This window comes from Micromonospora sp. NPDC005710, assembly GCF_040630995.1.
In the GTDB taxonomy this organism is placed as follows: Bacteria; Actinomycetota; Actinomycetes; order Mycobacteriales; family Micromonosporaceae; genus Micromonospora.
Genome location: NZ_JBEXYP010000035.1, coordinates 1 through 46138, shown reverse-complemented (window position 1 = coordinate 46138; position 46138 = coordinate 1). Strand labels below are relative to the sequence as shown.

The 46138-nt window shown below is 71.1% G+C and carries 45 protein-coding genes; 30 read left to right on the top strand and 15 right to left on the bottom strand.

Annotated elements, in window-relative coordinates; translation table 11 throughout:
* Positions 1-413: 413 nt before the first annotated feature.
* Entirely contained in the window at positions 414-2255 is a 1842-nt protein-coding gene (gene recQ / locus ABZ406_RS29635) for a DNA helicase RecQ (protein ID WP_357768628.1), read from the bottom strand.
* Positions 2256-2740: 485 nt separating this feature from the next.
* On the opposite strand from recQ, the gene rapZ reads away from it, so the two are divergent.
* From rapZ to ABZ406_RS29595, 8 genes are all read left to right on the top strand, one after another.
* A complete protein-coding gene (rapZ, locus tag ABZ406_RS29630) occupies positions 2741-3619 on the top strand; it encodes an RNase adapter RapZ (RefSeq protein WP_357768634.1) in 879 nt (292 codons plus the stop codon).
* Positions 3616-4695, top strand: coding sequence for a 2-phospho-L-lactate transferase CofD family protein (locus ABZ406_RS29625; RefSeq protein WP_357768626.1), 1080 nt, complete (start codon positions 3616-3618; stop codon positions 4693-4695). Before rapZ ends, ABZ406_RS29625 begins: the two co-directional genes overlap by 4 nt.
* A 54-nt stretch (positions 4696-4749) precedes the next feature.
* Positions 4750-5730: a DNA-binding protein WhiA gene (gene whiA, locus ABZ406_RS29620; RefSeq protein WP_074312802.1), complete on the top strand. Its 981-nt coding sequence runs from the start codon at positions 4750-4752 to the stop codon at positions 5728-5730.
* 265 nt (positions 5731-5995) lie between these two features.
* Positions 5996-7000: a type I glyceraldehyde-3-phosphate dehydrogenase gene (gap, locus tag ABZ406_RS29615; protein ID WP_357768623.1), complete on the top strand. Its 1005-nt coding sequence runs from the start codon at positions 5996-5998 to the stop codon at positions 6998-7000.
* The gene (locus ABZ406_RS29610) at positions 6997-8196 is read left to right on the top strand and encodes a phosphoglycerate kinase (protein ID WP_357768621.1); all 1200 of its coding nucleotides are present in this window, start codon (positions 6997-6999) and stop codon (positions 8194-8196) included. The genes gap and ABZ406_RS29610 overlap by 4 nt, the downstream gene beginning before the upstream one ends.
* Positions 8197-8988: a triose-phosphate isomerase gene (gene tpiA / locus ABZ406_RS29605; protein WP_357768618.1), complete on the top strand. Its 792-nt coding sequence runs from the start codon at positions 8197-8199 to the stop codon at positions 8986-8988.
* Positions 8989-9084: 96 nt separating this feature from the next.
* Entirely contained in the window at positions 9085-9345 is a 261-nt protein-coding gene (gene secG, locus ABZ406_RS29600) for a preprotein translocase subunit SecG (protein WP_357768616.1), read from the top strand.
* Between the two features lie 140 nt (positions 9346-9485).
* A complete protein-coding gene (locus ABZ406_RS29595; protein WP_357768614.1) occupies positions 9486-9827 on the top strand; it encodes an RNA polymerase-binding protein RbpA in 342 nt (113 codons plus the stop codon).
* A 17-nt stretch (positions 9828-9844) separates the two neighbouring features.
* Here the strand turns inward: ABZ406_RS29595 and pgl are convergent, their stop codons facing one another.
* The 6 genes from pgl to tkt form a co-directional block, all read right to left on the bottom strand.
* Positions 9845-10615 carry a 6-phosphogluconolactonase gene (pgl, locus tag ABZ406_RS29590; RefSeq protein ID WP_357768612.1) on the bottom strand — a complete coding sequence of 257 codons (771 nt, stop codon included), beginning with the start codon at positions 10613-10615 and terminating at the stop codon, positions 9845-9847.
* Between the two features lie 157 nt (positions 10616-10772).
* Positions 10773-11789 (bottom strand): glucose-6-phosphate dehydrogenase assembly protein OpcA, encoded by a 1017-nt coding sequence (locus ABZ406_RS29585; protein ID WP_357768610.1) that lies wholly within the window; start codon positions 11787-11789, stop codon positions 10773-10775.
* Complete coding sequence (gene zwf / locus ABZ406_RS29580) at positions 11786-13300, bottom strand: glucose-6-phosphate dehydrogenase (RefSeq protein ID WP_357768608.1); 1515 nt, start codon at positions 13298-13300, stop codon at positions 11786-11788. The genes ABZ406_RS29585 and zwf overlap by 4 nt, the downstream gene beginning before the upstream one ends.
* A 99-nt stretch (positions 13301-13399) precedes the next feature.
* Positions 13400-15049, bottom strand: a complete 1650-nt coding sequence (locus ABZ406_RS29575; protein ID WP_357768606.1) for a glucose-6-phosphate isomerase — start codon at positions 15047-15049, stop codon at positions 13400-13402.
* A complete protein-coding gene (tal, locus tag ABZ406_RS29570) occupies positions 15046-16248 on the bottom strand; it encodes a transaldolase (RefSeq protein WP_357768604.1) in 1203 nt (400 codons plus the stop codon). Before tal ends, ABZ406_RS29575 begins: the two co-directional genes overlap by 4 nt.
* A 15-nt stretch (positions 16249-16263) precedes the next feature.
* Positions 16264-18489, bottom strand: a complete 2226-nt coding sequence (gene tkt, locus ABZ406_RS29565) for a transketolase (RefSeq protein ID WP_357768602.1) — start codon at positions 18487-18489, stop codon at positions 16264-16266.
* A 179-nt stretch (positions 18490-18668) separates the two neighbouring features.
* Between tkt and ABZ406_RS29560 the strand changes: the two genes are divergently transcribed.
* The 3 genes from ABZ406_RS29560 (at position 18669) to ABZ406_RS29550 (ending at position 21227) form a co-directional block, all read left to right on the top strand.
* Entirely contained in the window at positions 18669-19622 is a 954-nt protein-coding gene (locus tag ABZ406_RS29560; RefSeq protein WP_357768600.1) for a heme o synthase, read from the top strand.
* Between the two features lie 334 nt (positions 19623-19956).
* Positions 19957-20292, top strand: coding sequence for a hypothetical protein (locus ABZ406_RS29555; protein WP_091403682.1), 336 nt, complete (start codon positions 19957-19959; stop codon positions 20290-20292).
* Between the two features lie 14 nt (positions 20293-20306).
* The gene (locus ABZ406_RS29550) at positions 20307-21227 is read left to right on the top strand and encodes a hypothetical protein (protein ID WP_357768597.1); all 921 of its coding nucleotides are present in this window, start codon (positions 20307-20309) and stop codon (positions 21225-21227) included.
* 227 nt (positions 21228-21454) lie between these two features.
* Here ABZ406_RS29550 and ABZ406_RS29545 read toward each other — a convergent pair whose 3' ends face one another.
* A complete protein-coding gene (locus ABZ406_RS29545) occupies positions 21455-22420 on the bottom strand; it encodes a COX15/CtaA family protein (RefSeq protein WP_357768595.1) in 966 nt (321 codons plus the stop codon).
* A gap of 176 nt (positions 22421-22596) precedes the next feature.
* On the opposite strand from ABZ406_RS29545, the gene ABZ406_RS29540 reads away from it, so the two are divergent.
* The 12 genes from ABZ406_RS29540 to ABZ406_RS29485 all read left to right on the top strand — a co-directional run bounded on the left by ABZ406_RS29540 (position 22597) and on the right by ABZ406_RS29485 (position 32596).
* Entirely contained in the window at positions 22597-23319 is a 723-nt protein-coding gene (locus tag ABZ406_RS29540) for an ArsR family transcriptional regulator (RefSeq protein WP_357768632.1), read from the top strand.
* Positions 23316-24746 carry a Fe-S cluster assembly protein SufB gene (gene sufB / locus ABZ406_RS29535; protein WP_357768593.1) on the top strand — a complete coding sequence of 477 codons (1431 nt, stop codon included), beginning with the start codon at positions 23316-23318 and terminating at the stop codon, positions 24744-24746. Before ABZ406_RS29540 ends, sufB begins: the two co-directional genes overlap by 4 nt.
* A 97-nt stretch (positions 24747-24843) precedes the next feature.
* Positions 24844-26043 (top strand): Fe-S cluster assembly protein SufD, encoded by a 1200-nt coding sequence (sufD, locus tag ABZ406_RS29530; protein WP_357768591.1) that lies wholly within the window; start codon positions 24844-24846, stop codon positions 26041-26043.
* The gene (locus ABZ406_RS29525; protein WP_091403693.1) at positions 26043-26369 is read left to right on the top strand and encodes a non-heme iron oxygenase ferredoxin subunit; all 327 of its coding nucleotides are present in this window, start codon (positions 26043-26045) and stop codon (positions 26367-26369) included. Before sufD ends, ABZ406_RS29525 begins: the two co-directional genes overlap by 1 nt.
* Complete coding sequence (gene sufC, locus ABZ406_RS29520; RefSeq protein ID WP_357768589.1) at positions 26369-27142, top strand: Fe-S cluster assembly ATPase SufC; 774 nt, start codon at positions 26369-26371, stop codon at positions 27140-27142. Before ABZ406_RS29525 ends, sufC begins: the two co-directional genes overlap by 1 nt.
* Positions 27143-27162: 20 nt before the next feature.
* Positions 27163-28467: a cysteine desulfurase gene (locus ABZ406_RS29515; protein ID WP_357768586.1), complete on the top strand. Its 1305-nt coding sequence runs from the start codon at positions 27163-27165 to the stop codon at positions 28465-28467.
* A gap of 45 nt (positions 28468-28512) precedes the next feature.
* Positions 28513-28986 (top strand): Fe-S cluster assembly sulfur transfer protein SufU, encoded by a 474-nt coding sequence (sufU, locus tag ABZ406_RS29510; protein WP_357768585.1) that lies wholly within the window; start codon positions 28513-28515, stop codon positions 28984-28986.
* A gap of 67 nt (positions 28987-29053) precedes the next feature.
* Entirely contained in the window at positions 29054-29500 is a 447-nt protein-coding gene (locus ABZ406_RS29505) for a metal-sulfur cluster assembly factor (RefSeq protein ID WP_357768583.1), read from the top strand.
* Between the two features lie 179 nt (positions 29501-29679).
* Positions 29680-30270: a TIGR03086 family metal-binding protein gene (locus tag ABZ406_RS29500; protein ID WP_357768581.1), complete on the top strand. Its 591-nt coding sequence runs from the start codon at positions 29680-29682 to the stop codon at positions 30268-30270.
* A 418-nt stretch (positions 30271-30688) separates the two neighbouring features.
* Entirely contained in the window at positions 30689-31321 is a 633-nt protein-coding gene (locus tag ABZ406_RS29495) for a LysE family transporter (RefSeq protein WP_357768578.1), read from the top strand.
* A 114-nt stretch (positions 31322-31435) separates the two neighbouring features.
* Positions 31436-32083, top strand: a complete 648-nt coding sequence (locus ABZ406_RS29490) for an acVLRF1 family peptidyl-tRNA hydrolase (RefSeq protein WP_357768576.1) — start codon at positions 31436-31438, stop codon at positions 32081-32083.
* Between the two features lie 153 nt (positions 32084-32236).
* Positions 32237-32596 carry an SgcJ/EcaC family oxidoreductase gene (locus tag ABZ406_RS29485; RefSeq protein WP_357768574.1) on the top strand — a complete coding sequence of 120 codons (360 nt, stop codon included), beginning with the start codon at positions 32237-32239 and terminating at the stop codon, positions 32594-32596.
* Between the two features lie 69 nt (positions 32597-32665).
* Here the strand turns inward: ABZ406_RS29485 and ABZ406_RS29480 are convergent, their stop codons facing one another.
* Positions 32666-33592: a neutral zinc metallopeptidase gene (locus tag ABZ406_RS29480; protein ID WP_357768572.1), complete on the bottom strand. Its 927-nt coding sequence runs from the start codon at positions 33590-33592 to the stop codon at positions 32666-32668.
* A 261-nt stretch (positions 33593-33853) separates the two neighbouring features.
* On the opposite strand from ABZ406_RS29480, the gene ABZ406_RS29475 reads away from it, so the two are divergent.
* The gene (locus ABZ406_RS29475) at positions 33854-35458 is read left to right on the top strand and encodes an ABC-F family ATP-binding cassette domain-containing protein (protein ID WP_357768570.1); all 1605 of its coding nucleotides are present in this window, start codon (positions 33854-33856) and stop codon (positions 35456-35458) included.
* A gap of 21 nt (positions 35459-35479) precedes the next feature.
* Here ABZ406_RS29475 and ABZ406_RS29470 read toward each other — a convergent pair whose 3' ends face one another.
* On the bottom strand, positions 35480-36079 hold the full coding sequence (locus ABZ406_RS29470; RefSeq protein WP_357768568.1) for a cadmium resistance transporter: 600 nt from the start codon (positions 36077-36079) through the stop codon (positions 35480-35482).
* Between the two features lie 216 nt (positions 36080-36295).
* Here ABZ406_RS29470 and ABZ406_RS29465 point away from each other — a divergent pair, with 216 nt between their 5' ends.
* The 3 genes from ABZ406_RS29465 (at position 36296) to ABZ406_RS29455 (ending at position 39429) form a co-directional block, all read left to right on the top strand.
* On the top strand, positions 36296-36523 hold the full coding sequence (locus tag ABZ406_RS29465) for a helix-turn-helix domain-containing protein (protein ID WP_007462679.1): 228 nt from the start codon (positions 36296-36298) through the stop codon (positions 36521-36523).
* Positions 36524-36569: 46 nt separating this feature from the next.
* Positions 36570-37337 (top strand): enoyl-CoA hydratase/isomerase family protein, encoded by a 768-nt coding sequence (locus tag ABZ406_RS29460; RefSeq protein WP_357768566.1) that lies wholly within the window; start codon positions 36570-36572, stop codon positions 37335-37337.
* Between the two features lie 115 nt (positions 37338-37452).
* Positions 37453-39429 (top strand): ABC transporter ATP-binding protein, encoded by a 1977-nt coding sequence (locus ABZ406_RS29455; protein ID WP_357768630.1) that lies wholly within the window; start codon positions 37453-37455, stop codon positions 39427-39429.
* A 141-nt stretch (positions 39430-39570) separates the two neighbouring features.
* On the opposite strand, the gene ABZ406_RS29450 is transcribed toward ABZ406_RS29455, so the two are convergent.
* The 5 genes from ABZ406_RS29450 to ABZ406_RS29430 form a co-directional block, all read right to left on the bottom strand.
* The gene (locus ABZ406_RS29450; protein ID WP_357768564.1) at positions 39571-40332 is read right to left on the bottom strand and encodes an SDR family oxidoreductase; all 762 of its coding nucleotides are present in this window, start codon (positions 40330-40332) and stop codon (positions 39571-39573) included.
* A complete protein-coding gene (locus tag ABZ406_RS29445) occupies positions 40317-40862 on the bottom strand; it encodes a hypothetical protein (RefSeq protein ID WP_357768562.1) in 546 nt (181 codons plus the stop codon). The genes ABZ406_RS29450 and ABZ406_RS29445 overlap by 16 nt, the downstream gene beginning before the upstream one ends.
* On the bottom strand, positions 40859-41677 hold the full coding sequence (locus tag ABZ406_RS29440) for a DUF692 domain-containing protein (RefSeq protein WP_357768560.1): 819 nt from the start codon (positions 41675-41677) through the stop codon (positions 40859-40861). Before ABZ406_RS29440 ends, ABZ406_RS29445 begins: the two co-directional genes overlap by 4 nt.
* Complete coding sequence (locus ABZ406_RS29435) at positions 41674-42606, bottom strand: TIGR04222 domain-containing membrane protein (protein WP_357768558.1); 933 nt, start codon at positions 42604-42606, stop codon at positions 41674-41676. The genes ABZ406_RS29440 and ABZ406_RS29435 overlap by 4 nt, the downstream gene beginning before the upstream one ends.
* 83 nt (positions 42607-42689) lie before the next feature.
* Positions 42690-43262: a TetR/AcrR family transcriptional regulator gene (locus ABZ406_RS29430; protein ID WP_030337284.1), complete on the bottom strand. Its 573-nt coding sequence runs from the start codon at positions 43260-43262 to the stop codon at positions 42690-42692.
* Positions 43263-43339: 77 nt separating this feature from the next.
* Here ABZ406_RS29430 and ABZ406_RS29425 point away from each other — a divergent pair, with 77 nt between their 5' ends.
* From ABZ406_RS29425 to ABZ406_RS29415, 3 genes are all read left to right on the top strand, one after another.
* Entirely contained in the window at positions 43340-44200 is an 861-nt protein-coding gene (locus tag ABZ406_RS29425) for a carbon-nitrogen hydrolase family protein (RefSeq protein WP_357768556.1), read from the top strand.
* 65 nt (positions 44201-44265) lie between these two features.
* Positions 44266-44910 (top strand): HAD family hydrolase, encoded by a 645-nt coding sequence (locus tag ABZ406_RS29420; RefSeq protein ID WP_357768554.1) that lies wholly within the window; start codon positions 44266-44268, stop codon positions 44908-44910.
* A gap of 213 nt (positions 44911-45123) precedes the next feature.
* Positions 45124-46056, top strand: a complete 933-nt coding sequence (locus tag ABZ406_RS29415; protein ID WP_357768552.1) for an RIO1 family regulatory kinase/ATPase — start codon at positions 45124-45126, stop codon at positions 46054-46056.
* Positions 46057-46138: the final 82 nt, after the last annotated feature.

The window sequence follows — 46138 nt, the reverse complement described above, 5'->3', positions numbered from 1 at the left end:
AGCGTCGAACACCTCGCCGACTGGATCGCCACCCGCGGCTACACCACCAACTGACACCACCGCACCAACACGCACGAAGCGAAGGGCCGGACCCCACCACGGGGCCCGGCCCTTCGGTGTGCCCACGCCCGAGATCCGAGCAACATCCCGGATATTGCTGCCTCCCAGTCACGGGAGACAGCAACAACCCCGTTATTGCGCAGACCTTGGCCACGGCAGCGGGGCGCCACGGCCATCAGCGCCACAGCCGTCTGTCACCACGGCAGCCGGGCGCCGCAGCCATCAGCGCCGCAGCCATCAGCGCCGCAGCCATCAGCGTCACGGTCGTCTGGCGTCACGGTCGTCTGGCGCCACAGCCATCCAGCGCCATATCTGGCGCGGTGGCCATCCCGACGCGGCGGGCCTTGCGGACGTCAGTCGGTGGCGAGGACGCCCAGGATCTGTTCGCCGTACTTGGCGAGTTTGTTCTCGCCGACCCCGCTGATCCGGGACAGGTCGGCAAGCGTGCCGGGCGCGTCGCTGGCGATCTGTCGCAGGGTGGCGTCGTGGAAGATGACGTACGCCGGGACGCCCTGTTCCTTGGCGGTGGTCGCCCGCCAGGCGCGCAGCCGCTCGAACAGTGACGTGGCGGCCGGGGTCAGCTCGGCCACGACAGTGGACGCGCCGCGCGGCTTCGACGAACGGCTCGACGGTGGTTTTTCCGGCTCGCGGCGCATGGTGACGGTGCGGCGGCGACCGAGGACGTCGGCGCTCGCCTCGGTCAGTGCCAACGTGCCGTAGTCGCCCTCCACCGCGAGCAGCCCTTCGGCGAGCAGTTGCCGGACCACGCCGCGCCACTCGGCCTCGCTGAGCTCGGAGCCGATGCCGAAGACGGTGAGCGAGTCGTGACCGTACTGGCTGATCTTGTCGGTCTTCTTGCCGAGCAGGATGTCGATGCACTGCCCGGCGCCGAAGCGTTGGTTGCGTTCCCGGTCGAGCCGGAAGACGGCGGAGAGCAGCTTCTGGGCGGCGACGGTGCCGTCCCAGGTTTCCGGCGGGGTGAGGCAGGTGTCGCAGTTGCCGCAGGCGGCGGTCGACGTCTCGCCGAAGTATTCCAGCAGTTGGACCCGCCGGCAGCGGACGGTCTCGCAGAGGGCGAGCATCGCGTCCAGGTGGGCGGCCAGGTTGCGGCGGTGGGCGAGGTCGCCGTCGGACGTCTCGATCATCTTGCGTTGCTGGACGACGTCCTGCAGCCCGTACGCCAGCCAAGCGGTGGACGGCAGGCCGTCGCGACCGGCGCGGCCGGTTTCCTGGTAGTAGCCCTCGACGGACTTCGGTAGGTCGAGGTGGGCGACGAATCGGACGTCGGGCTTGTCGATGCCCATGCCGAAGGCGATGGTGGCGACCATGACGAGGCCGTCTTCGCGCAGGAAGCGCTGCTGGTTGCGGGCGCGGGTGCCCGCGTCCAGCCCGGCGTGGTACGGCAGGGCGGCGATCCCGTTGGCGGTGAGGAACTCCGCTGTCTTGTCGACCGACGCCCGGGACAGGCAGTAGATGATGCCGGCGTCGCCGGGGTGCTCGTCGCGCAGCAGGGTCAGCAGTTGCTTGCGGGGCTCCCGCTTGGGCACGATCCGGTACTGGATGTTGGGCCGGTCGAAGCTGGCCACGAAGTGCCGGGCGTCGTCGAGTTTGAGGCGGCTCGCGATCTCGGTGCGGGTGGCGCTCGTCGCGGTGGCGGTCAGGGCGATGCGGGGCACCTGCGGCCAGCGTTCGTGCAGCATCGACAGCGCGAGGTAGTCGGGGCGGAAGTCGTGCCCCCACTGGGACACGCAGTGTGCCTCGTCGATCGCGAACAGGGAGATGCGGCCCCGGTCGAGGAGGCCGAGGGTGGATCGGGTGCCGAGCGCCTCCGGGGCCAGGTAGAGCAGGTCCAGTTCGCCGGCGACGAAGGCGGCCTCGACCCGCCGCCGGGCGTCCAGGGTCTGGGTCGAGTTGAGGAACCCGGCGCGTACGCCGACCGCGGTGAGGGCGTCGACCTGGTCCTGCATGAGAGCGATCAGCGGGGACACGACGACGGCGACCCCGTCGCGGACCAGGGCCGGGATCTGGTAGCACAGGGACTTGCCCCCGCCGGTGGGCATCAACACCAGCGCGTCGCCGCCGGCGACCACATGGTCGATCACGTCCTGCTGGAAGCCGCGGAAGGCGTCGTAGCCGAACACCCGGCGCAGCACCGGCAGCGCGTCCTCGGCCCGCAGGTCGGTGGGGGAAGCCATCCGGGGATTCTACGAGCCCATCCCGACAGCCCCCGCCCGGCGCACCCGGGCCGGTGCGCCGGACGGGCGACCGGGTCAGCCGGGCTGGCTGGACCGGTTGGCCAGGCCGCGTGGCGGGGCTTTCAACCCGACCACGAGTCGACGATCTCGATGTGGCGGGCCTTGTTGCCCATGTGGAAGGCGGTGGCCGCCGCGTTGATTTCGTCGAAGGGTGTCGGTTCAGGCCATTCTGACCTGCGACGATCACGTCGAGCGTATTCACAGCCACTGATCGTCATCAAGGGTGCCGGGTGTCGGGAGGGCGACCGTCGGACCGGTCCGTGGGCGCGGCCCGGCCACGGGTGCCGGGGCGCGACCAGGTGGCGGGATAGAGTCGCTGATTGACCAATCGCGGCCGATGGCGGCCGCGGCGCCACGGCTTGGGGGTACGGGTGAGCGAGGCGCGCACAACAGGTGACCGGATCGACGGCCCGGCTGCCGATGACGTGCAGGTGGCGGCCGAGTCGGAGACCACCCTCGTGGTGGTCACCGGTGTGTCCGGGGGTGGCCGCAGCACCGTCGCCCGGGCGCTGGAGAACGTCGGCTACTACGTCGTGGACAACCTGCCGCAGGCTCTGATGCTGGACATGGCCGAGTTGGCGTTCAAGGCGGGCGGCGCGGCCCGCCGTACCGCGATGGTGCTCGACGTACGGTCGCGGGCCTTCTCCACCGACCTGGCCGGGGCGATCCGCGAGCTGAAGGAACGTGGGTTCTCACCGCGGGTGGTCTTCGTCGACGCCGACGCCGAGGTGCTGATCCGGCGGTTCGAGAGCGTTCGGCGTTCGCACCCGTTGCAGGGTGACGGGCGGCTGGCCGACGGGATCGCCGTGGAGCGCGGTCTGCTGGAGGAGGCCCGCGACCAGGCCGACGTGATCATCGACACCAGCCATTTGAACGTCAACCAGCTCCGGCGGCGCATCGAGGAACTGTTCGGCGGCGAGGACGCCCGCCGGCTGCGGGTGACGGTGCTGTCGTTCGGCTTCAAGTACGGCCTGCCGCCGGATGCCGATTTCGTGCTGGACGCACGCTTTCTGCCCAATCCGTACTGGGTGCCGGAGCTGCGCGAGCACACCGGGCGGGAGGAGGCGGTGAGCGCGTACGTGCTGGGTCAGGAGGGCGCTGACGCCTTCGTGGCCTCGTACGCCGACCTGGTCAACGCCACCACGTCGGGTTTCGAGCGGGAGGGCAAGCGGTACCTGACTGTCGCGGTGGGCTGCACCGGCGGCAAGCACCGCAGCGTGGCCATCGCCGAGGAGTTGGCCAGTCGGCTGCGTCATTCCGGGCTGGCGGCGAACGCCCAGCACCGCGACCTGGGGCGGGAATGACGGCCCGGCGGGTGGTGGCGTTCGGTGGCGGGCACGGGCTGTCCGCCTCGTTGCGGGCGCTGCGCCACTGCGCTCCGGAACTCGACCTCGACATCACCGCCGTGGTGACGGTGGGCGACGACGGCGGTTCCAGTGGTCGGCTGCGGGCCGAGCGGGGTGGGCTGCCGCCGGGGGACCTGCGCCAGGCGCTCGTGGCGTTGGCCGGGGACCATCCGGCCACCCGGCGTAGCGCCGGGCTGTTCCAGCACCGCTTCGCCGCCGTGCCGGTGGGCGTACCCGGATCGGGGACGACCGAGGCGGGCCCGGTGGCGGGCGGCGACCCGGCCCGGCGCGGCACCGGCGTCGGCACTGCCCTGCGTGGCACCGACGGGGCCTCCGCCGGCACCGATGGTCTGACCGGGCACGCGGTGGGCAACCTGGTTCTCTGCGGCCTGATGGAACTGCTCGGCGATCCGGTGGCCGCGCTGGAGCACGCCGGCGCGATGCTCGGCGCTGTCGGCCGGGTGCTGCCGATGTCCCGCGAACCGGTGGGCATCGAGGCGCGGGTGCGCGGTGCCGACCCGGCGGCCCCCGACGAGGTGCGCACGGTGAAAGGCCAGCATCAGGTGGCCGTAACCACCGGGCGGGTCGAGTCGTTGCGCCTCACGCCGGATGCCCCGCCGGCCTGCGGCGAGGCCATCGAGGCGATCCGGGCCGCCGACTGGTTGATCTTCGGCCCGGGCAGTTGGTACACCAGCGTGCTTCCGCACCTGCTGGTGCCGCAGTTGGCCGACGCGATCGTGTCCACCTCGGCCCGGCGGCTGGTCACGCTCAACCTCGCCGCGGAGAAGGAGACTCTGGGGCTCTCCGTCGCCGATCACCTCGCGGCGTTGCACTGGTACCTGCCCGAGCTCAAGGTGGATCTTGTGCTTGCCGATGCCAAGGCGGTGGGTGACCCCGAACCGGTCGAACGTGCGGCAGAATCGCTTGGTGCCCGCCTGGTCCTCGCCCCTGTCGCCGTTGTCGACGGGACTCCCCGCCATGATCCGGCTGCCCTGGGCGCCGCGCTGGTGCCTGTCCTGGGTGCCGATCGTTAGACACGTACGTAATCTCCGGCGACACGCCGGAACAGGTCCGTGAGGGGACGCACAATGGCGATGACGGCCGCGGTCAAGGACGAGCTGAGTCGGGTCGACGTGCCCAAGCCCTGCTGCCGGCGGGCGGAGATGGCCGCGCTGCTGCGCTTCGCCGGCGGGCTGCACATCGTCTCCGGCCGCGTGGTGGTGGAGGCTGAACTGGACACCGGGGCGGTGGCCCGGCGGCTGCGGCGGGAGATCGCCGAGGTCTACGGCTACCCCAGCGAGATCCACGTGCTGGCCTCCGGGGGCCTGCGCAAGGGCAGCCACTTCATCGTGCGGGTGGTCAAGGACGGCGAGGCGCTGGCGCGGCAGACCGGTCTGCTCGACGTGCGGGGTCGCCCGGTGCGGGGGCTGCCCCCGCACGTGGTGGCGGCCAACGTCTGCTGCGCGGTCTCCGCGTGGCGGGGCGCGTTCATGGCGCACGGCTCGCTCACCGAGCCGGGCCGCTCCAGCGCGTTGGAGATCACCTGCCCGGGGCCGGAGTCGGCGTTGGCGCTCGTCGGCGCGGCCCGCCGCATCGGCATCACCGCGAAGAACCGTGAGGTACGCGGGGTGGACCGGGTGGTCGTCAAGGACGGCGACGCGATCGCCGCGCTGCTCACCCGCATCGGCGCGCACTCGAGCGTGCTGGCGTGGGAGGAGCGCCGGGTCCGCCGCGAGGTGCGGGCCACCGCCAACCGGCTCGCCAACTTCGACGACGCCAACCTGCGCCGGTCGGCGCGGGCGGCGGTCGCCGCCGCCGCCCGGGTCACCCGTGCGTTGGAGATCCTCGCCGACGAGGCACCCAACCACCTGACCGACGCCGGTCGGCTGCGCCTGGAGCACCGGCAGGCGTCGCTGGAGGAGTTGGGGGCGCTGGCCGAGCCTCCGCTGACCAAGGACGCCATAGCGGGGCGGATCCGCCGGCTCCTGGCGCTCGCCGACAAGCGGGCGCGCGATCTTGGCATCCCGGATACGGAAGCTGCCGTCACGCCCGACATGCTCGTGGTCTGATAGGACGGTGGGACCGCACAGCGCGCCGGGAACACGACCCGGCGCAGCGTGGTCTCGCGCGCTCGGATATGGTCGCTGAGTACGGCAAGGGGGCCGACACCGGCACTTCTCGTCGTGCCCACCGCCTCGGGCGGTCAGGTCCTCAGACCGCGCGGCGGGGTGGCCGAGATGAACAGTCGACGGCCGGCTCCAACGGTCGGCGCACACCATTCCCGCCGGCCCGTTGTCTGCAGCCGGCGGACCAGAACGCGAGGAGATGGGACCTGTGACCATCCGGGTTGGCATCAACGGCTTTGGCCGAATCGGCCGTAACTTCTTCCGGGCAGTGCTGGCGTCCGACGCCGACATCGAGGTCGTGGCGGTGAACGACCTGACCGACAACGGCACTCTCGCCCACCTGCTCAAGTACGACAGCATCCTCGGTCGCCTGCCCTACGAGGTGAAGGCCACCGCCGACGAGATCACCGTCGGTGGCAAGACCATCAAGGCGTACGCCGAGAAGGACCCGTCGAAGCTGCCGTGGGGCGAGGTCGGCGCCGACGTCGTCATCGAGTCGACCGGCTTCTTCACCGACGCCACCAAGGCGAAGGCGCACGTCGCCGGCGGGGCCAAGAAGGTCATCATCTCCGCCCCGGCGAAGAACGAGGACGTGACCGTCGTCATGGGTGTCAACCACGACACCTACGACCCGGCGAAGCACACGATCATCTCCAACGCCTCGTGCACCACCAACTGCCTCGCCCCGATGGCGAAGGTCCTGCACGACACGTTCGGCATCCAGCACGGTCTGATGACGACGATCCACGCGTACACCCAGGACCAGAACCTCCAGGACGCGCCGCACTCGGACCTGCGTCGGGCCCGGGCCGCCGCGCTGAACATCGTCCCGACCTCGACCGGCGCCGCGAAGGCGATCGGCCTGGTCCTGCCGGACCTCAAGGGCAAGCTCGACGGGTACGCCCTGCGGGTGCCGATCCCGACCGGCTCGGTCACCGACCTCACCGTCAACGTGGCTCGCGAGACCACCGTGGACGAGGTCAACGCCGCGCTGAAGGCGGCCGCGGACGGCCCGCTCAAGGGCATCCTGGTCTACAACGAGGACCCGATCGTCTCCTCCGACATCGTGACCGACCCGGCGTCGTGCATCTTCGACGCGCCGCTGACCAAGGTCGTCGGCAACCAGGTCAAGGTCGTCGGCTGGTACGACAACGAGTGGGGTTACTCCAACCGGCTGGTCGACCTCGTCAAGCTGGTCGGTTCGTCACTGTGAGCATCCGGACCCTCGACGACCTGCTCGCCGAGGGGGTGTCGGGTCGGCGCGTGCTGGTGCGCGCCGACCTGAACGTCCCGCTCGACAAGCAGACCGGCGCGATCAGCGATGATGGCCGCATCCGCGCGGTGCTGCCGACCCTCGGCGCGCTGGTCGAGGCCGGCGCGAAGGTGGTCGTCTGCTCGCACCTGGGTCGCCCGAAGGGCGCCCCGGACCCGCAGTTCAGCCTGGGCCCGGTCGCCGGGCGGCTCGGCGAGCTGCTCGGGGCTCCGGTGCACATCGCCACCGACACCGTCGGTGAGTCGGCCCGCTCCACCGTCGCGGATCTGGCCGACGGCCAGGTCGCCCTGCTGGAGAACCTGCGGTTCAACGCGGGCGAGACCAGCAAGGACGAGGCCGAGCGGGGCGCTTTCGCCGACCAGCTCGCCGCTTTCGGCGACGCGTACGTGGACGACGCGTTCGGTGCCGTGCACCGTAAGCACGCGAGCGTCTTCGACGTGCCGGCCCGGTTGCCACACGTCGCGGGTCGGCTGGTGCTGCGCGAGGTCGAGGTGCTCTCGAAGCTCACCGCTGACCCTGAGCGCCCGTACGTGGTGGTGCTCGGTGGGTCGAAGGTGTCCGACAAGCTCGCCGTGATCGAGGCGCTGCTGCCCACTGTCGACCGGTTGCTCATCGGTGGCGGAATGTGCTTCACCTTCCTCAAGGCCCAGGGCCTGGAGGTGGGCACGTCGCTGCTGGAGAAGGACATGGTCGAGACCTGCCGCAACCTGCTGGAACGGGCCGACGGCAAGATCCTGCTCCCGGTCGACGTGGTGGTGGCCGACGCGTTCGCGCCGGACGCGGCGCACGACACGGTGCGTGTCGACGGCATCCCGAGCCACCGGCTCGGCCTGGACGTCGGCCCCGAGACGGTGGCCGGCTTCAGCGCCGCACTGTCCCAGGCGAAGACGATCTTCTGGAACGGGCCGATGGGCGTGTTCGAGATGGCTGCCTTCGCGGCCGGCACCCGGGGCATCGCCGAGGCGATCACCAAGGCCGACGCGTTCAGCGTCGTCGGCGGCGGCGACAGCGCGGCGGCCGTCCGGGCGTTGGGGCTGGACGAATCGTCCTTCGGGCACATCTCCACCGGTGGTGGCGCCTCCCTGGAATACCTCGAGGGCAAGACCCTCCCCGGCATCGCGGCCCTGGAGAACTGAATGTCGAGCACCACCCGCCGGCCGTTGATGGCCGGCAACTGGAAGATGAACCTCAACCACCTCGAGGCCAACCTGCTGATGCAGAAGCTGGCGGCGAGCCTCACCGAGAAGCAGCTCACCGCCGTCGAGACGGTCGTGCTGCCGCCCTTCACCGACCTGCGCACCGTGCAGACCGCTGTCGACGGCGACAAACTGCTGATCGGCTACGGCGGGCAGGACCTGTCCCCGCACGCGTCCGGCGCGTACACCGGGGACATTTCCGGGCCGCTGCTGGCGAAGCTCGGCTGCACGTACGTGGTGGTCGGGCACTCTGAGCGGCGGGCCTACCACAACGAGGACGACGCGCTCGTCAACGCCAAGGTCAAGGCGGCGTTGCAGCACGGTCTCACGCCGATCCTCTGCGTGGGGGAGGGGCTGGACATCCGCGAGCAGGGCACCCACGTGGCGCACTGCTCGGACCAGCTCGACGGGGGCCTCGCCGGGCTCACCCCCGAGCAGGTACGGCAGGTCGTGATCGCGTACGAGCCGGTCTGGGCGATCGGCACGGGCAAGACCGCGACGCCGGACGACGCCCAGGAGGTCTGCGGGGCGGTGCGTCAGCGACTGGCGGAACGCTTCGACCAGGAGACCGCCGACCAGGTCAGGGTCCTCTACGGCGGTTCGGTCAAGGCGTCGAACATCGCCTCGATCATGGCCCAACCGGACGTGGACGGGGGCCTGGTGGGGGGCGCCAGCCTCGACGCTGAGGAATTCGCTCAGATCTGCCGGTTCCCGGAGCACCTCGCCCGCTGATCGCTCGGTATCCTGGACACCGCCCGTCCGCCGGTCGGTGCCGCCGTGCCCGATCAGACCGGGCGAGGATCGTTACGAGAGGAACTGACCCCAGCCATGCCGATCTGGTTCGCATACACGTTGATCGTGTTGCTGGTCATCACGAGCATTCTGCTCACCCTGCTGATCCTGCTGCACCGCGGCAAGGGCGGCGGTCTGTCGAGCATGTTCGGCGGTGGCGTCAGCTCCAGCCTCGCCGGCTCCTCGGTAGCGGAGAAGAACCTGGACCGTTACACGGTTCTGGTGAGCGTCGTCTGGTTCGCCGCGATCATCGGGCTCGGCCTGTGGTTGCGCCTCCAGATGAACAGCGCCACCTGAGCAGGCTCGGTAAGTCGTACAATCTGCGCGCGGTTCGTCACTCGACGGGCCGCGCGCAGGCTTTTCTCCGCTGCACCGCGTCGCCCGCCGCTCCACCCCCGAAGACGGCGGGTCCCCTCCGACGACAGGAGCGAGCAGCCGTGCCGAATGGCAACGTTATCCGGGGAGCCCGGGTGGGATCCGCACCGATGCGCCCGGACGAGCGGCACCAACCCGCCCCCCGGCAGGACGTCAGCTACTGGTGCCGGAACGACCACCAGGTCGACATCCGGATCGCCGCGGACGTCGAACCGCCATCCCTGTGGGACTGCCCCCGCTGCGGTCTACCCGCCGGTCGGGACGCCCAGAACCCGCCGGGCCGGGTCCGCGCCGAACCGTACAAGAGCCACCTGGCGTACGTGAAGGAGCGGCGCACCGCCGAGGAGGGGGAGGCCCTGCTCGCCGAGGCGCTCGCCGCCCTACGACGTCGACGCGGCGAGTAGCGGGCCCCTCGTCACGTTCAGCGCAGGCTGCGCAGCCGGGCGGGCACGTCCACCGCCGCAGCCCGGTCCAGCAGCCAGCGGGTGCGGTCCACGCCCCGTACCCCGGCCGCCGGCAACTGCACCGGCCCAGCGCCGGCAAGCGCCATACCGACCGCGCGGGCCTTGTCGGCGCCGGCGGCCACCAGCCAGATCTCCTCTGCGGTGTTGATCGCCGTCAGGGTGAGGGTGGTCCGCGTCGGCGGCGGCTTGGGGCTGCCCCGCACCGCGCTGACCGGTCGGGTCTCGTAGCTGACCGGGTGCTCGGGGAAGACCGAGGCCACGTGGCCGTCCTCGCCGACGCCAAGCATCAGCACGTCGAAGTGCGGCAGGGTGGCGTGCCCGGGTCGGGCGGCGCGGGCCAACTCCTGCGCGTACGCGGCAGCCGCCGCCTCCGGGTCGTTGCCGGCCGGGCCGTCCGAGGCCGGCATCGCGTGCACCCGGGCCGGGTCCAGCGGCACCACGTCCAGCAGGGCCGCCCGGGCCTGCGTCTCGTTGCGGTCCGGATCACCGGCGGGCAGGAACCGTTCGTCGCCCCACCACACGTCGACCCGGGACCAGTCCACCGCGTCGCGGGCCGGCAGCGTCGCCACCGCCCGGTACACGGCCGCGGCGACGCGACCTCCGGTGAGCACCACGGAGGCTTCGCCCCGGTCGGCTTGGGCGTCGAGCAGCTTCACCAGCAACCGGGCCGCCACTGCCTGCGCCAGCAGGTCGGCGTCGGCGTGGACGGCGACACTCGCCTCACTCATGGTTGCGCCTTCGTTTCCCGACCGCGAGACGGTCGCTGTTGTGCCCGGGGCGGTGTGCCCGAGGGGTGGGGCGGAGCTGGTGGGGCGGAGAACCCCGGGAAGTTGCGGGCAGGGCCGGTGCGTACCGGCCCTGCCCGACGTCGTGCCCCGGCTGGGCTCAGCCCTCGCCGCTCGTGCCGAGGTGCGCGGTGACACCGGCCTCGGCGCGCTGCGCGGTGGCCGGATCCTTCCAGACGTGGACCCGCTGCGGGGGGCGCTGATCCAGCCCGCGCAGCCCGACAGTCGCACCCAGCGCCTCCGCGTACACCTGGTCGGCGTCCAGCCGGCGCAGCTCCTCGGCCAGCTCGTCGCCGAGCGGCCGACGGACCAGAGGCAGGGCCCGGTCGTCCTGACCGGTCCGCCGGAACACCGCCATGCTGTCCTCACGGGTCAGCGTCAACTGGTCACCGTTGGCGCAGCTGAGCTGCACCTCCCGCATTCGCGGGAACTCGTCGCTGTCCACCCGGCGTGGGGTGATGCCGAGCCGGCTGGACAGCCAACCCGCCATCAGCGCCGCCGTCGGGTCGGTGGCCGGCGCGACGATCGTCGCCTCGGTGACCTGGGCGCTCGTGGTGTCGAACGCCCCGGCGACGAGGGTGCGCCACGGGGTGATCCGGGTCCACGCCAGGTCGGTGTCGCCCGGGGCGTAGTCCCGGGCCCGCTGCCGCAGCGCCTCCACCGGGTCGGCGGCCTGGGCGGAGTCGGTGATCCTCCGGTCGGCCACCACCCCGAGGAAGTCGGTGGCGATCTCCGCAGGCGGTTCGCCGTGCCACCAGGTGACCACGGGCACGTCCGGAACGAGCAGCGGCATCACCACCGACTCGGCGTGCAGGGACAAGCGGCCGTACATCCGGGTGACCACCGCCTCGCACGGGCCGAGCCGCCCACCGACCACGATCTCCGCGTCCAGTCGGTTGCGGTCCCGCTCGATCTCCGAGCGCACCACCACCACGAGCCGGCATGGGTGCGCGGCGGCGGCGATCGTCGCCGCCGCCTCCGCCTCCCGGACCCGCTTCTCGTCCACGACCACGATGAGGGTGAGCGCCATGCCGCTGGCCACCCCGCCGGCGCTGCGCCGCTCGGCCGCGAGCGCCTTGACCACCTCGTTGCCGGTGGTGTCCCACAGCCCGATCATGCGCGTCTCCAGGCGCGGCCCTCGCGGGCCAGCATCTCGTCGGAGGCCCGGGGGCCCCACTCACCGGCCCGGTACGGCTCCGGGGTGGTGCCCTCCCAGGCGTGCTCCAACGGGTCGATCACCTGCCAGCTCTGCTCGACCTCGGCCGCGTCCGGGAACAGGGTGCGGTCACCGATCAGCACGTCCAGCACCAGCCGCTCGTACGCCTCGGGGCTGGACTCGGTGAACGCCTCGCCGTACTGGAAGTCCATCGCGATGTCGCGGACCTCCATCGTCGTGCCCGGCACCTTCGAGCCGAACTTGAGCACCACACCCTCGTCCGGCTGCACCCTGATGACCAGCTGGTTGTTGCCCAGCGACTCCATGTCGGCGTCGTTGAACGGCAGGTGCGGCGCCTTCTTGAACATGATGGCGACCTCGGTGACCCGCCGGGGCAGCCGCTTGCCGGCCCGGATGTAGAACGGCACCTCCGCCCAGCGGCGGTTCTGGATGCCCAACCGCACCGCCACGTACGTCTCAGTGGTGGAGCCGGCGGGGACGTCCCGCTCGTCGAGGTAACCGACAGCGCGTTCGCCGCCGACCCAGCCGGGCAGGTACTGACCGCGGACGGTGTCCCGGGCCACGTCCCTGGGCAGGGTGATGGCCTTGAGCACCTTCAGCTTCTCGGCCCGGATCTCGTCGGCGTCGAAGCTGGTCGGCTCCTCCATCGCCACCAGGGCGAGGAGTTGCAGCAGGTGGTTCTGCAACACGTCGCGGGCGGTGCCGACGGTGTCGTAGAAGCCGGCCCTGGTGCCGATGCCGACGTCCTCGGCCATGGTGATCTGCACCGAGTCGACGTACTTGGAGTTCCACAGCGGCTCGAACAGGTTGTTGGCGAACCGCAGGGCGAGGATGTTCTGAACCGTCTCCTTGCCCAGGTAGTGGTCGATCCGGAAGACGTCCTGCCGGGTGAACACGTCGTCGACGAGGTCGTTGAGCGCCTTCGCCGAGGGCAGGTCGTTGCCGAACGGCTTCTCCACCACGACCCGGCGCCAACCGCCGGACTTGTCGTTGTCGGCCATCCCGGTGCGGGCCAACTGCTTGAGCACGACGGGGAACGCGGCCGGCGGGATGGAGAAGTAGAACGCCGCGTTGCCGGCGATCCCGTGGGTCTGACGCAGGTCGTCGAGCGTCGAGGCGAGCTGGTCGAACGCGGCGTCGTCGTCGAACGACCCACCGACGAACTTGATGTTGCCGGCCAGCCGTGCCCACACCTCGTCCCGCCACGCGGTACGGGCGTGCTTGCGGGCGGCCTCGCAGGCCAACGTCTCGAAGTCGCCGTCTCCCCAGTCGCGGCGCGCGAAACCGAGCACCACGAAGCCCGGCGGCAGCAGCCCCCGGTTGGCCAGGTCGTAGACCGCGGGGAGCAGCTTCTTGCGGGCCAGGTCACCGGTCACCCCGAAGATCACCAGAGCGCAGGGCTCGGGGATCCGCGGCAACCGGCGGTCCTGCGGGTCGCGCAGCGGGTTCACCGAATCACCTTCGGTTCGCGACTGCGGGGCTCGCAAACCCGGCTCACTCCTCGCGCTCACGGCGCCCCCTCGCTTCCGCTTCAGTCACGTCGTCCATCCTCACGCCCGCAGATCACCTGCCGCGTCCAGCAGTTGGGCGACACCGGCGGCCCGGTCGGTCAGGTGCAACCGCAGCAGCGGCCGCTCCCGACCGGCGAGGGCCTGCCGGTCGCCGGCGGCCTGCGCCGCCTGCAACTCACCGAAGGTGTACGGCTTGCCCGGCACCTCCAGGTCCTCGGCGACCGCGCCGGTCACCTGGAGGTAGCTGCCCACCTGCGGGCCGCCCTTGTGGTACTGGCCGGTGGAGTGCAGGAACCGGGGGCCCCACCCGAAGGTGACCGGCCGCCCGCCCGCCTGGGCCAGCAGGGACCGCAGTTGGGCCGCGTCGGCGTCGGCGAACCGGTCGAGGTACGCCATCACCGCGAGGTAACCGTCGTCGCCGAGCCCGTCGAGCAGCCAGCGCAGCACGCCGGCCAGGTCACCGGGGGTGCCCTGCGGGGCGTACACCTCGATCGCGCCCTCGGTGAACGACGGCGTCTCCGCCGGCAGGCCCGAGGCCAGGATCTTGTTGGTGTTCTCCTTGGACTCGGTGACGTTCGGCTGGTTGAACGGGTCGATGCCGAGCACCACCCCGGCCACCGCCGTGGCGTACTCCCAGGCCAGGAACTGCGCGCCCAACGGGCCGTTGACCGCCACGTCCGGGGCGGCACCGCCGCCCGGCACGTCACCGGGGGCCAGCGCGCCGCCGTAGCTGACGGTCAGCACGTCCGCGCCGGTCGCACCGGGGCTCTGCGGGGACTCCACGACCACCGGCAGGATGCCCACCCCGGCCTTGCCCGTCGACTCGGCGATCAGCTGCTCGGCCCAGTCGCCGAGCCCGTCGATGCCGGTGCCGTCGGAGACCAGGGCGACCTTGTCGCGGGCCAGCGTGGCCGCGGCGCCCAGGGCCGCGCCCAGCGCCAGCGCCGGGTTGTTCTGGTCCGCGCCGAGGGACGTGGCCAGCGCGTCGGCCTGGTCGAGCAGTTCCGCGACCTCGACCCCGGCCAGCGCCGAGGGCACCAGACCGAACGCGGTGAGCGCCGAGTACCGGCCGCCGACGTTCGGGTCGGCGAGCACTGTGAACGCGCCCATCTCGGCAGCGGTCGCCTCCAGCGGCGAACCCGGGTCGGTGACGACGACGAAGTGCCGGCCGGCCTCCGCCTCGGTCATTCCGGCGTCCAGGAACGCCTGCCAGTACGCGCGCCGGTGGCTGTCGGTCTCCACTGTCGACCCGGACTTGCTGGCCACCACCACGACGGTGCGCTCCAACCGGTCACCGAGTGCCGCCCGGACCTGGCCCGGGTCGGTGGTGTCCAGCACCGTCAGCGGCCGACCAAGCGTCCGGGTGATCACCTCCGGCGCGAGCGACGAGCCGCCCATGCCGGCGAGCACCACGTGATCCAGGTCGGCCAACTCGGCGGTCAGCTCGGCCAACTGCATCAGCAGCTCACGGCTGCGCCGGTGGGTGTCCACCCAGCCGAGCCGGACCTTCGCCTCGGCTTCGGCGTCCGGACCCCACAGGCTCGCGTCCTTGCCCGCGAGCTTGCCCGGAACGCCGGCCTTGACGAGCGCGTCCCGGGTCGAGGCCGGCGCGGACTTGTCGACCGCGTCCGCGCCGTACACGGAGAGCCCGGCCGCTGCCTCCACCGGCCCGGCAAGCAGGTCACTCATGCGTCGCCACCCATTTTTTCTGCGGCCTTGGCGTTGCCCTTGGCGGCCTTGTTCGGCGCACCGGTGCCCTTCGCGGCGGCGTCCAGCGACTTGCGCACCCCGTCGAGCAGCTCCTGCCAGCTGACCTCGAACTTCTCGACGCCCTCGCGCTCCAGGGTGGCGATCACGTCGGCCATGTCCACCCCGACCGACTCCAGGTCCGCGAAGACCTTCCGGGCCGCGTCGTAGGCGCCGGTGACGGTGTCACCGCGGGTCTCGCCATGATCGGCGTACGCGTCGACGACCGACTCCGGCATCGTGTTGACGGTGCCGGGGGCGATCAGTTCCTCGACGTAGATGGTGTCCCGGTAGTTCGGGTTCTTCGTCGAGGTGGACGCCCAGAGCGGCCGCTGCGGGTGCGCGCCGGCCTTGGCGAGCGCCTTCCAGCGGTCCGAGGCGAACACCTCGGAGTAACGCTCGTACGCCAGCTGGGCGTTGGCGACGGCGGCGCGCCCCCTGAGTCCCAGCGCGCGCTCTTTGCCCGCGCTGTCGGCGGCCTTGTCGGCCATCCGGTCCAATCGCTTGTCGACCTCGGCGTCCACCCGGGAGACGAAGAACGACGCCACCGAACCGATCTTCGACAGGTCGTGGCCGTTGGCCTTGGCCTGCTCCAAACCGGCGAGGAACGCCTCCATGACCGCCGAGTAGCGGTCCAGACCGAAGATCAGCGTGACGTTGACGCTGATCCCCTCGGCGAGCGTGTCGGTGATCGCCGACAGGCCCTCCTCGGTGGCCGGGATCTTGATGTAGAGGTTGGGCCGGTCGACAAGCCACCACAGCGCCTTGGCCTCGGCGACCGTCTTGTCCGCGTCGTGCGCGCTGCGCGGGTCCACCTCGATCGAGACCCGGCCGTCCACGCCGTCGCTGCCGTCGTACGACGGGCGCATCACGTCGCACGCCCACCGCACGTCGTACGTGGTGAGCATGCGCACCGACTCTTCCACGTCCACGTCACGGATGGCGAGGTCGCGAAGCTGCCAGTTGTACTCGTCGGCGTCGCTGAGCGCCTTGGCGAAGATCGTCGGGTTGGTGGTGACTCCGGCGACGTGCTTCTCGCGGCGGAGCTGGTCCAACCCGCCGGAGCTCAGACGTACCCGGGAAAGATCGTCGAGCCAGACCGCCACGCCCGCGGCGGTCAGCTCATTCAGCTTGTCGGTCATGCCGTCCACGCTCCCTCAGTTGCCGGTCGTGAAACCGGTGATGTCGCCCACCCGGGCCAGCGAGGCGTGTGCCGCCGCCACGATCCGGTCACCGGTGAACCCGAACTGCTCGAAGAGCACGGTGTACGGGGCGCTCGCGCCGTAGTGCTCGATGCTGACGCTCTCGCCGAGGTCACCGACGATGCCGCGCCAGGACATCGCGATGCCCGCCTCCACGCTCACCCGTGCCTTTACCCCGCGAGGGAGCACCGACTCCCGGTACGCCTCGTCCTGCTCGTAGAACCACTCCTGGCAGGGCATCGAGACCACCCGGGTCGGGGTGCCGTCAGCCTCCAGCCGCTCCCGGGCGATCAGGCAGAGCTGCACCTCGGAACCGGTGCCGACGATGATCACCTGAGGCTTGCCGTTGGACGCCTCGGCCAGCACGTAACCGCCCTTGACCACACCCGCCGCGTCGCCCAGGACACTCCGGTCCAGGGTCGGGAGGGCCTGGCGGCTCAGCGCCATGGCCGTCGGCCGGTCGGTGTGCTCCAGCGCCTGCCGCCACGCCCAGGCCGTCTCGTTGGCGTCCGCCGGACGGACCACGTCCAGACCTGGGATGGCGCGCAGCGCGGTCAGGTGCTCCACCGGCTGGTGGGTCGGCCCGTCCTCGCCGAGGCCGATCGAGTCGTGCGTCCACACGTACGTCACCGGCAGCTTCATCAGCGCGGCAAGCCGCACCGACGGACGCATGTAGTCGCTGAACACCAGGAACGTGCCGCCGTAGGGGCGGGTGCCGCCGTGCAGGGCGATGCCGTTGAGGATCGCGCCCATGGCGTGCTCACGGATGCCGAAGTGCAGCGTGCGGCCGTACTCGTGACCGGGGAAGTCCTTGGTGGCGTGCGCCGCCGGGATGAACGACGGCTCGCCCTTCATCGTGGTGTTGTTGCTCTCGGCCAGGTCGGCCGAGCCGCCCCACAGCTCCGGGAGCACCGGCGCCAGGGCCTCCAGCACCTTGCCGGAGGCGGCCCGGGTGGCGACGCCCTTGGCGTCCGCGGGGAAGACCGGCAACGCGTCGGTCCAGCCGTCGGGGAGTACGCGGCCAGCCATCCGCTCGTAGAGCGCGGTGCGCTTCGGGTTGGCCTTCTTCCACTCGTCGAACGCGGTGGTCCACTCCTGCTCGGCGGCGTCGCCGCGCCCCATCACCGTGCGGGCGTGGCTGAGCACCTCCTCGTCGACCTGGAAGGTCTGCTCCGGGTCGAAGCCGAGGATCTGCTTGGTGGCCTTCACCTCGTCGGCGCCCAGCGCCGAGCCGTGGATCTTGCCGGTGTTCTTCTTGTTGGGCGCGGGCCAGCCGATGATGGTGCGCAGCGCGATGAAGGAGGGGCGACCGGTCTCCGCCCGCGCGGCCAGCAGCGCGCCGTGCAGGGCCTCGGCGTCCTCGTGGTAGTCGCCCTGGTCGGCGTCGCCGGTGCGCCAGTCGACGGTCTGCACGTGCCAGCCGTACGCCTCGTAGCGGGCCGCCACGTCCTCACTCTTGGCGATTCGGGTGTCGTCCTCGATGGAGATCTCGTTGTCGTCGTAGATCACCGTGAGGTTGCCCAGCTGCTGGTGCCCGGCGAGGGCGCTGGCCTCGTGGCTGATGCCCTCCTCGATGTCACCGTCGGAGACGATGCACCAGATGTTGTGGTCGAAGACCGACGCGCCGGGCTCGGCCTCGGGGTCGAACAGACCGCGCTCGCGGCGGGCCGCCATGGCCATGCCCACCGCGTTGCCGAGGCCCTGCCCGAGCGGACCGGTGGTGGTCTCGACGCCCGGCGTGTGCCCGTGCTCGGGGTGCCCAGGCGTCTGCGAGCCCCACTGCCGCAGCGACTTGAGGTCGTCCAGGCTCAGCGGGTAGCCGGAGAGGAACAGCTGGATGTAGAGCGTCAGGCTGGAGTGCCCGGCGGAGAGCACGAACCGGTCGCGGCCGGGCCAGTTCGGGTCGGCCGGGTTGTGCCGCATGACGCGGTTGAAGAGGAGGTACGCCGCGGGCGCGAGGCTCATCGCGGTGCCCGGGTGGCCGTTGCCGGATTTCTCCACGGCGTCCATGGCCAGCACGCGGACGGTATCGACGGCCCGGCGATCGAGGTCGGACCAGTTCAGTGCGGAGTGCGCGGGTCGTTTAACAGCCACGATGGTTGTGCTCCTCGGCAGATGGGCGGAACCCTCACCGATGACCTTATCGAGCGTGCCTAAACGTGCGCCCAGGGATCTGTGCATGGTGTGCGCTACGTGACCATCCGGATGCTCGGTTCAACCCGGTGGTGTGACGGCCCGCACCGTTGTCGGGTCGGCCGGGCAGCCAAAACGACGACGCGTAGTGTGTGGGGCGGTATGCGGACCCGGGTGGTCCCGGCCGATCCGATCTCCCCGTGCCCGATGCCGGAAGGTGGCAATCCGTGAGCATGATCACCGAGCGCCCCGCGAGCAACCCGGCCGGGCAGCACCCGGCGCGGGCGGCCCAGGGCCCGGTGGCCCGGCGCCACGTACGCGCGGTCCTCTCGGCGTACGTGGCGCTCACCAAGCCGCGGATCGTCGAGTTGCTTCTGGTCACCACCGTTCCGGCGATGATGCTCGCCGAGGGCGGGCTGCCGTCGCTCTGGCTGATGGCCATCGTGCTGATCGGCGGTTCGCTCGCCGCCGGCGCGGCCAGTGTCCTCAACTGCTACATCGACCGGGACATCGACCAGTTGATGCGGCGTACCAAGCGTCGGCCGCTGCCGGCGCACACCGTGTCGCCGCGAAGCGCGTTGATCTTCGGTCTGGTGCTGGCGGTGGTGTCGGTCGCCCTGATGGCGGCGTTCACCAACCTGCTGGCCGCCGGGCTGACCCTCGCCGCCATCGCCTACTACGACCTCGTCTACACCCTGTGGCTCAAGCGCTCCACCCCGGCGAACACCTTCTGGGGCGGCGCCTGCGGGGCGGCGCCGGTGCTGATCGGTTGGGCGGCGGTGACCGGCTCACTCGCGCCGGCCGCGTGGGGCCTCTTCGCTGTGGTCTTCTTCTGGCAGATGCCGCACTTCTACCCGCTCGCGATGAAGTACAAGGACGACTACGCCCGGGCCGGCATCCCGATGCTCCCGGTGGTGGCCTCGGTCCGCCGGGTGAACGCCGAGATCCTGATCTTCGCGTGGCTCACCGTGCTCACGTCGCTGGCCGTCTGGCCGCTGGGGCTCAGCGCGATCTACGGGGTGCCGACCCTGGTGGTGGGGGCCATCTTCATCGTGGAGGCGCACCGGCTCTGCCGGCGGGCGACCCGCGGCGAGGCGGTCAAGCCGATGCGGCTGTTCCACTGGTCGACCACGTACCTGACGATCGTCTTCGTGGCCGTCGCGCTCGACGCGCTGATCTGACCCGGTCCGCACGCCGTCACTCCTCGGCTTCGCTGCCTTGTCGGCGTCCGTGCTGCTCGTGGTAATCCTGGGCGACGCCGACGATCTACCGTCTAATCGCGGATGTGGATGAGTTGTCCTGGTTTAACGTCACATCAGAGTAACTTTCGGCATGAGTCGGATCGGCTCAACTTGAGGTCGTTCAGACGTGATTTGCCGACGTGGTTTGAGCGCAAAAGTCCGCATATAAACGGACGGCGAACCTGTGGTAGCCCTTAAACTCGTAGGTAATTGGCATCACAAAAGGTTCATGGTTCTCGCCCCATGGGGTGCAAGTCTGCTTAGGCTTCGCGTCATGGCAGATGGTTCCGATACGACGCTGACGGCCGAGCAGACCGCTGGTGAACAGGCGCCCCAAGGCCTGGTCGCCGGTCTCAAGGCCTTCGCGGCCGGGCACGGCGGCGCGAAGGCGGTCATCGAGTACGTCGGCAAGCGTGGCGCACGGATCGTTCTGGTGGGCTCCGACGGTGAGTGGGGCGACCAGTTCGCCGACGACACCGTCACCGCCCGAGAGGCGTGCGCCAAGGCGGGAGTCACCGTCGAGAACGCCTGGGAGCGTGAACTGATGGACCAGATGCGTCCGAGCAACGACCTGTGGCGGTCGATGGCCCGGCGCACGATGGCCCGCTGAATAGACAGTTGACTTTGACCACCCACCACCAGTCGACCCGGGGGAGACCCCGGGTCGCTCTCGTCACCTGCGCCGACCAGTTCGACCTCGACCCTGACGACCAGCTGGTCCTCGCCCCGCTCGCCACCCGTGGCGTCGCCGTTCAGACAGTCGTCTGGGATGACCCCGACGTCCACTGGTCGTCCTACGACCTGGTCGTGCTCCGTTCACCCTGGGACTATGCGCTGCGCCGCGACGAGTTCGTGTCCTGGGCGGCCACGGTGCCGACGTTGCTCAACCCGGCCGACGTGGTCCGCTGGAACACCGACAAGCGCTACCTCGCCGAGCTGAGCGCAGCCGGCGTCCCCACCGTGCCGACGTCGTGGATCGAGCCGGCGGAGAGCTGGCAACCGCCCACCGACACCGGCGAGTACGTGATCAAGCCCGCGGTCAGCGCCGGCAGTCAGGACACCGGCCGGTACGACCTGGCCGACCCGGAACACCGGCACCTGGCCGCCGCACACGTTCGCCGGCTCTCCGACGCCGGTCGGGTCACGATGGTCCAGCCGTACCTGAGTGCCGTCGACACCGAGGGCGAGACCGCTCTGCTCTTCCTGGCCGGCCCGGACGGGCTCGTGTTCAGCCACGCGATCCGCAAGGGGCCGATGCTGTCCGGGCCCGATCTCGGCTCGGACGGTCTCTACAAGCCCGAAGAGATCACCGCCAGCACCGCCCGCCCCGCACAGTTGGCGGTGGCGGAGCGGACCCTCGCGGCGGTGCCCGGCGGCACCCGACAACTGCTCTACGCCCGGGTCGACCTCATCCCCGGCGCGGACGGCGAGCCGGTGCTGGTCGAGTTGGAGCTGACCGAGCCGTCCCTCTTCATCGGGTACGCGGACGGAGCCCCCGACCGCCTCGCCGACGCGATCGTTACCCACCTGACCCGTACCGCCTGACCTCCCACAAGACCAGGACCACGCAACAACGTCGACGTCAACGCCGTTGCGGCTGGCGCAACGGCGTGTTGACCTCCGCCCCTGCTCGCCGATCTTGCACTTCCTGTCCCGACAAAGCGGGCGTAACACCCATGTCGACGACCGGAACCGCAAGATCGGCGCGATCTTCCCGCTCGACACGGATCTTGGCGCGGGGCGCTGGGATGCACCGGGCATGGCCGGACGGGTCAGGCGGTGGCGGGGACCGCGGCGGCGGCGTCGGCCGGGGCGGCCTGGGGGGTGGGCGCGATCGGGCGGCGTGCCCGGGTGGACCACTGCACCGCCAGGGCGGCGAGCAGCACCAGGCAGGAGCCGAGCATGTGCGCGCCGACCAGGATCGCCGGCAGGTGGGTGAGGTACTGCATGAACCCGATCAGGCCCTGACCCAGCTCCACGGCGACCAGCACGATCGCGGCGCGGGTGGCCCGCTGCGCACCGACGGCGCGGAACGCGAAGACCAGCGCCACCGAGAGCCCGATGAGCAGGAAGACGCCGTCCGCGTGCACCTGCGAGATCGTTTCCGGGTCGAGCCCGTTGCGGGCGGCGCCGTGGTCCCCGGCGTGCGGGCCACTGCCGGTGACCCAGGTGCCGATGACCAGTACGGCCGCTGTGACGCCGGTGGTGACCCGGGCCAGCGCGCGCAGCGGTGCGGGCACCACCGCCTCGGTCGGGCCGTCGGGGTCACCGATGCGTCGCCAGAGGGCGTACGCGGCGGCGATCACCGCCATCGAGGCGAGGAAGTGCAGCCCTACCACCCACGGGTTGAGGTTGGTCAGCACTGTGATGCCACCGAGCACCGCCTGGGCGGGGATGCCCAGGAAGACCGCGACGGCCAGCGCGAGGAGCCCGGGTCGGCGGGGTCGGTGCAGCAACACGGCCAGCACCGTGGCCAGCGCGATGAGACCCACCGCGAAGGTCAGCATCCGGTTGCTGAACTCGATCACCCCGTACAGGCCCATCTCGGGGGTGGTGACGTAGGAATCGTCTGTGCACCGGGGCCAGGTGGGGCAGCCGAGGCCCGAGGCGGTCAACCGGACGGCCCCGCCGGTGACGACGATGCCCACGTTCGCGATGATCGAGGCGAGCGCGAGGCGGCGCAGCAGGTTGCCGGAGACCGGACGGACGATGCGGTTCACGGCGCAAATCCTACGCACCGTAGTGATCGAGGTTCGTCCGACTCCGTCGGGTCGGTGGTTCGGATCACCGGGGCCCGGGTTTGCGACCCTCCGGGTAATTACGTAACGTTGGCGTTGTGAAAAACGCGGCGGCGCTCTCCGGGCACCAACCGACGGCCGATCCGGCCCTCGGTGCGCCTGCCTCCGCGCCTGCCGTGACCACGTCGGCCGGCCTCGCCGGGTCGGCGGCGGCCGAGATCTCCACCCGGGATCGGGTCACCCAGTTGCTGCTGGAGCAGGGCGCCACCACCGCCGCGCAGCTTGGCGCGGCGCTCGGGCTCAGTCCGGCGGCGATCCGCCGGCACCTTGACGCGATGCTTGCGGACGGTGACGTGTACGCCCGCGAGCAGACCGTGCAGGGCAGTCGCGGTCGGGGGCGCCCGGCCAAGGTGTTCGTGCTGACCGAGGCCGCGCGGGTCCGCTGTGGCACACACCACTACGACAACATGGCCACCGCCGCGCTGCGCTGGATCGCCAGCAGCGGCGGCTCGGGTGCGGTGGAGGCGTTCGCCGCCGAGCAGGTGTCCGCTCTCGAAAGCCGTTGTCAGGCGGCCATGGAGGACGCCGGCGACGACCCTCTCGCCCGAGCCGAGGCACTCGCCGCAGCGCTCACCGCCGAGGGTTACGCTGCCAATGCGACCACGATCGCCTCCGGCGGCCAGCTCTGCCAGCACCACTGCCCGGTGGCGCACGTGGCCGCCGAGTTTCCCCAGCTGTGCGAGGCCGAGACCGCTGTCATCTCCCGGCTGGTCGGCACCCACGTGCAGCGTCTGGCCACCATCGCGCACGGCGACGGGGTGTGCACCACGCACATCCCGACTCAGCCGGGCCGCGTTCAATCAGGTAATCCCGTCACCACTGTGAGGACAGATAGATGACCGAGCAGATCGTCCAGCCCCTGACCCAGGAAGAGCAGCTCGCCGCCCTGGGCCGGTACGAGTACGGCTGGTCCGACCCGGACGCCGCCGGGGCGGTCGCCCAGCGCGGCATCAACGAGGCGGTGGTGCGGGACATCTCGGCCAAGAAGAACGAGCCGGCGTGGATGCTCGACCTGCGGCTGAAGGGCCTGCGGCTGTTCGGCCGTAAGCCCATGCCGGCCTGGGGCGCGGACCTCAGCGGGATCGACTTCGACAACATCAAGTACTTCGTGCGGTCCACCGAGAAGCAGGCCACCAGCTGGGAGGACCTGCCCGAGGACATCAAGAACACCTACGACCGGCTGGGCATCCCCGAGGCGGAAAAGCAGCGGCTGGTCGCCGGTGTCGCGGCGCAGTACGAGTCCGAGGTCGTCTACCACAAGATCCGCGAGGACCTTGAGGAGCAGGGCGTCCTCTTCCTGGACACCGACACGGCGCTGCGCGAGCACGAGGACGTCTTCAAGGAGTACTTCGGCACGGTGATCCCGGTCGGCGACAACAAGTTCGCCGCGCTGAACACCTCGGTGTGGTCCGGCGGCTCGTTCATCTACGTGCCGAAGGGCGTGCGCGTGGACATCCCGCTGCAGGCCTACTTCCGGATCAACACGGAGAACATGGGCCAGTTCGAGCGGACGCTGATCATCGTCGACGAGGGCGCGTACGTGCACTACGTCGAGGGCTGCACCGCGCCGATGTACTCCTCCGACTCGCTGCACAGCGCGGTCGTGGAGATCATCGTCAAGAAGAACGCGCGCTGCCGCTACACGACCATCCAGAACTGGTCGAACAACGTCTACAACCTGGTCACCAAGCGCGCCGTCTGCCACGAGGGCGCGACCATGGAGTGGGTCGACGGCAACATCGGCTCCAAGGTGACCATGAAGTACCCGGCGGTCTACATGACCGGCGAGCACGCCAAGGGCGAGGTGCTCTCGGTGGCGATGGCCGGCGAGGGTCAGCACCAGGACGCCGGCGCCAAGATGGTGCACGCCGCGCCGCACACCTCCTCGAACATCATCTCCAAGTCGATCGCCCGTGGCGGCGGCCGCACCTCGTACCGGGGTCTGGTGCAGGTGCTGGAGGGTTCGCACCACAGCCGGAGCACTGTCAAGTGCGACGCGCTGCTCGTCGACACCATCTCCCGCTCGGACACCTACCCGTACGTCGACATCCGTGAGGACGACGTGTCGATGGGGCACGAGGCGACCGTCTCCAAGATCAGCGACGACCAGCTCTTCTACCTGATGAGCCGGGGCCTGAGCGAGGACGAGGCGATGGCCATGATCGTGCGCGGCTTCATCGAGCCGATCGCCAAGGAGCTCCCGATGGAGTACGCCCTGGAGCTCAACCGTCTGATCGAGCTTCAGATGGAGGGCGCGGTCGGCTGACGCCGCCTCCGCCCGGCCACGGCTGGACCCGGACCCGGTACGCCGGAGCCGGTCCAGCCCGCTTCGACCCTCCGATTCATGACAGACCAAGGAAGAAATGACTACCCAGGCTTCCGCGCCGCCACCCAGCACCAAGTCGCAGGCGCTGCGCTCGTACGACGTCGCCGACTTCCCGGCCCTCACCGGCCTGGAGGAGGACTGGCGTTTCACCCCGCTCAAGCGCCTCCGCGGTCTGACCACCGACGTGCCGGCAGCGACCGGCGCGGTCCGACACGAGTACGGTGACCTGCCCGAGGGCGTCGCCATCACCCGGGTCGGCCGGGACGACGAGCGGATCGGCAGTGTGTTGACCCCGGTCGACCGGGTCAGCGCGCTCGCGTTCGGTGCGGCCTCCGATGCCCTGCTGCTGCGGGTGGCCTCCGACGTGGTGCTCGGTGAGTCGGTGCGGTTGCGGGTGGTCGGCGAGGGCATCGAGCAGCCGGCGTTCGGGCACACCTTCGTCGAGGTGGGCCGGTTCGCCGAGGCGACGGTGGTGCTGGAGCACGTCGGGTCGGCCATCCTCGCCGACAATGTCGAGGTCGCCGTGGCGGACGGCGCGAAGCTGACGCTCGTCACGATCGCCGACTGGGCCGACGACGCGGTCCAGGCCCAGCACCTGAAGATCAAGCTGGGTCGGGACGCCAAGGTCATCCACATCCAGGTGTCACTGGGTGGCGACCTGGTCCGCCAGTTCACGAGCGTGGAATACACCGGGCGGGGTGGCGAGGCCGAGCTGTACGGCGTCTACTTCGCCGACTCCGGCCAGCACCTGGAGCACCGGCAGCTGGTCGACCACACCGTCCCGGACTGCCGCAGCTACGTCGGCTACCGGGGCGCCCTCCAGGGCGAGAGCGCGCACACCGTCTGGGTGGGTGACGTGCTCATCCGCGCCGAGGCGACGGGCACCGACACGTACGAGATCAACCGGAACCTGCTGCTCACCGACGGCGCGCGGGCGGACTCCGTACCCAATCTGGAGATCGAGACCGGCGAGATCGCCGGCGCCGGCCACGCCAGCGCGACCGGCCGCTTCGATGACGAGCAGCTGTTCTACCTGATGGCCCGGGGCATCCCGGAGAGTGAGGCCCGCCGGCTGGTGGTCCGTGGCTTCTTCGCCGAGCTGATCAACAAGATCCCGGTGGAGTCGCTGCGGGAGAGCCTCGGCGACGCGATCGAGGCCCGGCTGGCGAGCGGGAGGAGTGAGCTTGCGAGCCCCGCACTCGCGAGCGAGGACCTCACTGCCAAGGCGGGCGCTTGATGATCCGCATCTGCTCCACGGAGGACGTGCCGAAGGGCACCGCGATCAGCGCGGACGTCGACGGCACGCCGATCGCCCTGGTGCACGGCGAGGACGGTGGGTTCTACGCCGCGTACGACGAGTGCTCGCACGCCTCGGTCGCGCTCTCCGAGGGTGAGGTCGACGGCTGCACGCTCGAGTGTTGGCTGCACGGCTCGCGCTTCGACCTGCGCACCGGCGAGCCGACCGGCCTGCCAGCCACCGAACCCGTCCCCGTCTACCCCGTCGAAGTCCGCGACGGCGACATCTACCTCAGCCTGACGCCGAGTAATGGAGTGACCCGATAATGAGCACCCTGGAGATCCGCGACCTGAAGGTGTCGGTCAAGCTGCCCGAGGGTGAGCTCAAGCCGATCCTGGCCGGCGTCGACCTGATCGTGAAGTCGGGCGAAACCCACGCGATCATGGGCCCGAACGGTTCCGGCAAGTCCACCCTGGCGTACTCGATCGCCGGTCACCCCAAGTACGAGATCACCGGCGGCACCGTCACGCTGGACGGCGAGGACGTGCTGGCCATGACTGTCGACGAGCGCGCCCGCGCCGGCCTGTTCCTGGCCATGCAGTACCCGGTCGAGGTCCCCGGCGTCTCGGTGGCGAACTTCCTGCGGACCGCCAAGACCGCCATCGACGGCGAGGCGCCGAAGCTCCGCACCTGGGGTGGCGAGCTGCGCGGCGCGATGGAGCGCCTCCAGATGGACCCGGCGTTCGCCCAGCGCAACGTCAACGAGGGCTTCTCCGGTGGTGAGAAGAAGCGGCACGAGATCGTCCAGCTGGAGCTGCTCAAGCCGAAGATCGCCATCCTCGACGAGACCGACTCCGGTCTCGACGTGGACGCGCTGCGCGTGGTCAGCGAGGGCGTCAACCGGGTCCGCGACAACGGCGACACCGGCGTCCTGCTGATCACCCACTACACGCGGATCCTGCGCTACATCAAGCCGGACTTCGTGCACGTCTTCGTGGCGGGCCGGATCGTCGAGCAGGGCGGCCCGGAGTTGGCCGACAAGCTTGAGGCCGAGGGCTACGAGCGGTACGCCGCCGGGGCCGGCACGGCCAAGGCCTGAGCGGGAAGGGCGCTGCCGAGATGACCAGCATCGCGATACCTTCGGGGATGCCGCAGTACGACGACGTGCCGCGTTTCGACGTGGCCCGGGTGCGCGCCGACTTCCCGATCCTCGGTCGGGACGTCAACGGACATCCGCTGGTCTACCTCGACAGCGCCAACACCTCGCACAAACCGCGCCAGGTGCTCGACGTGCTCGACGAGCACTACGCGCGGCACAACGCCAACGTGTCGCGCTCGGTGCACACCCTGGGCACCGAGGCCACCGAGGCGTACGAGGGGGCGCGGGCGAAGGTCGCCGCGTTCATCAACGCGCCGAGCGTCGACGAGGTGGTGTTCACGAAGAACTCCACCGAGGCGATCAACATCGTGGCGTACGCCTTCTCGAACGCCTCGCTGCGCCCGGACGCCGACCCCCGGTTCCGGCTGGGGCCCGGCGACGAGGTGGTGATCTCCGAGATGGAGCACCACTCGAACATCGTCCCGTGGCAGCTGCTCTGTGAGCGGACGGGTGCGACACTGCGCTGGTTCCCGGTCACCGACCAGGGTCGGCTCGACGAGTCGGGCCTGGAGGATCTGGTCACCGAACGGACGAAGATCGTCTCGCTGGTGCACACGTCGAACATCCTCGGCACGATCAACGCCACGTCCCGGATCACCACGCGGGTCCGCGAGGTGGGTGCACTGTTGCTGCTGGACTGCTCGCAGTCGGTGCCGCACCTGCCCGTCGACGTGGTCGACCTGGACGCCGACTACATCGTCTTCACCGGGCACAAGATGTGCGGTCCGACCGGCATCGGTGTGCTCTGGGGGCGTGGCGAGCTGCTGGCGGCCATGCCGCCGGTCATGGGCGGCGGCTCGATGATCGAGACGGTCACCATGGCCCGGTCGACGTTCGCCGCGCCACCCGCCCGGTTCGAGGCGGGCACTCCGCCGATCGCCGAGGCGGTGGCGCTCGGTGCGGCGGTCGACTACCTGACCGGCATCGGGATGAGGGCCATCCAGTGGCACGAGAAGGAGTTGACGGCGTACGCGCTCGACGCTCTCGGCTCGGTGCCGGACCTTCGGATCTTCGGCCCGACCGTGCCGGTGGGCCGGGGCGGCACCATCTCGTTCGCGCTGGCCGACGTGCACCCGCACGACGTGGGTCAGGTGCTCGACTCGCTCGGCGTGCAGGTGCGGGTGGGCCACCACTGCGCCAAGCCGGTGTGCAGCCGGTTTGGTGTTCCGGCCATGACCCGGGCCTCGTTCTACCTCTACACCACCACCGAGGAGATCGACGCCCTGGTGACTGGCCTGGAGCAGGTTCGGAAGGTGTTCCGATGAGCCGGGCGACGCAGAAGCATGGCGAATCGACGGGAGTTCAGCCTGATGCAACTTGAGTCTCTCTATCAGGAGATCATCCTGGACCACTACAAGCGCCCCCACGGGCGTGGCCTGCGCGACGCCGACGACCCGGGCGACCAGGTCGCGGAGGCGCACCACGTCAACCCCACCTGCGGTGACGAGGTCACCGTCCGGGTGGCCACCGACGGCACGGTCCTGCACGACATCTCGTACGACGGGATGGGCTGCTCGATCAGCCAGGCCTCGGCCAGCGTGTTGCACGAGTTGCTGCGCGGTCGGGGCGCCGGGGAAGCATTCGAGGTGCACGAGGCGTTCGTGGAGTTGATGTCCGGGCGTGGCCAGGTCACGCCGGACGAGGACGTACTCGGTGACGGGGTTGCTTTCGCGGGTGTGGCCCGTTACCCCGCCCGGGTGAAGTGCGCGCTGCTGCCGTGGATGGCGTTCAAGGACGCCGCGGCACGCGCCGGTGTGGGCGTGAGCCCGGAGGTGAAGGCGTGACGGTGCGTCAGCGAGCGAGTGACACCGTGGTGCCTGGTGGCATCACCCAGCGATGCGGAGGGACGGCATGAGCGAGAACATCGCTACCGAGGCGACGCCGGAGGCCGGTGACACCCCGGTGGTGCCGCAGACCGACGTCGCGACGACCGATGGCACCGGTGACGCCGTCGCCCCTGCGGGCGGCGTCAGCAAGGCCATGATCGCCGACATCGAGGAGGCGATGAAGGACGTCGTCGACCCGGAGCTCGGGATCAACGTGGTCGACCTGGGCCTCGTGTACGGCGTCCACGTCGACGACGAGAACGTCGCCACCCTGGACATGACGCTGACCTCGGCGGCCTGCCCGCTGACCGACGTCATCGAGGACCAGACCCGGCAGGCGCTGACCACCGGCCCCGGTGGCGGCCTGGTCAACGACATCCGGATCAACTGGGTGTGGCTCCCGCCGTGGGGCCCGGACAAGATCACTGACGAGGGTCGCGACCAGCTCCGCTCTCTCGGCTTCAACGTCTGACCGATCCACGTCGTCGAGCGCGGTACCCGTCCGGGTGCCGCGCTCGATGCGTTCCCGCTCCGGAAGTAGTGGAACGGATCGTTCCGGTCTGCTAGGCTCAAGGCGTCAAACGGATCGGAATATTCCGCTCTGATTTTGAGTCTCGGAGCGCGCGGAAGACCGGCGGAGAGGGCCTGACGATGAGCGAGTTGGCAGCGGCGCAGTGGCGGATCGTGCTCGACGAGGCGCACCAGGCGCTTCGAACGGCCGCCGAGGGGGTGCCGGTCGACGCCTGGGAGCGGCCCACCCCGTGCGAGCAGTGGAACGTCACCCAGGTGCTTCAGCACGCGACCGGCGACCAGCTCGCCTTCGCGGCGGCGATCGACGGCGGTCCAGGGCCGGTGGAGGACCCGTTCGCGCCCTCCGGTCGGGTCGACGGCGACAGGCTGGCCGCCCTGCGAGCTGCCCTCGACGCGTCCGCTCGGGCCTGGAAGCATGTCGCCGACGACGAGGCGGAGGTGCCCACGCCGCTGCCTCAGGGCACGTTGCCGGTCGAGGTCGCCGCCACAGCCTGCGCCCTGGACGCGGCAGTGCACGCCTGGGACATCGCGGTGGCCACCGGCCAGCCGTCCCCGCTCGGTGCCGAACTGGCCCGCCCCCTGCTGGTGGTGGCCCGGCAGATAGTCGAGCCGCTGCGGGCCTACGGGGCGTACGCCCCGGCGATCGACCCCGCCCCGGAGGCCGACGAGGTCGCCACCCTGCTCTCCTACCTTGGTCGCCACCCCCGCTGACCACCTGACGTCCGGCTGGGCCGGCCGCCCCAAGATCGCGCTCGATCACTGATGTGGTGGCCTCGGTGCGTCACCGAGGCCACCACATCGTGGTTCGAGCACGATCGAGGCGGCCGTGGGTGCCCTGACCCCGGCTTCCGGTGTCTTCGCGGCGGTGCGAGTCGTCAAGATCCGCGCAGTATCGGGGGTGGTGCTGTCTCCTGCGTGTCGGAGGCAGCATCATCCGGGAAGTTGCTCAGATCTTGGCGCGGGGCGCCGGGCGCGGGGCGCGGGAAAATCGGTGGCGAGGGTTCGGGGTTGGCGCGGAGGATGTGCGTGTGATTGAGGCGTACCCGAAGCAGGTTCCTGTCCGTGCGGCGACTGCCGCGCGTCGACAGCGGCCGCTCCGGGGCCGAACCTCGACCCGCCACCGACGTCAGTGACCGGGGCGTTCCTCGCCGGCCTGGTCGCCGGCTACGGCGTCGCGATTCCCGTCGGCGCGATAGCGATTCTCATCCTGGGGCTCAGCGCCCGGACCTCGTTCCGGGTCGGTGCGGCCGGGGCGCTCGCCGTGGCGACGGCCGACGGGCTCTACGCGGCGGTGGCAGTGCTCGGCGGCGCCGGCCTGGCCGGGATCATCGCGCCGGTCGCCGGGCCGCTGCGGGTGGTCGCCGCCGTGGTCCTGCTGGGGCTCGCCGGGCACGGTCTCTGGCGGGCGTGGTCGGCGCACCGCTCGCCGCGACCACCGACGGCACGCCCCGGCCTGGGTATGGGTACGCCGGGACGGGCCTACGCGGCGCTGCTCGGGTTGACACTGCTGAATCCGATGACCGTTCTCTACTTCACCGCGCTGGTGCTCGGCCGCCGGGACACCGCCGACTCGGGGGCGCTCTTCGTCGTGCTCTTCGTGGCCGGGGTGTTCCTGGCGTCGGCGAGCTGGCAACTGGTCATCGCCGGCGGCGGCACCGTGGTCGGCCGGGCGCTGACCGGGCCACGCGGCCGACTGGTCACCGGCCTGGTCTCCAGCGCGCTCATCGCCGCGCTGGCGGTGGCCGCACTGCTTCCGGCTTAGCGCTCACCGGACCGTGCCGGGCCGTCGGACCGTGCTGGGCCCCGTCGGACCGGGACCGGCCCCGTGCCGCCGCCCGGGGGTTGCGGCGGGTCCGTTGTGCCGTACGGTCGGGCGGTGAGCAGTCGACCGGCAGCGGGCGGAGGCCGGTGGGTCGAGGTCGACCCGGCCCGCGTCGGCCGCTGGGTCGAGGGCTTCGCAGACCGGCACGGCCCGCCCACCACCAGCGTGCGGGAGTACGGCCTGTTGCTCACCGCCCCGGACGGGGCAACCGCCGAGCTGCACGCCCCGCCGGGTGCGACGGCCGGTGTGGATGTGGCCGGGTTCGTGGCCTCCGCCGTCATGCCCCGTCGGATCGGTCTGCTGCTGGCCCGCAAGGGTGCGGTGGCGCTCGGGGTGGCTGAGGGCGCCGACCTTGTCGTCTCCAAGGTGGACACCCGGTACGTGCAGGGGCGTACCGCTGCGGGGGGATGGTCGCAGCACCGGTTCGCCCGCCGGCGCGACAACCAGGCGAAGGCCGCGCTGGGTGACGCGGCGGACCTGGCCGTACGGCTTCTGTTGCCGGAGGCGGCGACGCTTGCCGCGCTCGTCGGCGGCGGTGACCGGCGGGCGGTGGACGGGGTGTTGGCCGACCGGCGGTTGGCCCGGCTCGTGCCGCTGCGGGCGGAGCGGCTGCTCGACGTGCCGGAGCCCCGGCACGCGGTGCTGGTAGCGGCGGTGGGCGCGGCCCGGGCGGTACGGATCCTGGTGCGCGACCCCGACTGACTCAACGAATCCGGCGTCGGAGGCGAGACGACCGTCACCCGGGACGGGGTTCGCGGTGTGCCGCCCGGCTGACGGTCGGAGGATGGGCAGGTGGGGTACCGGGGGCGGCTCGACACGGACTCCATGGGCACGTCAAACAGCGGGGAGATCATCATGTCCGAGGCCCAGATTCTGCGTACCGTCCTCGACCGGTGGAGGTCGGCCGTCGACGCCCACGAGCCCGATCGGGTTGCGGCGTGCTTCACCGACGACGCGATCTTCCAGGGGTTGCAGCCGTACACGGTGGGTCGGGCCGGCGTCGCCGCGTACTACGCCGGTCAACCGCTCGGCCTGACCGCCGCGTACGACATTCGGGAGATTCGCCGTCTCGCCGACGACGTGGTGCTCGGCTACCTGGAGGTGGAGTTCGGTTTCACCGACCGGCCGGCCCTGACCGTTCACCTCGGCGTGCTCCTGCGGAGGGTCGACGGCGACTGGCTCATCGGCCACTACCAGGTCTCGCGGCTCACCTGACCTGGGAGCGTCGGCAGGAACGACGATGGTGGCAGGCCCACCGGGGGCCTGCCACCATCCGGGGTCAGGTCAGAGCTGGTTGGTGCCGAAGGTGTCGCAGGTCTTCGGGTCGCCGCGGTCGTAGCCCTGGCTGAACCAGCGCTTGCGCTGCTCGGACGTGCCGTGGGTGAACTGGTCGGGGTTGACCCGCCCGCCGGAGCGCTCCTGGATGCTGTCGTCGCCGATCGCCTCGGCGGCCTGCACGGCCTCGCTGATGTCGGTCTGGGTGATGGACTTGAACAGCGGTTCCTGGCCGGTCTTGTCCTTGCTCTCGGTGGCGTGCTTGGCCCAGGCGCCGGCGTAGCAGTCGGCCTGCAACTCCAGCCGTACCGAGGCGGACTGGGGGCCGCTCTGGTCGCCCTGGCCGGCCTTCGCGTTGGTGCCGAGCAGGTTCTGGATGTGGTGTCCGTATTCGTGGGCGAGCACGTAGGGCTGGGCGAACTCACCCTTGGCGCCGAAGCGGGAGGCCAGCTCGTCGTAGAAGCTCAGGTCGATGTAGACCTGCTTGTCGGCGGGGCAGTAGAACGGGCCGACGCCCGAGTCGGCCTGCCCGCAGCCGGTGTTCACGGCTGCCTGGAAGAAGTTGGTGTCGGTCGGCTCGTAGCTGCCCTTGCCCACCTCCGGGTACGCCTTCTGCCAGTAGGCCTGGATGCTGTTGACGTAGAGCGCGTTGCGGCAGCGCGCGTCGTCGAGACGGTCCGGGTTGTCGCGGGAGCACAGCTGCTCCAGGTCCGTCCCGCCGGACTGGCCCGTGTCGTCGCCGTTCGTCATCGCATTGAGGCCGAAACCGCCGCCGAGCAGCGCGACGAGGACGGCCACCACGATGCCGATGATGCCGCCCCGTCCGCCGCCGCCGGGGATCGGGATGCCGCCGAGGCCGCCGCCGCCGGAACCGCCACCGCGGCCCACGTCGTTGACCTGGGAGGTGTCGATTTCGGCTCGCTCGTTGAGTTCCATGGTGACCCCGATCGCCGTGTGCCGGTGAGTGTCTTTTGTGTGTCGTTCGTCCATCGAGTGCCGGACGGGGTCCGGACAGGCGTTCCCGTACCCGATGATCTTGATCGGTAATCCGGGCAGGCGCTCCGGCGGGGCCCGGTACACTTGTCGGGTGCTGCGCTGCGAAGGCTGAACCGCCCCGCGCCGTCGGGCCCTTGAGCCCGCCGGCCGTTTCGCGTGCCCCGAGTCAGCCTTCCGAACCCCGAGAGCGAGCCCGCAAACATGATCACAGCCACCGGCCTGGAACTGCGTGCCGGTTCCCGGATCCTGCTGTCCGACACCACACTGCGCGTGCAGCCCGGTGATCGGATCGGCCTGGTCGGTCGCAACGGCGCCGGCAAGACCACCACGCTCAAGGTGCTCGCCGGCGAGGGGCAGCCGTACGGCGGCCAGATCGACCAGCGCAGCGCCATCGGCTACCTGCCGCAGGACCCGCGCACCGGTGACCTGGAGGTCACCGGCCGCGACCGGGTGCTCTCCGCGCGCGGGCTGGACGTGCTGATGTCGCAGATGCAGGAGGTCGAGGCCCGCCTCGCCGAGGACGCCAGCGACAAGCTGGTCCGCCGGTACGGCGCGCTGGAGGACCAGTTCGCCGCCCTCGGAGGGTACGCGGCCGAGGCTGAGGCCGCGCGGATCTGCGCCAACCTCGGCCTACCGGACCGGGCGCTCGCGCAGACCATCGGCACCCTCTCCGGTGGCCAGCGTCGCCGCATCGAGCTGGCCCGCATCCTGTTCCGCGACGCGGGCGAGAACGGCGGCGGCATCCTGCTGCTCGACGAGCCCACGAACCACCTCGACGCCGACTCGATCACCTGGTTGCGGGGCTTCCTCGCCAGTCACAAGGGCGGTCTGATCGTGATCTCCCACGACGGCGCGCTGCTGGAGTCGGTGGTCAACAAGGTCTGGTTCCTCGACGCCACCCGTTCGGTCATCGACGTGTACAACCTGGGCTGGAAGGCGTACCTGGAGGCGCGCGAGACCGACGAGCGGCGCCGCCGCCGGGAGCGGGCCAACGCGGAGAAGAAGGCCGGCGCGCTGATGGCGCAGGCCGACAAGATGCGGGCCAAGGCCACCAAGACCGTGGCCGCGCAGAACATGGCCCGTCGCGCCGAGAAGCTGATCTCCGGCCTGGAGGAGGTGCGGGTCTCCGACCGGGTGGCCAAGGTGCGTTTCCCCAGCCCCGCCTCGTGCGGCAAGACCCCGCTCACGGCCACCGGCCTCTCCAAGTCGTACGGCTCGCTGGAGATCTTCACCGACGTCAACGTGGCGGTGGACCGGGGCTCCCGGGTGGCCATTCTCGGGCTCAACGGCGCCGGCAAGACGACGCTGCTGCGGATGCTCGGCGGGCTACTCAGCCCGGACACCGGCGAGGTGCACGCGGGGCACGGCCTGCGGCTGGGTTACTACGCCCAGGAGCACGAGACGCTCGACGTGGAGCGGACGGTGCTGGAGAACATGCGCGCCGCAGCCGTCGAGCAGTCCGACACCGACCTGCGCAAGATCCTGGGCGCGTTCCTCTTCTCCGGTGACGACGTGAACAAGCCGGCCGGGGTGCTCTCCGGTGGCGAGAAGACCCGACTGGCTCTGTCCACTCTGGTCTGTTCGGGCGCGAACGTGCTGTTGCTCGACGAGCCGACCAACAACCTCGACCCGGTCAGCCGGGAGCAGGTGCTCGACGCCATCGCCAACTACCCGGGCGCTATCGTCCTGGTCACCCACGACCCGGGTGCGGTGCTGGCGCTCAAGCCGGACCGGGCCATCCTGCTGCCCGACGGCGACGAGGACGCCTGGAGCGACGACCTGCTCGAACTGGTCGAGTTGGCCTGAGCGGGAACGGCGGGCCGGCTCTCAGCCGAGCAGGTCGACCAGTCGACCGAGCACGCCGGAGCTGACCAGGATCACCAGCCCGATGACGATGAAGATCGTCGGCACCAGCCAGGCGCCGGCGCGCTCGACCAGCCCGACCACGGTGCGGTGCCCGCCCAGCCAGGCCCCGGCCGCGCACCACAGCGCGATCAGCAGCACGAAGACCAGCAGGAAGACCGCGCTGTCGGCCACACCGAGGGCCCGGAACACGGGTACGTAGACCGCTACGTTGTCGGCGCCGTTCGCGATCGTCACACCGGCCACGCCGAGCGCTCCGGTGACGACCGCCGGGGCCTCGTCGTCGCCCGAACCGCGCAGCGCGCGTACGCCGAGCGCGATCGGCAGCAGGCCGAGCAACCCCGTCCACGGGTCGGGCACCACCAGGAGCCCACCCGCGATCACCGCGCTGGCCGCCGTGAGCGCACCGATGCCGAGGTATTGACCGGCGACGATCTGCCAGGTGCGGGGTCGGCCGGTGGTGCGGGCCGCGACGAAGAACAGCGTCAGGATGACGATGTCGTCGATGTCGGTGGCGGCGAAGACCACTGCCGCCGCGCCGGCGGTGCTCAACAGGTCGATCACGACCGAAGGTTACGGGCCGTCGGCAGCCGTCAACATCCAGCGGTGGTACGCCCGGACGCCTCGGCGGGCCCGATCGCCAGGATCACTCTATCGGGAAGCTGACATTGCATAGCGTGTCGGTTGGCGAAGAGTTGATATCTGGCGCATGATCGTTCGAGGCGGTCTAATAGGTGGGACCGTATCCGAACCGCACAGTCTGGGACGTGAGGACACAGCATGGCAGCCACTGGCACAGCCACCAGCACTGAGAAGGGTCGCCGGATCGTCGGAGCCGAGCGTCAGACGCTCGCCAAGGACCTGGTAAAGCGGTACACCTCGGGGGAGAGCATCCGCGCGTTGGCGGCCTCGACCGGCCGTTCCTACGGGTTCATCCACCGAGTGCTCACCGAGTCCGGCGTGCAGCTGCGTCAGCGCGGTGGCGCCCGGCGCCGCAAGAAGGCGTGACCCGCCCCTCAGCGTCGTCCACCAGCGCCGCGCCCCGGGACGTCCGGTGACCGCCGAGGCAACCGGGGTTCGGCTGACGTGCGACGGGCCGGTAGCCACGGTGACGTTGTGCCGGCCCGACGTGCTCAATGCCCAGACGCCCGCGATGTGGCGGGCGATGAGCGACTTCTCCCGCGACCTGCCCGGCGACGTGCGCGTGGTGGTCGTCCGCGGTGAGGGTCGTGCGTTCTCGGCCGGCCTCGATCTCGCGGTGGCTGGTGCCTCCGGGCCGGGCTCGTTCGCCGAGTTGGCCACGCTGCCCGAGCAGGAGTGCGCCGAACGGATCGCCGAGTTCCAGGCCGGTTTCACCTGGCTGCACCGGCCGGACGTCGTCTCCGTCGCGGCGGTGCAGGGCCACGCGATAGGTGCCGGCTTCCAGCTCGCGCTCGCCTGTGACCTGCGGGTGCTGTCCGCCGACGCGAAGCTGTCGATGGCCGAGGTGACCCTCGGCCTGGTGCCCGATCTGGCCGGCACGAAGCGCCTCGTCGAGTTGGTCGGCTATTCGCGGGCGTTGGAGATCTGTGCGACAGGCCGCCGGTTGGACGCCGCCGAGGCGGACCGGATCGGGCTGGCCACGCTTGTGGTGCCGCCTGCGGAGCTGGACGCCGCGGTGCGCGACCTGACCGCCGGTCTGCTCTCCGGGGCCCGCGACGCGGTGGTGGAGATCAAGGCGTTGCTCGCCGGCGCGACCGGGCGGTCGCACGCCGACCAGCAGCGCGCCGAGCGGGAGGCGCAGACCCGTCGGCTGCGCGACCTGGCCGGCAGGGGAGAATAGGGTAAGGACCGCACGGGAAGATCCGGGTTACGACTGAGGTTGTCACACTCGTCGGGAGAATTGACCTGACGGTGCGGTCCGCCCGGCAACCCGGAGGTGAGCGATGTCCAACCCGATGTCCGGCGGTGGCATGGCCGGGTGGAGCATGCTCCGGTCGATGCGCAACCGCGACGAGGTCAGCACCCACCGGCTCCAGCGCGGGGTGGCCCGCCGCATCGTCGCCTTCGCCCAGCCGTACCGGCGCGACATCGTCGTGTTCCTGGCCACCGTGGTGTTGGCCGCCGTCATCGGCGTGGCCACCCCGGTGCTCGCCGGTGACGTGATCAACGCGATCAACCGGGGCGGCACCGAGGCCGGCCGGCTGGTGGTGCGGCTGGCCCTGTTCATCGCCGCGCTGGCGGTCGCCGACGCGCTGCTGTCGCTCGCCCAACGGTGGTATTCGGCTCGCATCGGCGAGGGCATCATCTTCAACCTGCGCACCCGGGTCTATGACCACGTGCAGCGGATGCCGTTGCAGTTCTTCACCCGTACCCAGACCGGTGCCCTGGTCAGCAGGCTCAACAACGACGTGCTCGGCGCCCAGCGGGCGTTCACCTCCACCCTGTCCGGCGTGGTCAGCAACGTCATCCAGCTGGTGCTCACCGCGGCGGTGATGTTCACCCTCTCCTGGCAGATCACCGCCCTCTCCCTGGTGTTACTGCCGATCTTCATCATTCCGGCGCGGCGGGTCGGTCGGCGGCTCGCGGACATCACCCGCGAGGCGTACAACCTCGACGCCAAGATGAACGCGACGATGACCGAGCGGTTCGGGGTGGCCGGGGCGTTGCTGGTGAAGCTCTTCGGCCAGCCCGAGATCGAGGCCCGCCGGTTCGGCGACCGGGCCGAGCGGGTCCGTGACATCGGCATCCAGTCCGCTATGTACTCCCGCACGTTCTTCGTGGCGATGCTGCTGGTCGCCTCACTGGCACAGGCGCTGACCTACGGTCTCGGTGGTTGGCTCGCGGTGACCGGAGGCGTCAGCGCCGGCACCGTGGTGACGCTCGCGTTGCTGCTCACCCGCCTGTACGGGCCGCTCACCGCGCTCTCCAACGTCCGGGTGGACGTGATGAGCGCGTTGGTCTCCTTCGACCGGGTCTTCGAGGTGCTCGACCTGAAGCCGGGCATCGTGGAGAAGCCCGACGCCGTCGCGGTGCCGCTGGGCGCCGGCCGGGTCGACTTCCGCGACGTGCGTTTCCGCTACCCGAGCGCCGCCGAGGTCTCCCTCGCCTCGCTGGAGGAGGTCGCCACCCTCGACCGGACCGTCAACGAACCGGTGCTCAAGGGGGTCTCGTTCAGCGTCGAGCCGGGGCAGATGGTCGCGCTGGTCGGTCCGTCCGGGGCTGGCAAGTCGACGCTGTCGATGCTCATCTCCCGGATCTACGACGTCACCGACGGGCAGGTCCTCGTCGGCGGGGTCGACGTGCGCGACGCGACGCTCGCCTCGCTGCGCGACGAGATCGGTGTGGTCACCCAGGATTCGCACCTGTTCCACGAGACGATCGCCGAGAATCTTCGCTACGCCAAGCCGGACGCCACCGACGACGAGATCTGGGCCGCACTGGCCGGAGCGCAGGTGGCCGACCTGGTTCGGGCGCTGCCCGACGGTCTGGACACCACTGTGGGGGAGCGCGGCTACCGGTTCTCCGGTGGCGAGAAGCAGCGCATCGCTATCGCGCGACTGCTGCTCAAGGCCCCGTCGATCGTGATCCTGGACGAGGCGACAGCACACCTGGATTCGGAGAGCGAGGCGGCGGTGCAGCGGGCGTTGTCGGTGGCGCTGGCCGGGCGTACCGCGTTGGTGATCGCGCACCGGCTCTCGACGGTGCGCGACGCCGACCAGATCCTGGTTCTCGACGGTGGGCGGATCGTCGAGCGGGGTCGGCACGAGGAGCTGGTCGCTGTCGGGGGGCTCTACGCCGAGCTGTACCGGACCCAGTTCGCGGTTGCCGACTCGCCCACCCCGTTCGTCGACGCGAGCGGCCCCGAGCCGGTGATCATGCCGCTGGGCACCTACCGCGCCGACGAGGTGCTGCCGCCTGCCGCCGCCAACTGACGCCGAGGCGAGTGCCCGCGCGTTGATCGACACGGTATCCCGGAAGTCGGGGCACCCGAGTCGCAGCGACCACCCGACTTCCGTGAAACCGAGTCGATCACAGGGCCGGTGAGTCGGGGGCCGGTCGCACCCCGTCGGCGGTCACAGCCCTCGCAGCGCGCCGCCGTCGACCGGCACTGTGATTCCGGTGAGGTAACTCGCGGCGGGGGAGAGCACGAACGCGGCGACCCGGCCGAACTCGGCCGGGTCGCCGAGGCGGCGCAGTGGGATGCTGGCCTCCGCGTCGGCGCGGGCGCGATCCGGGTCGCCGGTCGCGGCGAAGAGTTCCCGGTTGCGGTCGGTCATGATCCGGCCGGGCAGCAGCCCCACCACCCGGACGCCGCGCGGGCCGTAGTCGTCGGCGATGTCCTTGGCCGCGCCGACCAGACCGGGCCGGAGACCGTTGGAGATGCCCAGGCCGGGCACCGGGCCGCGGGCCGAGGTGGAGAGCACGAGCCCGATCGCCCCGCCCTCGGGCAGTGCGGCGGCGATCGTACGGACCGCGCGGATAGTGCCCAGGAAGACGGTTTCGAAGGAGAGCCGCCACTGCTCGTCGGTGATCGCCGCGGCGTTGCCCGCCGGCGGGCCGCCGACCGAGATCAGCGCGCCGTCGAGCCGACCGAAGTGCTCCCGGGCGGCGGCGACGAGCTGCTCCGGGGTCTCCGGGTCGGCCAGGTCCGCGGTGAGCCCGACGGCATGCTCCGGACCACCCAACTGCTGGGCGGCGGCGGCCACCGCGTTCGAGTCCCGGGCCGAGAGCACCACCCGGGCGCCGTCGGCGACCAGGCTCTGCGCGGTCGCGTAACCCAGGCCGCGAGAGGCACCGGTGAGGACGTACACGCGGTCGGTCAGTCCGAGATCCATAACTCCGATCCTGCCGCATCGGGAACCCCGTCGCCAGCATGGGTGGCTGCCCGACGGGCGGGGCGCAGCAGGCGTACCCGACCGGCGATCTGCAGCGCGACGGCGCCTCCGGCGCGGCCCACCGCCGGAACCCGACGCGGACGCGCCGCCCCGCGCCCGTCGTAGCGCAGGCGGGCCTCCCGGACGGCCAACTCCTCAGCGGCCGCCGGAGGAAGCTCATCCTCGTCGTGCAGGGCCCGGGCCAGGTCCCAACCGTCGCGTAGCGACCCGGCGGTGGGTCGCCGGGCGGCCCAGTCGGCGAAGGTGGTCGACCAACCGGCCCCGAGGCCGGCGGCGAGCAGCGGCCAGTGTCGGGCCACCTCGCCGGCCCGCTTGCGCAGCAGTGCCGCGCGGGCGGCGGCCAGCGGGCCCGGCGCGAACCCCGGCGGTGGCGCACCCCCGGCGACAAGCGCCGCGACCAGTGCGGCCTGCCGCTCGGCGAGACCGGCGCGGGGCGTCGGCGTGGAGCCGCCCTCGGGTGCGCCGGTCACGTCACGGCCGGAAAGTCCGCCGCCGCGGCCAGGGCGTCGAGTTCGGCACGCAGTTCGGCGGCGGGCGGGTAGTGGCCGTCGCGCTCCAGCAGCAGCGCCGGGGGTCGCCGCCGGGCGCACAACGCGCCGACCAGCTCCAGCACCGCCGCCGACACCGGGTCGGTGTGGGTGTCGTGGTAGAAACCGCCGTGGTCCGCGCCGCCGGCCACGTGGGCGTACGCGACCCGCTCCAACGGCAGGCGGTCGAGCAACGCCAGCGGATCGGCGCCCCGGTTGCGGGCGTTGGCGTACACGTTCGCCACGTCCAGCAACAGCAGAGCCCCGGTGCGGTCGAGGATCTCGGTGAGAAAGTCCGCCTCGGTCAACTCGTCGTCGGGCCAGTCGACGAACGCGGCGATCGGCTCCAACGCGATCGGCACCGGAAGATCGGCCTGTGCCAGTGCCACGTTGGCGCAGACCGCGTCGACGGCTTCCCGGCTGCGTGGCAGCGGTAGCAGGTGGCCGGCCTCCAGGCCGCCGGCCCGGACGAAGGCGATGTGCTCGCTGACCAGTGGGGCGTCCAGACGGTGCGCCACAGCGGCCAGGTGCGCGACCCGGGCCGGGTCGACCGGCTCGGCGCCGCCGAGGGAGAGTCGCACCCCGTGCGGTACGACTGTCACAGCGCGTTCCCGTAGCTGCGCCAGCCCCGGCGGGAGCGGCCCGGACGCCGGCACCCCCTCGGCCACCACCTCGACGAAGCGCAGCCCGGGCAGTTCGGCGACGAAGCCGGCGATCTCCGGACGCCAGCCGATGCCGACCCCGGACGGGCCGGTCATCCGCCGCACCCCCCGCCGCCGCACCCGCCCCCGCCCCCGCCGCCGCCGCAGGAGCTACCGCCGTCCGAGCCGGAGCTGTCGCCGCCGCTGCCCGACGAGCCGTCGGAACCCCCGGTCCAGCCGCTGCCGGCGGCTGCCTGACGCTGGATCTCGGCCTGCTCGGCGAAGCCCGGGTCGAGCGCCCACAGCGAGGCCGTGCCGTACAGGGCCACGCCCATGGCCGCTCCGGCCGCTCCGTAGGTGGCGTATGCAGGCGCGGATGCCGGGGCGAGGTGGGTGTGCTCGTGGCGTACGCCGCGCAACGCGGCCCGACCGGCCCGGGTGAGCACGGGCGCCCGGCGCAGCACCAGGGTGACGACCAGGAGCGTGGCGAGCGTCAGCAGCAGGTAGCCGACCGGGTGGCCGCTGACCAGGCCGGAGACCAGCCGGAGCAGGCCGAGACCCAGCAGGGCGATCAGGAGCGTGGCCCAGAAGCGGGCCCGGGCGCGTTGCGCGTCGTTCGTCAGCAGCCCGCGCTGCTCCAGGCCATTGCGGATCTGGTGCAGCGCGGTACGTACGCGTTCGTCCTGCGGCAGGTCCCGAACCCGCGAATGCTGGTGGGCGGCCCAGTGGATGGCCTGGTCCAGTGGGGTGAGACCGGTCGGCGCGGCGCCGACGGTGGTCAGCCGACGGTCCGGTCGTACGCCCACCGCGCCGCTGCCGCGCAGCCCGCCGAGCGCCGCGTGGACAGCAAGCTGAGGGCCACCGTTGAGGTAGGCGACCTGCTGTGCTCCGAGTGGCTCGCGGGTGGCGTGCCCGGGGGCGGTCAGCAGGCGGATCCGGTGGTACGCCGCGATCGCCACCACCAGGAGGGCCACCGCGATGTAGTACCGGAGGAAGGTCGGGCCGGGAATGCCCCAGGTGTCGCCGGACGCGGCGTGGACGATCATCGACTGCTCCTGTCGCCGGAGGGGATCGGCGGCCCCATTGTGGAGCAGCCCCGCCACGGGCGTCTGGCCGGTGGGTGCGCCGGTCAGTGGCGGCGGACCGCCTCCTCGACGAGGTCGAGCACCGGGCCCAGGTCACCGGCCGGTCGGCCCATGGCCAGGTGCAGCACCAGGCCGTCGTAGGCCAGCTCCAGGAACTGGGCCAGCACGTCGATCGGTACGTCCTCGCGCAGCACCCCGGCGTCGCGCTGGCGGGCCAGCCGGTCCCGGGTAGCCTCCGCGATCGCGGCGGACCGTTCCGCCCAGCGCTTGGCGAACGCCGGGTCCGTGCGCAGCCGACGGGAGACCTCCAGTTGGCTGCCCAGCCAGCCGGTGGTGTCCGGGGAGACGGCGCGGGCGAGGAGATCGCGCATCACCTGCACCAGACCGTTGCGGGCCACCGTCTCGACCATGGCCGCTGCGTCGTCCTCGGCGACGGCCAGGAAGAGCGAGTCCTTGTCGCGGAAGTGATGGAAGATCGCGCCACGGGACAGGCCGGTGGCCTCCTCGAGGCGGCGTACCGTCGCCCCCTCGTAGCCGAGCCGGGCGAAACACGCCCGGGCTGCGGCGAGGATCTCCTGCCGCCGAGCGTCGAGCTGGTCCTGGCTTACTCTGGGCACACGTCGATCGTTGCAGGTCACCCCGGGGCACGCAAACCGTACGTACGGCTTGGGATGTTGCCGTCTACCATCGCCCGGTGACCTCGCCCCCCACCGTGCCCAGCTCCCCGCTGACAGTGGCCACCGTCCAGGCCACCCCCACGCCGGGCGACGTCGCCGGCAACGCGGTCACGGCCGCCGAACTGGTCCGCCGGGCCGGCGAGCGGGACGCCCGGGTGGCCGTCCTGCCGGAGCTGTTCCTCTGCGCGTACCACCTGCCTGCTCTCGCCGCCGACCCGACCGGCACCGACGTCGCGGCCGATCCGGCCGGGTTGGTAGCGGATCCCCGGCTCGACCCGCTGCGCGCGGCGGCGCGCGAGGCCGGCGTCACAGCGCTCGTCGGCGCTGCCGTTCGGCACCCGGACGGTCGGCGGACCATCGGGGCGCTCGTGGTCGACCGGGTCGGCGAGGTGCGCGTCGGGTACGACAAGCAGCAGTTGTGGGGCGACGAACGGGAGCTGTTCAGCCCTGGCGAGCGGGGTGCCACGCTGCTCGTCGACGACTGGCGGCTCGGGTTGGGCATCTGCTACGACGGCTGTTTCCCGGAGCACGGCCGGGCCGCGGCCCTCGACGGCGCCCACGCCTACCTGTGCCCCAGCGGATACCTGGCCGGCTCCGAGCACCGGCGGGATCTCTACTACCCGGCGCGTGCCCTCGACAACACGATGTTCGTGGTCTTCGCCAACGCGGTCGGCGGCGTCGAGCCGTGGCGGTTCAACGGCGGCGCGGCCATCTACGACCCCGAGGGGCGGATGCTGGCTCGCGGCGACGACGACAGCGAGGCGGTGCTCGTGGCAACGCTGGATCCCGCCGTGCTCGCGGCCACCCGGGCGGCCCACTCGATGCTCGTCGATCGGCTGCCGCACCAGGGCGGGCCGCGGCTGTCGATGCCTGGCTGAGCCTGCCGTCAGCTCGATACCCGCCGCATCTGTTGGCGGACACGTCGGTCCCGTAGGGTGCCCGAGTGCCACTGCTCCTGCTGGACCTGGACAACACCCTGCTGGATCGGGCCGGGCCGTTCCGCCGCTGGGGTGAGCGCTTCCTGGACAGCATCGGCGCGCCCCACACCGACATCGACTGGTTGATCTCGATCGACGCCGACGGGCTGACCGATCGCTGGGACCTCGCCGACGCGATCCGGGACCGCTACGAGCTGCGCATTCCCTCGATCGACCTGGTCGAGGAACTGCACGACGGGGTGGTGGCGCAGACCCGGCTCGACCCGCTGACCGCCTGCGCGCTGCGGATCGCCGACGACGCCGGCTGGGTGCCGGTGGTGGTCTGCAACGGCAGCGTACGGGTCGAGGACGCCAAGATTCGCCAGACCGGGCTGGACCAGTACGTGGCGGACTGGGTGATCTCCGAGGAGGCGGGCGTCAGCAAGCCCAACCCGAGAATCTTCGCTCTCGCCGCCCAGCGCGTCCGGATGCCGCTGCGGGGGGCGTGGGTGATCGGTGACAGCCCGGAGGCGGACATCGGTGGTGCCGCCGCCGTCGGGCTGCCCAGTGTCTGGCTGCACCGGGGGCGTACCTGGTCCGACGTCCGGTTCGCGCCGAGCCGCACCGTGGACGGGTTGATCGCCGCGGTCGCCACCGTCCTGGCCCGCTGAGGGGTCCGCGCCGGCTGTCGCGCGTCGAGGCGGCCGTTCGGGTGGTGGCGCGGTAATTCGGTTGACCAGCCGGCGTGGTGGTACCAGCATTGTCCGCGCATGGTGCATCCCGGGCGTGTGCCCGGTCGAGGAAAAAAGGGGGTCGGTCATGGCCGTCTTTGCAGGTCGCTTCCAGCCGCCTATCTCCGCCTCGATCAAGGGAACCTCACCACAGTGCGCGATCATGACCTTCCGGCGCTGGAGCGCCGCACCCGCGGCAAGAGCCGCTTCGACGACGACGAACCGCAGTTTCTGAAGCGCGGGCGGCCCACCGAGCCGCTCGCCGACCCGGACAGCGAGCCCGACCCGGACACCGGGGAGCGCTGGTCGTCCTGGGACGACGCCGTGCACGGCCCACAGCCGTACCCGGCATGGCTAATCACCGAGCTGGCCGCCAAGGACACCGAGTTGGGTGTGCTGAAGACCGGCAAGGAGGCGGACGTCCATCTGGTCCGTCGGGCGGTGCCCGACACCGACCGGTCCTGTCTTCTCGCCGTGAAACGCTACCGCGATCCGGAACACCGGCTGTTCCACCGCGACGCCGGCTACCTGGAGGGGCGTCGGGTACGCCGGTCCCGGGAGAACCGGGCGATGGCCGGCCGGACGGCGTTCGGCCGGCAGATGATCGCCGGGCAGTGGGCGGCGGCCGAGTTCGCCGCACTGGCCCGCCTCTGGGACATCGGCGCCGGGCACGACCGGATCGCCGTGCCATACCCGGTGCAGGTACGGGGCACCGAGCTGATGCTGGAGTTCGTTGGTGACGCCGAGTCGGGGGAGGCGGCACCCCGGTTGGCCCAGCTGCGTCCCGACCCGACCGAGCTGCGTGACCTGTGGGGCCAGCTGGTGGAGGCGCTGCGGGTGCTGGCTCGGGCCGGCTACGCGCACGGTGACCTGTCGCCGTACAACCTGCTCGTGCATCAGGGCCGGCTGGTCGTGATCGACCTGCCGCAGGTCGTCGACGTGGTGGCGAACCCGCAGGGGCCAGAGTTCCTGGCCCGCGACGTGCGGGTGGTCGCCACCTGGTTCGCGGCCCGGGGTCTCCCCGCCGAGCAGGTCGACCCCGGCGCGTTGACCGGAGAGCTGCTGCACGAGGCGGGCCTGCGCTGATCGGGTCGGGGGGGGGGGGGGGGGGGCCCACCCCCCCCCCCCCCCAAGACACCCAACACAACATCACGAAAAAACAAAAAAA

Coding starts and splice junctions, on each gene's coding strand:
- recQ (WP_357768628.1), bottom strand. CDS start 2,255: ATGGCTTCCCCCACCGACCTGCGGGCCGAGGACGCGCTGCCGGTGCTG.
- ABZ406_RS29625 (WP_357768626.1), top strand. CDS start 3,616: ATGACGGCCCGGCGGGTGGTGGCGTTCGGTGGCGGGCACGGGCTGTCC.
- whiA (WP_074312802.1), top strand. CDS start 4,750: ATGGCGATGACGGCCGCGGTCAAGGACGAGCTGAGTCGGGTCGACGTG.
- tpiA (WP_357768618.1), top strand. CDS start 8,197: ATGTCGAGCACCACCCGCCGGCCGTTGATGGCCGGCAACTGGAAGATG.
- secG (WP_357768616.1), top strand. CDS start 9,085: ATGCCGATCTGGTTCGCATACACGTTGATCGTGTTGCTGGTCATCACG.
- pgl (WP_357768612.1), bottom strand. CDS start 10,615: ATGAGTGAGGCGAGTGTCGCCGTCCACGCCGACGCCGACCTGCTGGCG.
- ABZ406_RS29585 (WP_357768610.1), bottom strand. CDS start 11,789: ATGATCGGGCTGTGGGACACCACCGGCAACGAGGTGGTCAAGGCGCTC.
- ABZ406_RS29575 (WP_357768606.1), bottom strand. CDS start 15,049: ATGAGTGACCTGCTTGCCGGGCCGGTGGAGGCAGCGGCCGGGCTCTCC.
- tal (WP_357768604.1), bottom strand. CDS start 16,248: ATGACCGACAAGCTGAATGAGCTGACCGCCGCGGGCGTGGCGGTCTGG.
- tkt (WP_357768602.1), bottom strand. CDS start 18,489: ATGCACAGATCCCTGGGCGCACGTTTAGGCACGCTCGATAAGGTCATC.
- ABZ406_RS29555 (WP_091403682.1), top strand. CDS start 19,957: ATGGCAGATGGTTCCGATACGACGCTGACGGCCGAGCAGACCGCTGGT.
- sufB (WP_357768593.1), top strand. CDS start 23,316: ATGACCGAGCAGATCGTCCAGCCCCTGACCCAGGAAGAGCAGCTCGCC.
- sufD (WP_357768591.1), top strand. CDS start 24,844: ATGACTACCCAGGCTTCCGCGCCGCCACCCAGCACCAAGTCGCAGGCG.
- ABZ406_RS29525 (WP_091403693.1), top strand. CDS start 26,043: ATGATCCGCATCTGCTCCACGGAGGACGTGCCGAAGGGCACCGCGATC.
- sufC (WP_357768589.1), top strand. CDS start 26,369: ATGAGCACCCTGGAGATCCGCGACCTGAAGGTGTCGGTCAAGCTGCCC.
- ABZ406_RS29515 (WP_357768586.1), top strand. CDS start 27,163: ATGACCAGCATCGCGATACCTTCGGGGATGCCGCAGTACGACGACGTG.
- sufU (WP_357768585.1), top strand. CDS start 28,513: ATGCAACTTGAGTCTCTCTATCAGGAGATCATCCTGGACCACTACAAG.
- ABZ406_RS29505 (WP_357768583.1), top strand. CDS start 29,054: ATGAGCGAGAACATCGCTACCGAGGCGACGCCGGAGGCCGGTGACACC.
- ABZ406_RS29500 (WP_357768581.1), top strand. CDS start 29,680: ATGAGCGAGTTGGCAGCGGCGCAGTGGCGGATCGTGCTCGACGAGGCG.
- ABZ406_RS29485 (WP_357768574.1), top strand. CDS start 32,237: ATGTCCGAGGCCCAGATTCTGCGTACCGTCCTCGACCGGTGGAGGTCG.
- ABZ406_RS29480 (WP_357768572.1), bottom strand. CDS start 33,592: ATGGAACTCAACGAGCGAGCCGAAATCGACACCTCCCAGGTCAACGAC.
- ABZ406_RS29475 (WP_357768570.1), top strand. CDS start 33,854: ATGATCACAGCCACCGGCCTGGAACTGCGTGCCGGTTCCCGGATCCTG.
- ABZ406_RS29465 (WP_007462679.1), top strand. CDS start 36,296: ATGGCAGCCACTGGCACAGCCACCAGCACTGAGAAGGGTCGCCGGATC.
- ABZ406_RS29455 (WP_357768630.1), top strand. CDS start 37,453: ATGTCCGGCGGTGGCATGGCCGGGTGGAGCATGCTCCGGTCGATGCGC.
- ABZ406_RS29450 (WP_357768564.1), bottom strand. CDS start 40,332: ATGGATCTCGGACTGACCGACCGCGTGTACGTCCTCACCGGTGCCTCT.
- ABZ406_RS29440 (WP_357768560.1), bottom strand. CDS start 41,677: ATGACCGGCCCGTCCGGGGTCGGCATCGGCTGGCGTCCGGAGATCGCC.
- ABZ406_RS29435 (WP_357768558.1), bottom strand. CDS start 42,606: ATGATCGTCCACGCCGCGTCCGGCGACACCTGGGGCATTCCCGGCCCG.